General features: G+C 72.1%; 51 protein-coding genes (1 of these 51 running past the window's edge). 26 read left to right on the top strand and 25 right to left on the bottom strand.

Features of this window, described 5'->3' with window-relative positions; all coding sequences use genetic code 11:
• The 7 genes from ACFY01_RS03775 to ACFY01_RS03745 all read left to right on the top strand — a co-directional run.
• A protein-coding gene (locus ACFY01_RS03775; protein WP_390733995.1) for an ABC transporter permease crosses the window boundary here: on the top strand, nucleotides 1-562 show its 3' portion. Its footprint begins 254 nt before the window's first position; the window shows 562 of its 816 coding nt (coding positions 255-816); its start codon lies off the left edge, out of view; the stop codon is at nucleotides 560-562.
• 48 nt (nucleotides 563-610) lie between these two features.
• Nucleotides 611-1609, top strand: coding sequence for a LacI family DNA-binding transcriptional regulator (locus tag ACFY01_RS03770; protein WP_390733994.1), 999 nt, complete (start codon nucleotides 611-613; stop codon nucleotides 1607-1609).
• Nucleotides 1610-1719: 110 nt separating this feature from the next.
• Nucleotides 1720-3069, top strand: coding sequence for an ABC transporter substrate-binding protein (locus tag ACFY01_RS03765; protein WP_390733993.1), 1350 nt, complete (start codon nucleotides 1720-1722; stop codon nucleotides 3067-3069).
• A gap of 5 nt (nucleotides 3070-3074) precedes the next feature.
• Nucleotides 3075-4031, top strand: a complete 957-nt coding sequence (locus ACFY01_RS03760; protein WP_390733992.1) for a carbohydrate ABC transporter permease — start codon at nucleotides 3075-3077, stop codon at nucleotides 4029-4031.
• Nucleotides 4028-4903, top strand: a complete 876-nt coding sequence (locus ACFY01_RS03755; RefSeq protein ID WP_390733991.1) for a carbohydrate ABC transporter permease — start codon at nucleotides 4028-4030, stop codon at nucleotides 4901-4903. The genes ACFY01_RS03760 and ACFY01_RS03755 overlap by 4 nt, the downstream gene beginning before the upstream one ends.
• A gap of 36 nt (nucleotides 4904-4939) precedes the next feature.
• Nucleotides 4940-6529, top strand: a complete 1590-nt coding sequence (locus ACFY01_RS03750; protein WP_390733990.1) for a glycoside hydrolase family 13 protein — start codon at nucleotides 4940-4942, stop codon at nucleotides 6527-6529.
• 62 nt (nucleotides 6530-6591) lie between these two features.
• The gene (locus ACFY01_RS03745; protein ID WP_390733989.1) at nucleotides 6592-8733 is read left to right on the top strand and encodes a discoidin domain-containing protein; all 2142 of its coding nucleotides are present in this window, start codon (nucleotides 6592-6594) and stop codon (nucleotides 8731-8733) included.
• A gap of 59 nt (nucleotides 8734-8792) precedes the next feature.
• Here ACFY01_RS03745 and ACFY01_RS03740 read toward each other — a convergent pair whose 3' ends face one another.
• The 3 genes from ACFY01_RS03740 to ACFY01_RS03730 are packed head-to-tail and all read right to left on the bottom strand — an operon-like array spanning nucleotide 8793 to nucleotide 10986.
• A complete protein-coding gene (locus tag ACFY01_RS03740; RefSeq protein WP_390733988.1) occupies nucleotides 8793-9728 on the bottom strand; it encodes a PDR/VanB family oxidoreductase in 936 nt (311 codons plus the stop codon).
• Entirely contained in the window at nucleotides 9725-9922 is a 198-nt protein-coding gene (locus ACFY01_RS03735) for a hypothetical protein (RefSeq protein WP_390733987.1), read from the bottom strand. The genes ACFY01_RS03740 and ACFY01_RS03735 overlap by 4 nt, the downstream gene beginning before the upstream one ends.
• Nucleotides 9919-10986: a Rieske 2Fe-2S domain-containing protein gene (locus ACFY01_RS03730; protein WP_390733986.1), complete on the bottom strand. Its 1068-nt coding sequence runs from the start codon at nucleotides 10984-10986 to the stop codon at nucleotides 9919-9921. The genes ACFY01_RS03735 and ACFY01_RS03730 overlap by 4 nt, the downstream gene beginning before the upstream one ends.
• Nucleotides 10987-11327: 341 nt before the next feature.
• Between ACFY01_RS03730 and ACFY01_RS03725 the strand changes: the two genes are divergently transcribed.
• Complete coding sequence (locus ACFY01_RS03725) at nucleotides 11328-13379, top strand: phosphocholine-specific phospholipase C (protein WP_390733985.1); 2052 nt, start codon at nucleotides 11328-11330, stop codon at nucleotides 13377-13379.
• Nucleotides 13380-13445: 66 nt separating this feature from the next.
• Nucleotides 13446-14300 carry a phospholipid scramblase-related protein gene (locus tag ACFY01_RS03720; protein WP_390733984.1) on the top strand — a complete coding sequence of 285 codons (855 nt, stop codon included), beginning with the start codon at nucleotides 13446-13448 and terminating at the stop codon, nucleotides 14298-14300.
• Nucleotides 14301-14414: 114 nt separating this feature from the next.
• On the opposite strand, the gene ACFY01_RS03715 is transcribed toward ACFY01_RS03720, so the two are convergent.
• Nucleotides 14415-15386 (bottom strand): hypothetical protein, encoded by a 972-nt coding sequence (locus ACFY01_RS03715; RefSeq protein WP_390733983.1) that lies wholly within the window; start codon nucleotides 15384-15386, stop codon nucleotides 14415-14417.
• Entirely contained in the window at nucleotides 15383-16210 is an 828-nt protein-coding gene (locus tag ACFY01_RS03710; RefSeq protein ID WP_390733982.1) for a phosphatase PAP2 family protein, read from the bottom strand. Before ACFY01_RS03710 ends, ACFY01_RS03715 begins: the two co-directional genes overlap by 4 nt.
• Before the next feature lie 248 nt (nucleotides 16211-16458).
• Here ACFY01_RS03710 and ACFY01_RS03705 point away from each other — a divergent pair, with 248 nt between their 5' ends.
• Nucleotides 16459-17073 (top strand): TetR/AcrR family transcriptional regulator C-terminal ligand-binding domain-containing protein, encoded by a 615-nt coding sequence (locus ACFY01_RS03705; protein WP_390733981.1) that lies wholly within the window; start codon nucleotides 16459-16461, stop codon nucleotides 17071-17073.
• A 155-nt stretch (nucleotides 17074-17228) separates the two neighbouring features.
• Here the strand turns inward: ACFY01_RS03705 and ACFY01_RS03700 are convergent, their stop codons facing one another.
• Entirely contained in the window at nucleotides 17229-18254 is a 1026-nt protein-coding gene (locus tag ACFY01_RS03700) for a DUF2510 domain-containing protein (RefSeq protein WP_390733980.1), read from the bottom strand.
• A 361-nt stretch (nucleotides 18255-18615) separates the two neighbouring features.
• Between ACFY01_RS03700 and ACFY01_RS03695 the strand changes: the two genes are divergently transcribed.
• Entirely contained in the window at nucleotides 18616-21300 is a 2685-nt protein-coding gene (locus ACFY01_RS03695) for an ATP-binding protein (protein WP_390733979.1), read from the top strand.
• Between the two features lie 53 nt (nucleotides 21301-21353).
• Here the strand turns inward: ACFY01_RS03695 and pcaD are convergent, their stop codons facing one another.
• From pcaD to ACFY01_RS03660, 7 genes are read right to left on the bottom strand one after another with little or no spacing between them, the layout of a single operon-like run.
• On the bottom strand, nucleotides 21354-22481 hold the full coding sequence (gene pcaD, locus ACFY01_RS03690) for a 3-oxoadipate enol-lactonase (protein ID WP_390733978.1): 1128 nt from the start codon (nucleotides 22479-22481) through the stop codon (nucleotides 21354-21356).
• Nucleotides 22478-23839, bottom strand: coding sequence for a 3-carboxy-cis,cis-muconate cycloisomerase (gene pcaB, locus ACFY01_RS03685; RefSeq protein WP_390733977.1), 1362 nt, complete (start codon nucleotides 23837-23839; stop codon nucleotides 22478-22480). Before pcaB ends, pcaD begins: the two co-directional genes overlap by 4 nt.
• Entirely contained in the window at nucleotides 23836-24441 is a 606-nt protein-coding gene (gene pcaG / locus ACFY01_RS03680) for a protocatechuate 3,4-dioxygenase subunit alpha (protein WP_390733976.1), read from the bottom strand. Before pcaG ends, pcaB begins: the two co-directional genes overlap by 4 nt.
• Before the next feature lie 5 nt (nucleotides 24442-24446).
• Entirely contained in the window at nucleotides 24447-25220 is a 774-nt protein-coding gene (gene pcaH / locus ACFY01_RS03675; RefSeq protein WP_390733975.1) for a protocatechuate 3,4-dioxygenase subunit beta, read from the bottom strand.
• Nucleotides 25221-25231: 11 nt separating this feature from the next.
• Nucleotides 25232-26434, bottom strand: coding sequence for a thiolase family protein (locus tag ACFY01_RS03670; protein ID WP_390733974.1), 1203 nt, complete (start codon nucleotides 26432-26434; stop codon nucleotides 25232-25234).
• Nucleotides 26431-27078, bottom strand: coding sequence for a CoA transferase subunit B (locus ACFY01_RS03665; RefSeq protein WP_390733973.1), 648 nt, complete (start codon nucleotides 27076-27078; stop codon nucleotides 26431-26433). The genes ACFY01_RS03670 and ACFY01_RS03665 overlap by 4 nt, the downstream gene beginning before the upstream one ends.
• The gene (locus ACFY01_RS03660; protein ID WP_390733972.1) at nucleotides 27078-27833 is read right to left on the bottom strand and encodes a CoA transferase subunit A; all 756 of its coding nucleotides are present in this window, start codon (nucleotides 27831-27833) and stop codon (nucleotides 27078-27080) included. The genes ACFY01_RS03665 and ACFY01_RS03660 overlap by 1 nt, the downstream gene beginning before the upstream one ends.
• Before the next feature lie 198 nt (nucleotides 27834-28031).
• On the opposite strand from ACFY01_RS03660, the gene ACFY01_RS03655 reads away from it, so the two are divergent.
• Both ACFY01_RS03655 and ACFY01_RS03650 read left to right on the top strand, forming a co-directional pair.
• A complete protein-coding gene (locus tag ACFY01_RS03655) occupies nucleotides 28032-28532 on the top strand; it encodes a MarR family winged helix-turn-helix transcriptional regulator (RefSeq protein WP_390733971.1) in 501 nt (166 codons plus the stop codon).
• A gap of 133 nt (nucleotides 28533-28665) precedes the next feature.
• Nucleotides 28666-29856, top strand: a complete 1191-nt coding sequence (locus ACFY01_RS03650; protein ID WP_390733970.1) for a zinc-dependent alcohol dehydrogenase — start codon at nucleotides 28666-28668, stop codon at nucleotides 29854-29856.
• Nucleotides 29857-29898: 42 nt separating this feature from the next.
• Here the strand turns inward: ACFY01_RS03650 and ACFY01_RS03645 are convergent, their stop codons facing one another.
• Complete coding sequence (locus ACFY01_RS03645; RefSeq protein WP_390733969.1) at nucleotides 29899-30963, bottom strand: ATP-dependent DNA ligase; 1065 nt, start codon at nucleotides 30961-30963, stop codon at nucleotides 29899-29901.
• 93 nt (nucleotides 30964-31056) lie between these two features.
• On the opposite strand from ACFY01_RS03645, the gene ligD reads away from it, so the two are divergent.
• Nucleotides 31057-32076: a non-homologous end-joining DNA ligase gene (gene ligD / locus ACFY01_RS03640; protein ID WP_390733968.1), complete on the top strand. Its 1020-nt coding sequence runs from the start codon at nucleotides 31057-31059 to the stop codon at nucleotides 32074-32076.
• Here ligD and ACFY01_RS03635 read toward each other — a convergent pair.
• On the bottom strand, nucleotides 32073-34232 hold the full coding sequence (locus ACFY01_RS03635; RefSeq protein ID WP_390733967.1) for a HEAT repeat domain-containing protein: 2160 nt from the start codon (nucleotides 34230-34232) through the stop codon (nucleotides 32073-32075). The two genes, ligD and ACFY01_RS03635, sit on opposite strands and share 4 nt — an antisense overlap.
• Nucleotides 34233-34331: 99 nt before the next feature.
• Nucleotides 34332-35216: a hypothetical protein gene (locus tag ACFY01_RS03630; protein WP_390733966.1), complete on the bottom strand. Its 885-nt coding sequence runs from the start codon at nucleotides 35214-35216 to the stop codon at nucleotides 34332-34334.
• Nucleotides 35217-35357: 141 nt separating this feature from the next.
• On the opposite strand from ACFY01_RS03630, the gene ACFY01_RS03625 reads away from it, so the two are divergent.
• Nucleotides 35358-36398: a LacI family DNA-binding transcriptional regulator gene (locus ACFY01_RS03625; RefSeq protein ID WP_390733965.1), complete on the top strand. Its 1041-nt coding sequence runs from the start codon at nucleotides 35358-35360 to the stop codon at nucleotides 36396-36398.
• Between the two features lie 16 nt (nucleotides 36399-36414).
• Here the strand turns inward: ACFY01_RS03625 and ACFY01_RS03620 are convergent, their stop codons facing one another.
• Entirely contained in the window at nucleotides 36415-37206 is a 792-nt protein-coding gene (locus ACFY01_RS03620; protein ID WP_390733964.1) for a VOC family protein, read from the bottom strand.
• Between the two features lie 270 nt (nucleotides 37207-37476).
• Here ACFY01_RS03620 and ACFY01_RS03615 point away from each other — a divergent pair, with 270 nt between their 5' ends.
• The gene (locus tag ACFY01_RS03615; protein ID WP_390734042.1) at nucleotides 37477-37722 is read left to right on the top strand and encodes a WhiB family transcriptional regulator; all 246 of its coding nucleotides are present in this window, start codon (nucleotides 37477-37479) and stop codon (nucleotides 37720-37722) included.
• A gap of 89 nt (nucleotides 37723-37811) precedes the next feature.
• On the opposite strand, the gene ACFY01_RS03610 is transcribed toward ACFY01_RS03615, so the two are convergent.
• From ACFY01_RS03610 to ACFY01_RS03600, 3 genes are all read right to left on the bottom strand, one after another.
• A complete protein-coding gene (locus tag ACFY01_RS03610; protein ID WP_390733963.1) occupies nucleotides 37812-38786 on the bottom strand; it encodes an acyl-ACP desaturase in 975 nt (324 codons plus the stop codon).
• Between the two features lie 240 nt (nucleotides 38787-39026).
• On the bottom strand, nucleotides 39027-39803 hold the full coding sequence (gene ddaH, locus ACFY01_RS03605; protein WP_390733962.1) for a dimethylargininase: 777 nt from the start codon (nucleotides 39801-39803) through the stop codon (nucleotides 39027-39029).
• A gap of 135 nt (nucleotides 39804-39938) precedes the next feature.
• Nucleotides 39939-41564: an ABC-F family ATP-binding cassette domain-containing protein gene (locus ACFY01_RS03600; RefSeq protein WP_390733961.1), complete on the bottom strand. Its 1626-nt coding sequence runs from the start codon at nucleotides 41562-41564 to the stop codon at nucleotides 39939-39941.
• A gap of 322 nt (nucleotides 41565-41886) precedes the next feature.
• Here ACFY01_RS03600 and ACFY01_RS03595 point away from each other — a divergent pair, with 322 nt between their 5' ends.
• Nucleotides 41887-42723: an isocitrate lyase/phosphoenolpyruvate mutase family protein gene (locus ACFY01_RS03595; protein WP_390733960.1), complete on the top strand. Its 837-nt coding sequence runs from the start codon at nucleotides 41887-41889 to the stop codon at nucleotides 42721-42723.
• Here ACFY01_RS03595 and ACFY01_RS03590 read toward each other — a convergent pair.
• Nucleotides 42720-43136, bottom strand: coding sequence for an SsgA family sporulation/cell division regulator (locus tag ACFY01_RS03590; RefSeq protein WP_390733959.1), 417 nt, complete (start codon nucleotides 43134-43136; stop codon nucleotides 42720-42722). The two genes, ACFY01_RS03595 and ACFY01_RS03590, sit on opposite strands and share 4 nt — an antisense overlap.
• 186 nt (nucleotides 43137-43322) lie before the next feature.
• Between ACFY01_RS03590 and ACFY01_RS03585 the strand changes: the two genes are divergently transcribed.
• Both ACFY01_RS03585 and ACFY01_RS03580 read left to right on the top strand, forming a co-directional pair.
• Entirely contained in the window at nucleotides 43323-44435 is a 1113-nt protein-coding gene (locus ACFY01_RS03585) for a WD40/YVTN/BNR-like repeat-containing protein (RefSeq protein ID WP_390733958.1), read from the top strand.
• 71 nt (nucleotides 44436-44506) lie between these two features.
• The gene (locus ACFY01_RS03580) at nucleotides 44507-44845 is read left to right on the top strand and encodes a plasmid stabilization protein (protein WP_390733957.1); all 339 of its coding nucleotides are present in this window, start codon (nucleotides 44507-44509) and stop codon (nucleotides 44843-44845) included.
• Nucleotides 44846-44855: 10 nt separating this feature from the next.
• On the opposite strand, the gene ACFY01_RS03575 is transcribed toward ACFY01_RS03580, so the two are convergent.
• Nucleotides 44856-45152, bottom strand: coding sequence for a YciI family protein (locus ACFY01_RS03575; protein WP_390733956.1), 297 nt, complete (start codon nucleotides 45150-45152; stop codon nucleotides 44856-44858).
• A 62-nt stretch (nucleotides 45153-45214) separates the two neighbouring features.
• Between ACFY01_RS03575 and ACFY01_RS03570 the strand changes: the two genes are divergently transcribed.
• The gene (locus tag ACFY01_RS03570) at nucleotides 45215-45913 is read left to right on the top strand and encodes an endonuclease V (RefSeq protein WP_390733955.1); all 699 of its coding nucleotides are present in this window, start codon (nucleotides 45215-45217) and stop codon (nucleotides 45911-45913) included.
• Between the two features lie 10 nt (nucleotides 45914-45923).
• On the opposite strand, the gene ACFY01_RS03565 is transcribed toward ACFY01_RS03570, so the two are convergent.
• A complete protein-coding gene (locus tag ACFY01_RS03565; protein WP_390733954.1) occupies nucleotides 45924-46112 on the bottom strand; it encodes a hypothetical protein in 189 nt (62 codons plus the stop codon).
• A 216-nt stretch (nucleotides 46113-46328) separates the two neighbouring features.
• Between ACFY01_RS03565 and mmpA the strand changes: the two genes are divergently transcribed.
• Nucleotides 46329-46475 (top strand): morphogenic membrane protein MmpA, encoded by a 147-nt coding sequence (mmpA, locus tag ACFY01_RS03560; RefSeq protein WP_390733953.1) that lies wholly within the window; start codon nucleotides 46329-46331, stop codon nucleotides 46473-46475.
• A gap of 12 nt (nucleotides 46476-46487) precedes the next feature.
• Here mmpA and ACFY01_RS03555 read toward each other — a convergent pair whose 3' ends face one another.
• The gene (locus ACFY01_RS03555) at nucleotides 46488-47666 is read right to left on the bottom strand and encodes a saccharopine dehydrogenase family protein (protein ID WP_390733952.1); all 1179 of its coding nucleotides are present in this window, start codon (nucleotides 47664-47666) and stop codon (nucleotides 46488-46490) included.
• A 222-nt stretch (nucleotides 47667-47888) separates the two neighbouring features.
• Here ACFY01_RS03555 and ACFY01_RS03550 point away from each other — a divergent pair, with 222 nt between their 5' ends.
• From ACFY01_RS03550 to ACFY01_RS03540, 3 genes are read left to right on the top strand one after another with little or no spacing between them, the layout of a single operon-like run.
• Nucleotides 47889-49043, top strand: a complete 1155-nt coding sequence (locus tag ACFY01_RS03550) for a CaiB/BaiF CoA transferase family protein (RefSeq protein WP_390733951.1) — start codon at nucleotides 47889-47891, stop codon at nucleotides 49041-49043.
• 41 nt (nucleotides 49044-49084) lie between these two features.
• Nucleotides 49085-50299, top strand: coding sequence for an acetyl-CoA C-acetyltransferase (locus tag ACFY01_RS03545; RefSeq protein ID WP_390733950.1), 1215 nt, complete (start codon nucleotides 49085-49087; stop codon nucleotides 50297-50299).
• A gap of 41 nt (nucleotides 50300-50340) precedes the next feature.
• A complete protein-coding gene (locus tag ACFY01_RS03540) occupies nucleotides 50341-52524 on the top strand; it encodes a 3-hydroxyacyl-CoA dehydrogenase NAD-binding domain-containing protein (RefSeq protein WP_390733949.1) in 2184 nt (727 codons plus the stop codon).
• On the opposite strand, the gene ACFY01_RS03535 is transcribed toward ACFY01_RS03540, so the two are convergent.
• Nucleotides 52519-53256 carry a MerR family transcriptional regulator gene (locus ACFY01_RS03535; protein WP_390733948.1) on the bottom strand — a complete coding sequence of 246 codons (738 nt, stop codon included), beginning with the start codon at nucleotides 53254-53256 and terminating at the stop codon, nucleotides 52519-52521. The two genes, ACFY01_RS03540 and ACFY01_RS03535, sit on opposite strands and share 6 nt — an antisense overlap.
• A gap of 211 nt (nucleotides 53257-53467) precedes the next feature.
• Between ACFY01_RS03535 and ACFY01_RS03530 the strand changes: the two genes are divergently transcribed.
• Nucleotides 53468-54934 (top strand): amino acid permease, encoded by a 1467-nt coding sequence (locus ACFY01_RS03530; RefSeq protein WP_390733947.1) that lies wholly within the window; start codon nucleotides 53468-53470, stop codon nucleotides 54932-54934.
• 59 nt (nucleotides 54935-54993) lie between these two features.
• The gene (locus tag ACFY01_RS03525; protein WP_390733946.1) at nucleotides 54994-55482 is read left to right on the top strand and encodes a macro domain-containing protein; all 489 of its coding nucleotides are present in this window, start codon (nucleotides 54994-54996) and stop codon (nucleotides 55480-55482) included.
• The last annotated feature ends 108 nt before the right edge of the window (nucleotides 55483-55590 follow it).

Here is a 55590-nt window from a genome sequence, read left to right as displayed (position 1 = left end):
GATCGCTTTCGCGGTGGCCCGGTACCGCTTCTTCGGCCGGGACGCCGTCTCCTTCGTGGTCGTCCTGCCGATCGCGCTGCCCGGCATCGTCACCGGCATCGCCCTCAACTCCTCCTTCGGCACGGTCCTCGCGCCGCTCGGGATCGGCCTCGGCCTGTTCACCGTGATCGTCGGCCACGCCACCTTCTGCATCGTGGTGGTCTTCAACAACGTCGTCGCCCGGCTGCGCCGCACCTCCGGCTCGTACGAGGAGGCGGCCATGGACCTGGGCGCGAACACCTTCCGCGCCTTCGCCGACGTCACCTTCCCGCTGGTGCGTTCGGCGCTGTTCGCGGGCGGGCTGCTCGCCTTCGCGCTGTCCTTCGACGAGATCGTGGTGACCACCTTCACCGCCGGGCCCGGCATCGAGACGCTGCCCATCTGGATCTTCGAGAACATGACCCGGCCGCGGCAGGCGCCGGTCGTGAACGTGGTGGCGGCGGTCCTCGTGCTGCTCTCCGTCGTGCCGATCTACGTCGCCCAGCGGCTGTCGGCGGACACGGCAACCGGGAGCAGGGTCTGAACCCGATTTACGCAAGCTGTTTGCGTTTCTTGCGCTAGCCTTGCGTTCATGACACGACGACTTGCGGAAGTGGCGAAAAAGGTCGGGGTCAGCGAGGCCACGGTCAGCCGGGTGCTGAACGGCAAACCCGGAGTCTCCGATGCCACCCGGCAGGCGGTGCTGTCCGCCCTGGACGTCCTCGGCTACGAACGGCCCACGCAGCTGCGCGGCGAACGCGCCCGGCTCGTGGGCCTGGTGCTGCCCGAGCTCCAGAACCCCATCTTCCCGGCGTTCGCCGAGGTCATCGGTGGCGCGCTGGCCCAGCTCGGTCTCACTCCGGTGCTGTGCACGCAGACCAAGGGCGGGGTCTCCGAGGCCGACTACGTGACCCTGCTGCTGCAACAGCAGGTGTCCGGCGTGGTCTTCGCCGGCGGCCTGTACGCGCAGGCCGACGCGCCGCACGACCACTACCGGCTGCTCGCCGACCGCAACATCCCCGTCGTCCTGGTCAACGCGGCCATCGAACACCTCGGCTTCCCCGGCGTCTCCTGCGACGACGCGGTCGCCGTGGAACAGGCCTGGCGGCACCTCGCCTCCCTCGGGCACGAACGGATCGGCCTGGTCCTGGGACCCGGGGACCACATGCCGTCGGCACGGAAGCTGGCCGCGGCGCGGGCGATCGCCGGCGAGCTGCCCGAGGAGTTCGTCGCGCGAGCCATCTTCTCCGTCGAGGGCGGCCACGCGGCAGCCTCGCGGCTGATCGACCGGGGGGTCACGGGCATCATCTGCGCCAGCGACCCGCTGGCCCTGGGGGCGGTCAGGGCCGCCCGCCGCAAGGGACTCGGCGTCCCGGCGCAGATCTCGGTCGTCGGCTACGACGACTCCGCGCTGATGAACTGCACCGAACCCCCACTCACCACCGTCCGCCAGCCCATCGAGGCCATGGGCAGGGCGGCGGTCGAGCTGCTCAACGCCCGGATCGCGGGCTCCGCAGTACCGGCCGAGGAGCTTCTGTTCGAACCGGAACTCGTGGTGCGCGGATCGACCGCGCAAGCGCCTCGTAGCTGAGATCCACTCCACTGTCGAATAATTACAGATTACGCGCGACATCTTGCGGAAGGGTGTCGGCGGTGCTTGAGTGTGCGGCGCCCACTGCTCCTGCCCAGAGGGGTCCACCGATGAGAAGCACCGGGTTCCGCCGTACCCTCGTCGCGATCGGCGTCTGTTCCTCCCTCGCCCTCACCGTCTCCGCCTGCGGATCGGGCGACGAGTCGGCGAGCGGCAAGACCCGCATCACCGTCAACTGCGAGCCGCCCAAGAGCGCCGAGACCGACCGGAGGTTCTTCGAGGAGGACCTCGCCTCCTTCGAGAAGCAGAACCCGGACATCGACGTCGTCGCCCACGACGCCTTCCCCTGCCAGGACCCGAAGACGTTCGACGCCAAGCTCGCCGGCGGGCAGATGGAGGACGTCTTCTACACGTACTTCACCGACGCCCGGCACGTGGTCGACATCCGGCAGGCCGCCGATCTCACCCCGTACGTCAAGGAGTTGAAGAGCTACGGCACCATCCAGAAGCAGCTGCGCGACATCTACACCGCGGACGGGAAGGTGTACGGCATACCGCGTACCGGCTATTCGATGGGACTGATCTACAACCGCGCACTCTTCCGCAAGGCGGGCCTCGACCCCGACAAGCCGCCGGCCACCTGGGACGAGGTCCGCGCCGACGCCAAGCGGATCGCCGCGCTCGGCGGCGGCACCATCGGCTACGCCGACTACAGCGCCCAGAACCAGGGCGGCTGGCACTTCACCGCCGAGCTGTACTCCCAGGGCGGCGACGTCGTCAGTGCCGACGGCAAGAAGGTCACGATCGACACCCCCGAAGGCCGGGCCGTCCTCGGCAACCTCCACGACATGCGCTGGACGGACGACTCCATGGGCAGCAAGCAGCTGCTCGTCATCAACGACGTCCAGCAGATGATGGGTTCGGGCAAGCTCGGCATGTACCTCGCCGCCCCCGACAACATCCCGATCCTGGTGAAGGAGAAGGGCGGCAACTACAAGGACCTCGCCATCGCCCCCATGCCCGGCGGCAAGGGCACACTCATCGGCGGGGACGGCTACATGTTCAACAAGCACGACACGCCCGCCCAGATCCGCGCCGGCCTGAGGTGGCTCGACCACATGTTCCTCACCCCCGGCGACGGCTTCCTCGGCGACTACGCGCGCGCCAGGAAGAACGACGCACCCGTCGGCCTGCCCGAACCACGTCTGTTCACCGGCGCCGCCGACGCCAAGGACCAGCAGGTCAAGAAGGCCAACGCGAACGTGCCGGTGGAGAACTACCAGGCCTTCCTCGACGGCAACCAGCGACTGGAGATGAAGATCGAGCCGCCGGACGCCCAGCAGCTCTACTCCGTCCTCGACGGCGTCGTCTCCGCCGTGCTCACCAAGAAGGACGCGGACCCCGACCAACTCCTCAAGGACGCCTCCGGCAAGATCGACGGCATCCTCGCCCGGGGCTGACACCGATGACCAAGACGGCTCAGCGGCGCCCCGCCGAGGCGGTCGCCGTCCACCCGGTACAGGCGCCGCCCCCGGCAGGGGACCGGAGGCGGCGCCGCCTGGCCGACCAGGCCCGCGCCTACGGCTTCCTCCTCGGCGGACTGCTCTGCTTCGCCCTGTTCTCCTGGTACCCGGCGATCCGCGCGGTCGTCATCTCCTTCCAGAAGTACACCCCGGGCTCTTCACCCGAGTGGGTCGGCACCGCCAACTTCACCCGCGTCCTGCACGACCCGGAGTTCACCGCGGCCTGGCGCAACACGCTCACCTTCACCGTGCTGGCCCTGCTCATCGGCTTCGCGATCCCCTTCGTGCTCGCCCTGGTGCTGGGCGAACTGCGGCACGCGAAGGCCTTCTTCCGGGTCGTGGTCTACCTGCCGGTGATGATCCCGCCGGTGGTCAGCGCTCTGCTGTGGAAGTGGTTCTACGACCCCGGGGCCGGCCTCGCCAACGAGGCGCTGCGCTCGCTGCACCTGCCAACCTCGAACTGGTCCAACGGCGCCGACACCGCCCTCGTCTCCCTCGTCATCGTCGCGACCTGGGCGAACATGGGCGGCACGGTCCTGATCTACCTCGCCGCGCTCCAGTCCATCCCCGGCGAGCTGTACGAGGCGGCGGAGCTGGACGGCGCCGGCCTCCTCCAGCGCATACGCCATGTGACGATCCCGCAGACCAGGTTCGTGATCCTGATGCTGATGCTCCTTCAGATCATCGCCACCATGCAGGTCTTCACCGAGCCCTTCGTCATCACGGGCGGCGGGCCGGAGAACGCCACGGTCACCGTGCTCTACCTCATCTACAAGTACGCCTTCCTCTACAACGACTTCGGCGGCGCCTGCGCGCTCAGCGTGATGCTGCTCGTGCTGCTCGGCCTGTTCTCCGCCGTGTACCTGCGGCTGACCCGCTCCGGAGAGGGGGAGGCATGAGCACCAGGACCCTGGTCTCCCCGGCGGCGCTCGCCCGGCCGTATGCAAAGATCGTCTACTGGATGGTGTTCACCGTCGTCCTCATACTGTTCGCGCTCGCCTTCCTCTTCCCCGTCTACTGGATGGTGACGGGCGCGATGAAGTCCCCCGACGAGGTGGCGCGGACCCCGCCCACGCTCGTACCGCATCACTGGCACCTCGGCGGCTACACCGACGCCTGGGACCTGATGCAGCTCCCGCGCCACCTGCGGAACACGGTGGTCCAGGCGGCCGGGGCCTGGCTGCTGCAACTGGTGTTCTGCACGGCCGCCGCCTACGCCCTGTCCAAGCTGCGGCCCGCCTTCGGCAAGGTGATCCTCGGCGGCATCCTGGCCACCCTCATGGTCCCGGCCCAGGCGCTGGTGGTGCCCAAGTACCTGACCGTCGCCGACCTGCCGCTGATCCACACCAGCCTGCTCAACGACCCCCTCGCCATCTGGCTGCCGGCGGTCGCCAACGCCTTCAACCTGTACCTGCTCAAACGGTTCTTCGACCAGTTGCCGCGCGATGTGCTGGAGGCCGCCGGGATCGACGGCGCCGGGCCGCTGCGGATCCTGTGGTCGATCGTGCTGCCCATGTCGCGGCCCGTGCTCGGCGTGGTGTCGATCTTCGCGCTGGTCGCGGTGTGGCAGGACTTCCTGTGGCCGCTGATGGTCTTCTCCGACTCCGACCAGCAGCCGATCAGCGTGGCCCTCGTCCAGCTGTCGCAGAACATCCAGCTGACCGTGCTCGTCGCCGCCATGGTGATCGCCAGCATCCCGATGGTCGCGCTGTTCCTCGTCTTCCAGCGGCACATCATCGCCGGGATCAGCGCGGGCAGCACGAAGGGCTGACGCCGCCCTCCCGACCGAGACAGAAAGGCAAGCACCGTGGGACAGCCCAGCCATGCCCGGACGCCCGACCAGTGGTGGCGCTCCGCCGTCATCCACCAGGTGTACGTCCGCAGCTTCGCGGACGGCGACGGCGACGGCACCGGGGACCTCGCCGGCGTCCGCGCCCGGCTCCCGTACCTCGCCGAACTCGGCGTCGACGCCCTGTGGTTCACGCCCTGGTATCTGTCACCCCTGAAGGACGGCGGCTACGACGTCGCCGACTACCGCGCGATCGACCCGGCCTTCGGCACACTCGCCGAAGCGGAGAAGCTGATCGCGGAGGCCCGCGAACTCGGCATCCGCACCATCGTCGACGTCGTCCCCAACCACGTCTCCGACCAGCACGTCTGGTTCCGCCAGGCCCTCGCCGGCGGCCCCGAACGAGCCCTGTTCCACTTCCGCCCCGGACGCGGCGCGCGCGGTGAACTCCCGCCCAACGGCTGGCGGTCGCAGTTCGGCGGTCCCGCCTGGACCCGCGTCGCCGACGGCGACTGGTACCTCCACCTGTTCGCCCCCGAGCAGCCCGACCTCAACTGGGCCCACCCGGCCGTCCGCCGGGAGCACGAGGACATCCTGCGGTTCTGGTTCGAACGGGGCGTGGCAGGCGTCCGCATCGACTCCGCCGCCCTGCTGGTCAAGGATCCCCGGCTGCCGGACTTCACCGAGGGCCGCGACCCGCACCCGTACGTCGACCGCGACGAACTGCACGACATCTACCGGGCCTGGCGGGCGATCGCCGACGAGTACGGCGGTGTCTTCGTCGGCGAGGTCTGGCTCCCGGACGCCGAACGCTTCGCCCGCTACCTGCGCCCCGACGAACTGCACACCGCCTTCAACTTCTCCTTCATGACATGCCCCTGGGAAGCGACCCGCCTGAGGACGTCCATCGACGAGACGCTCGCCGAACACGCACCGGTCGGCGCCCCCGCCACCTGGGTGCTGTGCAACCACGACGTGACGCGCACGGTCACCCGTTACGGCCGCGACGACACCGCCTTCGACTTCGCGACCAAGGCCTTCGGCACCCCGACCGACCTGGCCCTCGGCACCCGCCGCGCCCGTGCCGCCGCCCTGCTGTCCCTGGCCCTGCCCGGATCGGTGTACCTGTACCAGGGGGAGGAACTGGGGCTGCCCGAGGCCGAGATCCCCGTCGAACGCATACAGGATCCGATGCACTTCCGCTCCGGCGGCGCGGATCCCGGCCGCGACGGCTGCCGGGTGCCGCTGCCGTGGGCGGCGGAGGAGCCGTACGCGGGCTTCGGTTCCCGTGCGGAGCCGTGGCTGCCGCAGCCGGCCGGCTGGTCGTCGTACGCGGTCGACCGCCAGGCCCGTGATCCCGGCTCGATGCTCACCCTCTACCGCGAGGCGATCCGGATCCGCCCGGTGTTCGGCGACGGCCCGCTCACCTGGCTGCCCACGCCCGACGGGGTGCTCGCCTTCACCCGGGCCGAGGGCGTCCTGTGCGTGGTGAATCTGGCCGACACGCCCGCCGACCTGCCCGCCCACACCGAACTCCTGCTCGGCAGCGCGCCGTTGGACGCAGACGGCCGGCTGCCGAAGGACACCGCGGTCTGGCTGCGCGCCTGAGACCGCACCCCGCCATCCCCCCACACCGAAGGGATCAGCACATGCGCAGAAATGTCAGGAGCATGCCAGCAGCGACGGTCGTGGCCCTCACCGCCGGTCTGCTGACCACGGCCGCGCCCGCCGCCCACGCGGCGGCCGGCGCCACCCTCCCCTTCACCTCGGTCGAGGCCGAGTCGGCGGCCACCACCGGCACCAAGATCGGCCCCGACCACACCCAGGGCACCCTCGCCTCCGAAGCCTCCGGCCGTCAGGCCGTGCGACTCGACTCCGGGCAGCGGGTCGAGTTCACCGTGCCGCGTGCATCCAATGCGCTGAACATCGCATACAGCGTGCCGGACGGGCAGTCCGGCACGCTCGACGTGTACGTCAACGGCACCAAGCTGGCGAAGACCCTGCCGGTCACCTCCAAGTACTCCTACATCGACACCGGCTGGATCCCCGGCTCCAAGACCCACCACTTCTTCGACAACGCCCGTCTGCTGCTCGGCCGGGACGTCCAGGCGGGCGACAAGGTCGCCTTACAGTCGACCGGCACCCAGGTCACCGTCGACGTCGCCGACTTCGAGCAGGCCGCCGCGGCCGCCGGCCAGCCCGCCGGATCGGTGTCGGTCACCTCCAAGGGCGCCGACCCCACCGGCCAGGGCGACTCCACCCAGGCGTTCCGGGACGCCATCGCGGCCGCACAGGGAGGGGTGGTCTGGATCCCGCCGGGCGACTACCGGCTGTCGTCCTCGCTCAGCGGCGTACAGAACGTGACCCTCCAGGGCGCCGGCCACTGGTACTCCGTCGTGCACGCCTCCCGCTTCATCGACCAGTCCAGTTCCTCCGGAGGCGTCCACATCAAGGACTTCGCGGTCGTCGGCGAGGTCACCGAGCGCGTCGACTCCAACCCGGACAACTTCGTCAACGGCTCGCTCGGCCCGAACTCCTCGGTCTCCGGCATGTGGATCCAGCACATGAAGGTCGGCCTGTGGCTCATGGGCAACAACGACAACCTGGTCGTCGAGAACAACCGCATCCTCGACACCACCGCCGACGGACTCAACCTCAACGGCACCGCGAAGGGAGTCCGCGTCCGCAACAACTTCCTGCGCAACCAGGGCGACGACTCGCTCGCCATGTGGTCGCTGTACGCGCCGAACACCGACAGCAGCTTCGAGGACAACACCATCTCGCAGCCCAACCTCGCCAACGGCATCGCGATCTACGGCGGCACCGACATCGCCGTGAGGAACAACCTGGTCTCCGACACCAACGCCCTCGGCAGCGGCATCGCGATCTCCAACCAGAAGTTCCTCGACCCCTTCAACCCCCTCGCCGGCACCATCACGGTGGACGGCAACACGCTTGTGCGCACCGGCGCCATGAACCCCAACTGGAACCACCCGATGGGCGCCCTGCGCGTCGACTCCTACGACAGCGCCATCGACGCCACGGTGAACATCACCGACACGACGATCACCGACAGCCCCTACAGCGCCTTCGAGTTCGTCTCCGGCGGCGGGCACGGCTACCCGGTCCGGGGCGTCACCGTGGACGGGGCGACCGTACGCAACACCGGGACGGTCGTCGTCCAGGCCGAAGCCCAGGGCGCGGCCACCTTCCGCAACGTCACAGCCACCTCGGTCGGCGCGGCGGGCATCTACAACTGCCCCTACCCGTCCGGCTCGGGCGCCTTCGCACTGACCGACGGCGGCGGCAACTCCGGCTGGAGCAGCACATGGTCGGACTGCTCCAGCTGGCCCCAGCCCGGCCAGGGCAACCCGGACCCCGACCCGAACCGCAACCTCGCCAAGGGCCGGCCGGCCACCGCCACCGGTTCACAGGACGTCTACACGCCGGGCAAGGCGGTCGACGGCGACGCGAGCAGCTACTGGGAGTCCGCCAACAACGCCTTCCCGCAGTCCTGGACGGTGGACCTCGGGTCCGCACAGACGGTCCGCCGCCTGGTGCTGAAACTGCCGCCGTCGGCCGCCTGGGGCGCGCGCACCCAGACCATCACCGTGCTCGGCAGCACCGACGGTTCGAACTGGTCCACGGTGGCCGGCTCCCAGGGCTACCGCTTCGACCCGGCGACCGGGAACACGGCGACCGTCTCCCTGCCGAGCGGGACCAGCCTGCGCCATCTGCGGCTGACCGTGAGCGCCAACACCGGTTGGCCGGCCGGTCAGTTCAGTGAGGTGGAGGCGTATTCGGCGCCGTGACGACCGGTGCGCCGCGCTTCGCCGCGTGGAAGCGCGGCGCGACCCGGCCGTGCCGCCTGTCAGAGGTCGAGAACGAGCCTTGCGCCCCGGCACCGTGACACGCAGATCATCATGGTCTCCCCGGACGCCCGTTCGTCGTCGCCGAGCACCGAGTCCCGGTGGTCGGGGGTGCCCTCCAGCACATCGGTCTCGCAGGTGCCACAGGTGCCCTCGGTGCAGGAGTAGAGCACCTCGACGCCCGCGGCGCGTACGGTGTCGAGCACCGACACCCCCGCCGGCACCGTAAGCGTACGGCCGCTGCGGGCCAGTTCCACCTCGAACTCAGCACCGTCGCCCGCCGGTTGCTCCTTGGGCTGGAACCGCTCCACGCGCAGCACCCCGGCCGGGCACCGTTCCTCGACCGCGTCGAGCAGCGGTCCGGGGCCGCAGCAGTAGACCAGGGTGCCGTCGGGCAGGCCGTCGAGCACCGGGCCGAGGTCCAGCAGTCCCGTCTCGTCCTGCGGGGCGATCGTCACCCGGTCCCCGTACCGCGCCAACTCCCCGGTGAACGCCATGGAACCGCGTGCCCGCCCGCCGTACAGCAGCGTCCACTCGGCGCCCGCCGCCTCGGCCGCGGCCAGCATCGGCAGGATCGGGGTGATGCCGATGCCACCGGCGACGAACCGGTACCGGGCCGCCGGCTGGAGGGGGAAGTGGTTGCGCGGGCCGCGCACCCGTACCTTGCCGCCCGGCCGCACCTGCTCGTGCACGTACGCCGATCCGCCCCGCCCGTCCGGCTCGCGCAGCACCGCGATGCGCCAGACGGCACGGTCGGCCGGATCGCCGCACAGCGAGTACTGCCGCTCGAGGTCCGGGCCGAGGAGTACGTCGACGTGGGCGCCCGGCTCCCAGGCGGGCAGCTCCTCGCCCAGCGGATGGCGCAGCGTGAGGGCGAGAACGCCGTCGGCGGCCGACTCCACCGCGTCCACGACGAGTTCGTCTTCGTACACACTCATGAGCCGGCTCCTCGCCGCTGGTGTCCTGGCTGGTGTCCTTCGGGGTGGCCGAGCATCCACTCCCACATGGCGACCGGGTCCTGCGCGGTGTGCTCGGCACCGCAGTGACAGGTGCCGTGCAGGACGTCGGTGCCCGGCAGCCAGTCGATGCGGTACACCTCGCCGGTGGCGGCCCCGCGGACGGGCGACGTCACTGGACCTTCTCCACGGGCTTCTCGCCCTCCTCGACCAGCCGGGCGAGGATACGGCGGGCGGCCAGGCCGCCGGTGTCGATGTTGATGCTCAGCTCCTGGTAGCCGGTGCGCTCGGTGCCGAGCGTCCGCTGGAGCAGGTTGAGCGCGTCCACGTCCTGCATGACGACGGTGTGGTTGTTGCCCCGCAGGAACTCGGTGACCTCCTCGTCGTCGACCGCCCAGTCACGGGAGACCATCCAGAAGTCGTACACGTGGCCGTCGGCGGACGGGGTGATCGCGTACGTGATCTCGGTGTGGAAGCCGTTCGGGTCGCTGCCGTCCGCCTCGGGCAGCACACCGACCGGTGCGATGCGGCTGTGCAGCAGGTAGAGGCAGGGCGCGTGGTACTCGATGTCCTGCCAGCGGGTGATCCGGCCGTCGATTCCGGTGGAACGTGCGTAGAACGGCGGGCAGGCGGCGTCGTCCATGCGCCGGCTGACCCGCACGATCCCCGCGCCCTCGTCGACCTCCGTGGTGATCGGCGTCTCGGCAACCTCCGGGGTGCCGATGTAGCCGCCGTGCAGGTACGTCTCGTGGGAGAGGTCGAGGAGATTGTCGACGAGGAGACCGTAGTCGGCGTCGATCGGCTCCATGCCGCGGACGGTGACCCAGCCGGGGGAGTCCAGGTGCCGGGCGCGCGGGATGGTCAGCGGGTCCGCGAGCGCCGGGTCGCCGATCCACACCCACACCAGCGAGTCCTGCTCGACCACCGGATAGGAGGCGACCCGTGCCGTGCGCGGTACGCGCTTCTGCCCCGGCACGTACACGCACGTGCCGGTCGTGTCGTAGGTGAACCCGTGGTACCCGCACACGATCCGGTCGCCGTCCAGCCGGCTCTCGGACAGCGGGAAGCGGCGGTGGACGCACCGGTCGTGCAGGGCGACCGGTGTGCCCTCCCCCTCGGTGCGGTAGAGGACGAGCGGCTCACCGAGAATGGTCCGGCCCAGCAGTTCCTCGCGGCCGACCTCATGGCTGTAGGCGGCGACGTACCACTGGTTCCTGGCGAAGGCGGTCATGTGCGGCATGGCTGCGGCTCCCGTCCCTGAGAGCGGGGCGCCCTCGCCCCGCGTGCCGTGGTCGCCATCAGGTTCGTGACGGCCGCGGCCGGCCGGCAAGGCGGCTTCTGTCAGGCGGAAGGACTGTACGAGCCGTTGCGGCCGGCTGTGCTTCTCGGTCACCCGCCGATGTGCGGTCCGGATCCGGGCGTGGGGACCTCTTGGTGAGGTCTTGGCCTCGCGTACCCTCGTCCGTCACATCGTCGCCACCGGGCCCTTCCCTGACGTTCGGTGCTCTTGGAACACTCGCACCGCGCATCATCCGTCACGTTCCGGCCGTCCCGTGCGCCAGGATGAGAGGTCCCTCAGCCATGCCCGAAGTCAACCGGCGTCGATTCCTCCAACTCGCGGGCGCCACCTCGGCGTTCACCGCACTGTCCAACAGCATCGAGCGCGCCGCCGCGCTGCCCGCCAACCATCGGACGGGGTCGATCGAGGATGTCGAGCACATCGTCGTCCTGATGCAGGAGAACCGTTCCTTCGACCACTACTTCGGCTCGCTCAGAGGCGTCCGCGGCTTCGGCGACCCGCGTCCGGTGACCCGCCCGGACGGCAAGACGGTGTGGTACCAGTCGGACGGCACGAAGGACCTGCTGCCGTTCCACCCCGACGCCGACGACCTGGGACTGGCGTTCATCCAGGACCTCCCGCACGGCTGGAACGACGGCCACGCCGCCTTCGACCAGGGCAAGTACGACAAGTGGGTGCCGTCCAAGGGCTCCACGACCATGGCGTACCTGACGCGTGAGGACATCCCCTTCCACTACGCGCTCGCCGACGCGTTCACCATCTGCGACGCGTACCACTGTTCGTTCATCGGTTCCACCGACCCGAACCGCTACTACCTGTGGACGGGTTACACCGGCAACGACGGCAAGGGCGGCGGCCCGGTCCTCGGCAACGACGAGGCCGGCTACAGCTGGACCACCTACCCCGAGCGCCTGGAGAAGGCCGGGGTCTCGTGGAAGATCTACCAGGACGTCGGCGACGGCCTCGACGCGAGCGGCTCCTGGGGCTGGATTCCGGATGCCTACCGCGGCAACTACGGCGACAACTCCCTGCTCTACTTCAAGCAGTACCAGGACGCGAAGCCCGGCGACCCGCTGTACGACAAGGCCCGCACCGGCACCGACGCCCGCAAGGGCGAGGGCTTCTTCGACCAGCTGAAGGCCGACGTCAAGGGCGGCAAGCTGCCGCAGATCTCCTGGGTCGTCGCCCCCGAGGCCTTCACCGAGCACCCCAACTGGCCCGCCAACTACGGCGCCTGGTACGTCGCCCAGGTCCTGGACGCCCTCACCGCCGACCCGAAGGTCTGGGCGAAGACGGCCCTGTTCATCACCTACGACGAGAACGACGGCTTCTTCGACCACGTGATCCCGCCCTTCCCGCCGTCCTCCGCCGCGCAGGGCATCTCGACGGCCGACGCCGGGCCCGACCTGTTCAAGGGCGACAGCGGCCATGTGGCCGGGCCCTACGGCCTGGGACAGCGCGTGCCGATGCTCGTCGTCTCCCCGTGGAGCAAGGGCGGTTACGTCTGCTCGGAGACGATGGACCACACCTCGGTCATCCGGTTCATGGAGCGCCGCTTCGGGGTGCACGAGCCGAACATCTCGCCCTGGCGGCGCGCCGTCTGCGGCGACCTGACCTCGGCGTTCGACTTCTCCCGCACGGACACCCGGCCGGTCGCCCTGCCGGACACCGACGGCTACCAGCCCAAGGACCACGACCGCCACCCCGACTACGTGCCGGCCCCGCCCGCCAATCCGGCGCTGCCCAAGCAGGAGCGCGGGCACCGGCCCACCCGGCCGCTCAAGTACGCGCCCCTCGTGGACGCTTCCGCGGACGCGGCGACCGGCAAGGTCACGCTCACCTTCGCCTCCGGTGCCCACGCGGGCGCCGCCTTCCTCGTCACCTCCGGCAACCGCACCGACGGCCCCTGGAGTTACACCACCGAGTCCGGCAAGTCGGTCTCCGACACCTGGAACTCGGCGTACTCCGGCGGCTCCCACGACCTGAGCGTGCACGGCCCGAACGGCTTCCTGCGCGTCTTCAAGGGCTCCGGGAAGACCGCGGGAGCGGAGGTCACCGCCCGGCACGCGGCCGACGGCATCGAGCTCACCTTCACCAACCAGGGCTCCGGCACAGCCCGGTTGAAGCTGGCCAACGGCTACGGCGGACGGCCGCGGACCGTCACCGTACGGCCGGGGGCGCACGTCCGGCTCACCGTGGACCTCAAGGCGAGCAGCCGCTGGTACGACCTCACCGTCACGTCCGACACCGAACCGGCGTTTTTGCGCCGGTTCGCCGGACATGTCGAGAACGGCTGCTCCGGTGTCAGCGACCCGGCGATCGCCACGGAGTAAACGGACGATGAATACCGCAACGTGGGGACTGGTCAGGTACCGGTCAGCTCAGGGTAGTGTGCCCCGGTGACCACGCAATCGAACACTCCTGCAGGCTGGTACCCCGATCCGCACGGTGCGCCCCAGACGCTCCGTTACTGGGACGGTGCGCAGTGGACCGACCACACCGGCCCGGATCAGCAGGGCGCCCAGCCGGGCGTCCAGCAGGCCCCGCCGCAGGCTGCGCCGCACGCGGCCGTTCCGCAGCAGGCCACCGGTGACGCCCGCGTGCAGCGTCAGGTGCAGCAGCAGGCCGGAGTCGCCGCCGGCGGCCCCGGCGGCGGCACCCTGTTCACCGAGCCGGTCCTGGTGGTGAACCAGAAGGCCAAGCTGATCGAGGTGACCAACGAGTACAAGGTCATGGATCAGAACGGCAGGGAGATCGGTTCGGTCGTCCAGGTCGGGCAGAGCTTCATCAAGAAGATCATCCGTTTCGTCTCCAGTCTCGACCAGTTCATGACGCACAAGCTGGAGATCCGGGACGCCTATGGCCAGCCGCAGTTGCTGCTGACCCGGCCGGGCAAGATCTTCAAGTCGAAGGTGATCGTGCAGCGCCCGGACGGCTCGCCGGTGGGTGAGATCGTCCAGCAGAACATGATCGGCAAGATCAACTTCGCGATGAACGCCGACGGCCAGAAGGTCGGCGCCATCAAGGCCGAGAACTGGCGGGCGTGGAACTTCGCCATCGTCGACCACGCGGACAACGAGGTCGCCCGGATCACCAAGACCTGGGAAGGCCTCGCCAAGACGCTGTTCACGACCGCGGACAACTACGTTCTGCAGATCCACTACCAGCTGCCCGAGCCGCTGCTGAGCCTGGTGGTGGCGACGGCGCTGACCGTCGACACCGCGCTGAAGCAGGACTCGCGGGGGCTGGGCTGATTTTCGCCTACTGTATGCAGACATTGCATACGATGCAGACAACGGCAGGCGACAGCGGCCGGTGTGCGCGGGGTTCCGCACGCACACCGGCCGCCGCCTCCGTGTCCGCAGCGCCTACAGCGGGCTGAGCCGTCCCGGCTCCGACTGCCGTGGCACCAGCGCCGGTTCGAGCGACGCCGTGCCCGGCTCCAGCGCCAGCACCGCCGCCACGGGGTGTTCCGCGTCGTCGTCGACGACGGAGGGCCGGTCCGCGGGTGCCGCCCGCGTCAGCAGCACCACGCCCCAGGCGGCCAGCCCCGCCCCGGCCAGCGCCAGCAGTACCCCGGCCGCGCCGCCCTGGAGTCCCTGGCCGAGCAGCGAGAGCCCGATCACCGCTGCCGCGACCGGGTTGGTGAGGGTCACCACCGCCAGCGGGGCGCCCAGACCGCCCCGGTAGGCCGTCTGTGACAGCAGCAGCCCGCCCGTGGCGAACGCGGCGACGAGCAGCGCCACCCCGACGACCGCGCCGACCCCGCCGATCCCGCCGCCGAGCCCCGCTCCGGAGCCACCGGTCGCCGCCACGGTAACCGTCTGGGTGAGCGCCGACGCCACGCCCGAGGCGAAACCGGACGCCGTCGCGTGCCGCAGCCCCGGCCGGGCTCCGGGCCGCGCCAGCACACCGATCAGCGCCACCGTCGTACCGGCGACCGCCAGCGCCTGAGTCAGGCTCAGCACCCGCTCGGGCGCCGGGCCCGAGGCCGTGACCAGCACGGCGGCCAGCCCCATCAGCGTGAACGCGGTGCCCCGCCACTCGGCCGGGCTGACCCGCCGCCCGGCGGCCCGCGCCCCCATCGGCACGGCCGCGACCAGAGTGAGCGCGCCCAGTGGCTGGACCACCGTCAGCGGACCGTACTTGAGGGCCACCACGTGCAGCAGTGCGGCACCCGCGTTCAGCCCGACCGCCGACCACCACGCGCCGGTGCCCAGCAGCCGCAGCAGACCCGCGCCGGACGCGCGTGCGGCGAGGCGCTCCTGGGCGACGGCGGCCGAGGCGTAGGCGACGGCCGAGACCAGGGACAGGGCCACGGCGATCAGGTCGGCGCTCATCGGCCCGCTCCGGCCAGGACGGGCGCCTCGGGGGACACCGGCATCCGCCGGCCGCTTCCCCGGCCACTGCGCCGTGTACGTGTGGTGCTCGCCCCGTCCGCCGTGCGGTGCGGGGGGTGGATCAGGGCTAGCGCCACGCCGAGCATGGCCGTCGCGACGATCGCGTCGAGCCAGTAGTGGTTCGCCGTGCCCACGATCACCAGGAGGGTCACCAGCGGGTGCAGCAGCCACAGCCAGCGCAGACGCGACCGGGTCGCCACGATCAGGCCGACGGCCACCATCAGGGCCCAGCCGAAGTGCAGCGACGGCATCGCGGCGTACTGGTTGGAGAGGTGATCGGTCTGCGGTGGACCGTATACAGAAGGTCCATACACGCGCGCCGTGTCGACCAGCCCGGTGGCGCCCAGCATGCGCGGCGGGGCCAGCGGGAACGTGAAGGGCAGCACCAGGGCGGCGGCCGTGACCGCGGCGAGGACCCGGCGGGCCCAGACGTAGTGCGCGGGCCGACGCAGATACAGCCAGACCAGGAAGGCGGCGGTGGCCGGGAAGTGGACGGTCGCGTAGTAGGTGTTCGACAGGCGGACCAGGGTGTCGCCGTGCAGCAGCGCGGACTGCACCGCGCCCTCGCCCGGCAGGTGCACGGCCCGTTCCAGGTCCCACACGCGGCGGGCGTTGTGCAGCGCCTGACCGGTGTGGCCGGTGGCCAGCTGCCGGCCCAGCTTGTAGACGAGGAAGAGCCCCGCTACGAGCAGGAACTCACGGACGAGCGGCGGCCGCGCTATCGCGTCGGCCCCCGCTTCTGCAGGCGCGGTTCGGGCATTCATTCCCCCGGCCCCTTCGCTGACGGTGTGCTGACTCATCGATACGTCACCGTACCGATACGCCAGTGTACCGATACGCTCGGGTACCGGTACACTGGCGTATCGATTGACGTAGGACACACTGGATACAGGCTTCGGAAGCCGCGGGAACCCCGGAAACCCGGGAACCGCCGGCCGTGATCCGTACAGGGGCCGTACAGGAAGTGACCGCGTCACATGGGTGGCCGCGCTACGAGTGAGGAGAAGAGCACATGACGTCGCAGGCCGCGGACGGACCGGAGACGGTCGCCGCCTCGCGCCGCTCCAAGATCACGGCCGAGCGTGAGCGGGAGTTCTTCGACGCCGTGCTCGAGCAGATCCGCGAGTGCGGCTACGACTCGGTCACCATGGAAGGGGTCGCCGCCAGCACGCGGTGCAGCAAGTCCACGCTCTACCGGCAGTGGAAGACCAAGCCCCAGTTCGTGGCGGCGGCGCTGCGCGCCAGCCGGGAGGTACGCTTCGCCGGCATCGACAGCGGATCGCTCGCGGAGGACCTGCGCCGGGCCGCGCGGGCCGCGGGGGACTGGTCCGGCAAGGACACCCGGCTGCTCCAGGCCCTCGGGCACGCGGTCACACAGGACCCCGAACTCCAGCAGGCGCTGCGCGAGACGCTCGTCGACCCCGAGATCGCCGCGCTCCAGGAAATTCTCCGGCGCGGCGTCGAACGGGGCGAGGTGCGGGCCGATCACCCGGCGCTGGAGTACGTGCCCGCGATGATGTTCGGCGTGCTGCGCGTGCGGCCCGTGCTCAGCGGCCAGTACGCCGACTCCGACTATCTGCTGCGGTTCGTGGAGGCCGCCGTACTGCCCGCACTCGGGCTGACCTGAGACCCAGGCCGCCGTCCATGGGATGACTGGACGGTGACCTGCCTGCGCCGCACCGTGGGGACGGGGGCGGCGCACACCACCGGCCGGGTGGGGTTCCTCTGGAGCGGAGGGGCGCCCCACCCGGCCGACTCATGTGCCGGGGCGGACCCCCCGGTTCAGACGTTCTGCCCGTTGCCACCGCCCGACGACGCCTTGATCCCCTTGGTGATGTCGTCGATGACCGACACCTTCTGCCCGACATCGATGCCGAAGCGCACCACGACCATCTGCTGCGGGTTGGCGGGCGAGGGGAAGGCGAGCGACTCGACGTAACCGTCGGCGCCCTTGCTGGTGACCGCCTGCCAGCGGACCAGGTAGCCCTTCTGTCCGGCCACGGTGACCGCCTTGGAGGCCAGCACCTTGTGGGAGGTGATGCCGCCGTAGGTGGTGCCGCCGTAGGCGGCCTCGGCGTTCCCCGCGATGTCCGCCTTGGCGACCTCCTCGGCGGTGTCCCCCTTGGCGCGGAGGGCCGGCGCGGGCGTCGAGGAGGCACCGCCGGCGGTGCAGGTCTTGGACGGCTCGCCCGGGCACTTGTACGAGTCGTCGGAGGTCACCTGCACACCCCCGAGGATCGTCCCCCCGGTCCAGCCGTCCGGTACCCGCATGCTGATGCCGTTGACCGGGTCGCTGATCGTGCCGCCGCCCTTGACCGTGGGCGCTCCGGACTCACCGGGCGAGGGCGACTGACCGCCGGGGCCGCCTCCGGAGCCGCCGTCACCCGAGTCCCCGCCCGAACCGCCGAACGGCCCGCCCTGCCCCTCGGAGCCGCCGCCCTGGCCACCGGGGCCGCCCTGCCCGCCGGAGCCCTGCTGCGACCCGGCGCGGTCGCCGCCGTCCCCGCCGTTCCCGGCGAGCGCGTACACGCCGACCCCGATGCTCGCGAGGACCGCGGCGGCCACCGCGACCGCTATGCCCGTGCGCAGCCCGCGCCGGGGAACGGCGGGCGGATGCGCGGGATATACCGGATAAGCCGCATACGCCCCTGCGGCCGGTGTCTGCGCCGGGGGACCCCATCCGGCGGCCGACCCGGCGGGACGGGTCTGTTCCGTCCATGCCTTGCCGTCCCACCAGCGCTCGGTGGCGGGACCGTCACTTGTCTGCCCGGGGTCGGGGTACCACCCGGGAGGAGTCACCTGCGTCATGCTCCCACCGTATGAGGCGTCGGTGAAAGACGGATGAGAGCCCCCTGCATTCGCGGGCCCCGGCCGGATTCTGGGCCGGACATCGGGCCGGGCCCCGGGCCGGACTCCGGGCCGGTCCGGTGGTGCCGCGAACGGCGGTCGCAGGGCGGCCGGCGCGTGCGCTGTCCGAAGCGGCCTCATTTTGCGGCCTGTTGACCGTCCGTCGGCTCCGCAGGCACTGGTCGGAGCCGGTGGGCGTCGCCCCGCCGCACCGCCGTTCACTCGTCACGGCAACAGCTGCGCCGACCGGCCTCCAACCGGCCGGCAGGACGGCTACGCTCGAGGTCGGTACGTCGTTCGGGCGACTTGGGGAGGTAACGGGATGACGGAGGCACGGCCCCCTGCGGCCGCCTCGGCTTCCCTGTGGGAGCGCGACGCGGAGATCGCCACCGTCACGCGGGCGCTCGACGTCCTGTGCGCGGACCGCTCGTCCTCCGGGAACCTGCTGGTCCTCCGGGGCGAGGCGGGCCTCGGCAAGACGGCGCTGCTGGCCGAGATCCGCCGGATCGCCGAACGCCGCGGCTGCACCGTGTGGTCCACCCGCGGCGGCGAGACGCTGAGGTCCGTCCCCTTCAACGTGGTACGGCAGCTGCTCCAGCCCGCGCTGGTCTCCCTGCTGCCCGAGGAGGCCCGCGAATACCTCGGCGACTGGTACGACATCGCCGGCCCCGCCCTCGGCATAGCGGAACCCGGTGAGGGCCACGCCGACCCGCAGGGCGTGTGCGACGGACTCGTCGCCGCCGTCCGCAGGCTGGCCAAACGGTACTGGCCCCTCGTGTTACTGATCGACGACGCGCACTGGGCCGACCAGGAGACCCTGCGCTGGCTCGCCGCGTTCGCCGAACGCCTCGACGACCTGTCCGTGCTGGTCGTCGTCGCCCGCCGGCCCGGCGAGGTCAGCGGCGACGGCGCCCGCCACCTCGACGTGGTGGCCGCGGCCGCGGGCGCCCCCGTCACCAACCTCAGCGCCCTCACCCCCGACGCCACCGCCGGTCTCACCCGCGCCACCCTCGGCCGGCACGCCGACGCCCCGTTCTGCCGCGAGGTGTGGGCCGTCACCGGCGGAAACCCCTACGAGACCGTCGAACTCCTCGCCAAGGTGCAGGACAGCGAGTTCGACCCGGTCGAGACCCACGCCGGTGAACTGCGTGCCCTCAACCGCTCCGCCCGCGGCGGCGGACTCGTCGCCCGCCTGGAGGGCCTCGGCATCGACGCGACCAAGTTCGCCTGGGCGGCGGCCATCCTCGGCGCCGGCATCACCGTCGACCTGGTCGCCCAGCTCGCCACCATGCGCGAGGACGACGCCCGGCGCTGCGCCGAACAGCTGGTGGGCGCCCGCATCCTCACCGAACCCGACCCCGCCGCCGCCCGCGTCGAGAACGGCGACCTGGAGTTCGTCCACCCGCTCATCGCCACCGCCGTCTACAACTCCATACCGCCCGCGATGCGCACCGCCATGCACGGCATCGCCGCCCAGGTCGTCACCGAATCCGGACGCGGTGCCGCCGCGGCCTCCCGGCACCTCCTGGAAGTGCATCCGGACGAGGACGAGGAACTCGTCCAGCAGCTGCGCGAGGCCGCCGGTGAACACCTCGCCGTCGGCGCACCCGACGCGGCCCGCCGCTGCCTGGAACGCGCTCTCGTGGAGCCGCCCCTGCCCGAGGTCCACGCGCACGTCCTGTACGAACTGGGCTGCGCCACCCTGCTGACCGCGCCCGCGACCACCATCGACCACCTCCAGACCGCCCTGGCCATGCCCGGCCTCGTGGGCGACAAGCGCATCGACGCCATCGTCCGCCTCTCCCAGGCCCTGCTCCACAACGACCAGCTGGAGGAAGCCGTCCGCACCGTCGAGGCGGAGGCCGCCCGGCAGGAGCCCGGGCCCGCCAAACTGCGGTTGCAGGCCGTGCACTTCATGTGGGAGGGCATCCACGCCGGGGAGACGACCACACCCGGCCGCTCCGACCGCCTCGCCGAGCTCGCCCGCACCTGCACCGGCCGGGACAACTCCGAGCGAGCCCTGCTGATCCTGCGCGGCTTCGACGCCCTGACCCACGGCGAGAACGCCGAGGAGGTCGCCGAACTGTGCGACCGGGCCCTCGTCAACGGCCGCCTCGCCCCCGGACTCGGCTGGACCGACACCGAGTGGGGCATCGAACTGCTGCTGATGCTGGCCAACGCGTACGCCTACACCGACCGTCTCGACCGCGCCGAAGCCCTCTACACGGAGGGCCTGCGCGCCTACGAGACCGCCGGCTGGAGCGGCGGCCACCTCGCCCTGGCGCACGCCTACGTCGGCCTCGGGCACCGCAGGCGGGGCCGGCTCCGGGAGGCGGAGGCATCCCTGCGGGAATCGCTGCGCCTGGCCGAACGCGTCGGCCGCGGCCTGCCCCTGTACTGGTCGGCCACGTGCAACCTGGTCGACACGCTGCTCGCCCGCGGGCACGCCGAGGAGGCCTGGGAGATCGCCGAACAGTACGGGTTCGCGCCGCCGTACCCGTCCACCATCGTGCTGCCCGACCCGCGCTCCGTACGCGGCCGGCTGCTGCTCGCCGTCGGCCGCACGAAGGAAGGCATCAACGAACTGGAGGCCGCGGAGAAGGCGGCGGCCGCGCGCGGCCACCACAACCCGGTGATGGTCCCGTGGGCCGTCGACCTCGCCCGGGCCCTGACCACCGAAGACCCGGCCCGCGCCGCCCGGCTCGCCACCGACGCCCGCCGGCAGGCCGAGCGGTTCGGCACGGACACCGCCATCGGCGAGGCCCTGCGCTGCGCCGCCGCCCTGGAGACCGGCCAGCGCGCGGTCCGCCTCGCCGCCCAGGCCGTCGCCTATCTGGAGGCCTCACCCTGCCAGTACGAACATGCGGCCGCCCGCGTCGAGTACGGCATCGCCGCCCGCTCGGTCGCCGAGCTCAACCGGGGCCTGGCGCTGGCGCGGTCGTGCGGGGCTGACGGGCTGGTGGTGCGGGCGCGGGAGGTGTTGGAGACGGGGCGCGGGTTGCGGTAGATCGCATACGGGTTTTGTATGCACTTTTTGTATGCACGTTTCGCATACGATCGTCAGCCAGTGCCGTCCCCCTCCTCCGCCAGCACCCGCTGAGCCGTGGCGAACGCCGAGTTGGCCGTGGGCACCCCGCAGTACACGGCCGTCTGCAACAGCACCGCGCCGATCTCGTCCGGCGTGAGCCCGTTGCGCCGTGCCGCCCGCACGTGCATCGCGAGTTCCTCGTAGTGGCCGTGCGCGACCAGCGCCGTCAGCGTGATCATGCTGCGTTCGCGGCGGGAGAGCGTCGGGTCGGTCCAGATCTCGCCCCAGGCGTAGCGTGAGATGAAGTCCTGGAAGGGCGCGGTGAACGGGCTCTGCCGAGCCTGCGCCCGGTCCACGTGGGCGTCGCCGAGCACCTCGCGGCGTACCGCCATGCCGCGCCCCGCGGTCCCGTCGACATGGGTGCGCAGGGCGGTCAGTACGGCGTCGGGGCACTGGGCGGGTGCCAGGTGGGAGGCGCCGGGGAGTTCGACCAGGGTGGCGTCGGGCACGGCGTCCGCGATCTCCCGCAGGTGGGCGGGTGGGGTCGCCGGGTCCTGCCGTCCCGCGACGAGCAGGGTCGGTACGGCGATGTCGGCGAGCCGGTCGCGCAGGTCGAAGGCGGCCAGCGCGTCGCAGCAGGCGGCGTACGCCTCCGGGTCGGCGTTGTGGTGGTCGCTCACCAGCCGTGGCACCGTGAATCCGGGTGTGAACCAGCGGGCGTCGGCGTTGTCGGCCAGCCACTCCAGGCCCTCCCGGCGGACCCGTTCGGCCCGCTCCCGCCACGGCTGTTCGCCGCCGAAGTGGGCCGATGAGCAGATGACGGCGAGGGACGACAGGCGTTCGGGGTGGTGCACGGCGAGATGCAGGCCCACCGCGCCGCCGAGGGACACCCCGGCGTATGCGAACCGGTCGATGCCGAGGGAGTCGGCGAGCGCGAGCACGAGTCCGGCGAGGTCGCCGACGGTGGCGCCCGGCCCGATCAGGCCGGCCGCCGAACCGCCGTGTCCGGGCAGGTCCCAGCGGACCACCCGGTGGGTGGCCGACAGCTCCGGGGCGACGGCGTCCCACAGGGCGTACGAGGTGCCGAGCGAGGGCCCGAGGAGCAGCGGGGGAGCGGAAACGGCGCCCTCGGCACGGTGGTTGAGCACTCCACTTGTCAACGTCGCTCCAGGGCACGGTCGGTGAGGGCTCCGGCTGAGCCGGTGTAGCGGGCGGGGTCGGTGAGCTCGTCGAAGTTGATGCCGGCGTCGGCGGCGGCGGTGTCCTTCAACTCCGATTCCTCCGCGAGCAGTTCCCGAAGATCGCGGTTCTCGGTGTGTGCGCGGCGGGCGAGTTCGCTGAGCAGTTCCTTCGCGCGGGCGCGGCCGAGGAGGTGGGCCAGTTCGGCGGAGAGCCGTTCGGAGACGATCAGTCCGTGGGTGAGGTGGAGGTGCTCGCGCATGGTGTCCGGGTGGACCCGTAGCCCTGCGGTCAGTTCGGCGAGGTTCTCGGTGGCGCCGCCCACCATCCGCAGCAGGTCCCGCAGCGGCTCCCATTCGGCGTGCCATGCCCCGGCCGGCCGCTCGTCCTCGGCCGCCAGCGATCCGTACAGGGTGGCCGCGAGCTGTGGTGCCCTGCGGGCGGCGGCGGCGAGGAGTGTCGCCCGCACCGGGTTCGCCTTGTGGGGCATGGCGGAGGAGCCGCCGCCGGTGCCCTCGGTGAGCTCGCCGATCTCGGTGCGGGACAGGGTGAGCACGTCCGCCGCGATCTTGCCCAGTGCCCCGGCGGTGAAGGCCAGGCACCCGGCGAGGTCGGCGATGGGTGTGCGCAGGGTGTGCCAGGGCAGCAGGGGTTCACGCAGGCCGAGTTCCCTCGCGTAGGCGGCGGGCAGGGCGAGGGCGTCCTCGGCGCCGTAGGCCGTGAAGGCCGCCAGTGTCCCGGCGGCGCCGCCGAGTTGGACCGGCAGGGAGTCCCGTACGGCCGTCACCCGGTCACGGGCGTCCAGGACGAGCGACCGCCATCCGGCCGCCTTCAGCCCGAACGTCGTGGGCACGGCGTGCTGGGTCAGTGTCCGGCCCGGCATCGGGGTGTCGCGGTGCTCCGCGGCCAGCGCGGCCAGCGCCTCTTCCGCGCGGGCCAGGTCGGCGAGGACGAGGTCCAGGGTGCGCGCGGCCACCAGCATCGTCGCGGTGTCCATGATGTCCTGGCTGGTCGCGCCCCGGTGGACGTACGGCCCGTACTCGTCGCCGACCACCTCGGTCAGGTCCTCGACCAGGGGAATGACCGGGTTGCCGCCCTTGCGGGTGCGGGCCGCCAGCGACCGGATGCCGAAGTTGGCCGGGTCGGCCGCCTCGCTCACCGCGACCGCGGCCCGCTCCGGGGCGAGCCCGAGGGCGGCCTGGGCCCGGGTCAGGGCGGCCTCCGCGTCGAGCATCGCCAGCAGATACGCGTGGTCGCTGGTGGCGTTGGCCGCGGCGGCACCGGCCCACTCGGGAGCGAGCAGGCCGGTGTCGGCGTAGGGAGCTGTGGGAGCTGTCACCGGAACTCCAGGAAGACCGTTTCGCCTTCGCCTTGAAGGCGGATGTCGAAACGGTACGTGCCGTGCCCCTCGTCGGCGGCGATCAGCGTGCCGCGTCGCTCCGTGTCCAGTCGGGCGAGCAGCGGGTCGGCGGCGAGGGCCGTTTCGTCGCCGGGGAGGTAGATCCGGGTGAACAGGTGCATGAGCAGGCCGCGGGCGAACACGCACACGCTCAGGTACGGGGCGCTGTGTCCGCGCGTGCCCGGCCGCAGCGTGCGCGCGTACCAGTGGCCGCCTGCGTCCGTCTGGACGCGGCCCCAGCCGGTGAACTCCACGCCGTTGCGGCCCAGGAAGCCGCCGCTCGCCGGGTCGCGCCGCATGGAGCCGTCGGTGGCCGGTACGCGGCCGTCCGGGTCCGGTCCCCACAGTTCCACGAACGCGTCCGGCAGCGGATCGCCCGCGCCGTCGTACACGTAGCCCTGGACGGTGACGGTGTCCGGGTGGCCGAGCGGGGCGATGTCGCCGCCGCCGGGGAAGGGCAGCGCGTATCCGTAGAAGGGGCCGACCGTGTGCGAGGGGGTGGGCAGGACGGTCTCCGGCCGGCTGGTGTCGGTCTTGGTCATGGCGGTCAGCGTCCTTCTTCGATCCAGGTGGCGTTCGGGCCGTCGAGCACGATGTCCCAGTGGTAGCCGAGGGAGAACTCCGGCACGGACAGGCTGTGGTCGTAGGTGGCGACCAGCCGCTGCCGGGCGGCGTCGTCGGTGACGGACTGGAGGATCGGGTCGTAGGGGAAGAGCGGGTCGTTCGGGAAGTACATCTGCGTCACCAGCCGCTGGGTGAACGCCGTGCCGAAGACCGAGAAGTGGATGTGGGCCGGGCGCCAGGCGCCCACGTGGTTGCGCCAGGGGTAGGGGCCGGGCTGGACGGTGGTGAAGCGGTAGAAGCCGTCGGTGTCGGTGAGGGTGCGGCCGACGCCGGTGAAGTTGGGGTCGAGCGGGGCGTCGTGCTGTTCGCGCTGGTGGGCGTAGCGGCCGGCCGCGTTGGCCTGCCAGATCTCGACCAGCTGGCCGCGCACCGGGCGGCCGTCGCGGTCGAGGACGCGGCCGGACACGGTGATGCGTTCGCCGATCGGCTCGCCGGTGTGCTGCCGGGTGAGGTCGTTGTCGATCTCCGTGATGTCGCGTTCGCCGAAGGCGGGGGAGTGCAGCTCCACCAGTTCCGGATCCTTGGTCACGTCGATGGTGACCGGCGGCTGCCGGGGATGGCGCAGCACGGAGGAGCGGTAGGGGGCGTAGTCGCGGCGCGGGTGGTGTTCGACGGGGGCGCCGTCGGCGACCCGCTTCTCGTAGGCGGCGTGCTCGGCCGCGATCTCCTGGTCGATGTCGTGCTGGGTGAGGGGCATGGTGGGTGTTCCTAGCGTTCGAGGACGAGGGCGAGGCCCTGGCCCACGCCGATGCAGAGGGTGGCGACGCCGGTGCCGGAGCCGCGCCGGGCGAGCTGGTGGGCGACGGTGCCGGCGAGCCGGGCGCCGGAGGCGCCGAGCGGGTGGCCGAGCGCGATGGCGCCGCCCTGCGGGTTGAGGATCGCCGGGTCGAACTCGGGCCATTCGGCGAGGCAGCCGAGGACCTGCGCGGCGAACGCCTCGTTGAGTTCCAGCACCGACAGGTCGTCGAAGTCCTTGCCGGCCTTGGCGAGGGCCCGGTTCACGGCCTCGACGGGGGCGAGCCCGAAGTACTGCGGGTCGGTCGCGCTGATGCCGGTGGCGGTGACCCGGGCCAGTGGTTCGCGGCCGGTGGCCCTCAGGCCCTCCACGTCGGTGAGGAGCAGTGCGGCGGCGCCGTCGTTGAGCGGTGAGGCGTTGCCTGCGGTGACCGTGCCGGCCTCTGTGCGGAAGGACGGCTTCAGCTTGGCCATCGCGGCGAGGGAGGCGTCCGGGCGTACGCATTCGTCGGCGTCGAAGGCGACCGGTTCGCCCTTGCGCCGCGGGACCGGTACCGGGGCCAGTTCGGCGTGGAAGAGGCCCTCGGCCCGGGCGCGGGCGGCCTTGTGGTGGCTGTGCAGCGCGAACTCGTCCTGCTGCTCGCGGCTGATCTTGTGTTTGTCGGCGATGAGTTCGGCCGACTCGCCCAGCGGGATCGTCCACTGGGGGTCCATCCCCGGGTTGACCATGCGCCAGCCGAGTGTGGTCGAGTACAGCTCGGTGTGCCCGGCAGGGAAGGGGCGGTCGGACTTCGGCAGCACGTACGGCGCCCGGGTCATCGACTCGACACCGCCCGCCAGGGCGATGGAGGCGTCGCCGACGGCGATGGCGCGGGCCGCCTGTACGACCGCCTCCAGGCCGGAGGCGCACAGCCGGTTCACGGTGACGCCGGGCACGGAGGTGGGCAGCCCGGCCAGCAGGGCGGCCATGCGTGCGACGTTGCGGTTCTCCTCGCCCGCCCCGTTGGCGTTGCCGAAGTAGACGTCCTCGATCCGGGACGGGTCCAGTCCGGGTGTGCGGGCGAGGAGTTCGCGGACGGCGTGGGCGGCGAGGTCGTCCGGGCGGACGGTCGCCAGGCCGCCGTTGTAGCGGCCGATGGGGGTGCGGACGGCGTCGACGACGTACACGTCCCTCATGACGGGACCTCCTCCGGTGCGCGTACTCCGGCGGCGGTCTGCGCGGTGATCTCCTCCACGCTCACGCCGGGTGCGCACTCCACGAGCAGCAGGCCGTCCTCGGTCACGTCGAGGACGCCGAGGTCGGTGACGATCCGGTCGACGCACGCCCGGCCGGTCAGCGGCAGCGTGCACTCCTTGAGGATCTTCGGGGAGCCGTCCTTGGCGGTGTGTGTCATGACGACCACGACCGTACGGGCGCCGTGCACGAGGTCCATGGCCCCGCCGATGCCGGTGACCAGCTTGCCCGGGACGGCCCAGTTGGCGAGGTCGCCCGTGGCGGAGACCTGCATGGCACCGAGGACGGCGACGTCGATGTGGCCGCCGCGGATCATGGAGAAGGACAGCGCCGAGTCGAAGAAGCTGGCGCCGGGCAGGACGGTGACGGTCTCCTTGCCGGCGTTGATCAGGTCGGGGTCGACGGCGTCCTCGGTGGGGTAGGGGCCGGTGCCCAGGATGCCGTTCTCCGACTCCAGGATCACCTCCACGCCTTCGGGCAGGTGGTTGGGGATCAGGGTGGGCAGTCCGATGCCGAGGTTGACGTACTGGCCGTCCCTGAGTTCGCGGGCCGCGCGGGCGGCCATCTGCTCACGTGTCCAGGCCATCAGGAACTCACCGTCCGCCGCTCGATCCGCTTGTCCGCCGCCTGCTGTGGGGTCAGGGCGACCACCCGCTGCACGAAGATGCCCGGCAGGTGCACCGCGTCCGGGTCGATCTCCCCGGGTTCCACGAGTTCCTCCACCTCGGCGATCGTCACCCGCCCGGCCATCGCGGCGAGAGGGTTGAAGTTGCGGGAGGACTTGTTGAACACCAGGTTCCCGTGCCGGTCGCCCTTCGCCGCCCGGATGAGCGCGAAGTCCGTGCGGATCCCGCGTTCCAGGACGTACTCCACGCCGTCGAACTCCCGTACCTCCTTCGGCGGGGAGGCGAGCGCGACCCCGCCGGAGCCGTCGTAGCGCCACGGCAGCCCGCCGTCGGCGACCTGGGTGCCCACTCCGGCCGGGGTGTAGAAGGCGGGGATCCCCGCGCCGCCGGCCCGCAGCCGCTCGGCCAGCGTGCCCTGCGGGATCAGCTCCACCTCCAGCTCCCCGGCCAGGTACTGGCGGGCGAACTCCTTGTTCGCGCCGATGTAGGAGCCGGTCACCCGGGCGATCCGCCCGGCCGCGAGCAGCACCGCCAGGCCCGACTCCATCGCCCCGCAGTTGTTCGAGACCACGCCCAGACCCGTGGTGCCCCGCTCGTACAGTGCCTGGATCAGCACGTTCGGCACACCGCTCAGCCCGAAGCCGCCGACCGCGACAGACGCGCCGTCCGGCACATCGGCCACCGCCTCCAGGGCCGTGGCGACCACCTTGTCCATCCGTGAAGCCCCATCTCTGCGAATCTACGGAACCGCGAATTAGTCAGCGCACTGAGTATTCCCATGAGGTGTCGCCCACGCTGCCACTGGCGTATCGCAGCGTCAAGAGCTGCGGGGGGAGGAGAGGCAGACCCAGGCAGGGGAGCTGGGGGGCGGGTATCGTTCAGTGCACCAACGAATACGACCACGGGAGCGCACATGGCCGCGGTGGATCTCACCACCCACCCCGGGCACCTGGCCCGGCGGCTCCAGCAGGCCCACTACCTGCTGTGGAACACGATGGTCTCGGAGGAGATCACCTCGCCGCAGTTCGCGGTCCTGAACGCGCTCGTGGCCGAACCGGGCCTCGACCAGCGCACCGTCGGGGAGCGCGTGGGCCTCGACCGGTCGACGATCGCCGAGGTCATCAGCCGGCTCTCCCGCCGGGAACTGCTGGACAAGGTGCGCGATCCGCAGGACGGCCGCCGCTTCCTGCTGCGTCTGACCGACGAAGGTCTGCGTACCCACCGCAAGCTGACCGTGCGCACGGCCCGGATGAACCAGGTCTTCCTCGCGCCGCTCTCCGCCGACGAGCAGCGACTGTTCTTCGACCTGATCCGCCGGGTCTCGGACGCCGCCGAGGGGCTGCGCAACCCGGCGGAGCCCCTCGGCACTGAGGCCGTCACGGAAGCCGCCACGGAAGCCGTCGCGCAGCCCTGAGCGCGACCGCCGAACCCCTCCTCGGCCGGCCGGTCACGGTTCGGGCCGGCCCGCATGGGTACCCGGGCGCCGCCCCAGAAGCGAACGCGCAACGGCGACAGGCGCGCACACGCGTCGGAGGGAGCGCGACACGATGAAGGCAGTGACCTGGCAGGGCAAGCGGGACGTACGGGTGGAGGACGTGCCCGATCCCCGGATCGAGGAGCCGACCGACGCCGTCATCCGCCTGACGTCGTCCGGACTGTGCGGCTCCGACCTGCACCTGTACGAGGTGCTCACCCCGTTCATGACCCCGGGCGACATCCTCGGGCACGAGCCGATGGGGATCGTGGAGGAGGTCGGTCCACAGGTGTCCGACCTGCGGCCGGGCGACCGGGTGGTGGTGCCGTTCCAGATCTCCTGCGGGCACTGCTTCATGTGCTCGGACGGACTCCAGACCCAGTGCGAGACCACCCAGGTGACCAGCGAGGGCATGGGCGCCGCACTGTTCGGCTACACCCGGCTGTACGGCGCGGTGCCCGGCGCGCAGGCCGAGTACCTGCGGGTGCCGCACGCCGACTACGGCCCGATCAAGGTGCCCCAGGGGCCGCCCGACGACCGGTTCGTCTACCTGTCCGACGTACTGCCGACCGCCTGGCAGGCGGTCGAGTACGCCGGCATCCCGCGCGGCGGCAGCGTCGCCGTGCTCGGCCTCGGACCCATCGGTGACATGGCGTGCCGCGTCGCCCGGGCCCGCGGCGCCGGCCGGGTGTTCGGCGTGGACCTGGTCCCGGAGCGGCTGGCCCGGGCCCGCCGACGGGGCGTGCAGACGTTCGACCTGCGTGGCTTCGACAGCGAGAAGGAGCTGGTCGAGGCGATCCGTGACGAGACCGAGGGGCGCGGCCCCGACGCGGTGATCGACGCGGTCGGCACCGAGGCGCACGGCAGCGCGGCCGCCCGCCTCGTCCAGCAGGCCGCCGCCGTGATGCCCCGGAAGCTGGGCGGCCCCCTCGCGGAACGCTTCAGCGTCGACCGGCTCGCCGCCCTCCACACCGCCATCGAGATGGTGCGCCGCGGCGGCACGCTCTCCCTCATCGGCGTGTACGGCGGCATGGCGGATCCGATGCCGATGCTCACCCTGTTCGACAAGCAGATCCAGATGCGGATGGGCCAGGCCAACGTGCGCCGCTGGAGCGGCGACATCCTGCCCTACCTCACCGACGAGGACCCGCTCGGCGTCGACGACTTCGCCACGCACCGGGTGCCGCTGTCCGAGGCGCCGCACGCGTACGAGATGTTCCAGCGCAAGCAGGAGGGCGCCATCAAGATCCTGTTCCAGCCCTGACGCGCTTCCCCTGACGCACTTCGCTCACGGCCCGAGGATCGCTCACGGCCCGAGGATCTCGCCGAGGTCGTAGCGCACCGGCTCCTCCAGCTGTGCGTAGGTGCAGCTCCGCGGAGTCCGGTCGGGCCGCCAGCGGCGGAAGCGGGCCGTGTGCCGGAAGCGGGCGCCGTTCTCCATGTGGTCGTAGGCCACCTCGACGACCCGCTCCGGTCTCAGCGGTACCCACGACAGGTCCTTCTTTCCCGACCAGCGGCTGGGTGCCCCGGGCAGCCGGGCCGTCTCGTGGGCCGCCTCATCGGACCAGGCCGCCCACGGATGCCCGGCCACGTCGTCCATGCGCAGCGGCTCGAGCTCCTCGACCAGCTCGGCGCGCCTCCTCATGGAGAAGGCGGCGGACACGCCGACGTGCTGGAGCCGGCCCCGGTCGTCGTACAGGCCGAGCAGCAGCGAGCCGACCACGGGTCCGCTCTTGTGGAAGCGGTAGCCGGCCACCACGACGTCCGCGGTGCGCTCGTGCTTGACCTTGAACATCACCCGCTCGTCGGGCCGGTAGCGCAGGGTGAGCGGCTTGGCGATCACCCCGTCGAGACCGGCCCCCTCGTACTGCTCGAACCATTGCCGCGCCACCTCGATGTCCGTCGTCGCCGGCGCCAGGTGCACCGGCGCGGCCGCCCCGGACAGTGCCCGGACGAGCAGGGCCCGCCGGTCGGTCAGGGGCACGTCCACCAGCGACTCGTCGTCCAGCGCCAGCAGGTCGAACGCCACGAAGGAGGCCGGGGTCCGCTCGGCGAGCATCCGGACCCGGGAGTCCGCCGGGTGGATCCGCTCGGTCAGGGCGTCGAAGTCGAGCCGCCCCTGACGGGCGATGACGATCTCGCCGTCCAGCACGCAGCGCTCGGGCACCCGCTCCATGACGGCCGCCACCAGTTCCGGGAAGTACCTGGTGAGCGGCTTGCCCGTACGGCTGCCGAGCTCGACCTCGTCCCCGTCGCGGAACACGATCGCCCGGAACCCGTCCCACTTCGCCTCGTACTGCATGTCCGGCGGGATGTTCGCCACCGGCTTGGCGAGCATCGGCTTGACGGGCGGCATCACCGGCAGATCCATGCTCCGATTCTGCTCGCACCCGCCGTATGCCGCCCGGTGTGCGGGGGCCGGGCGCGGGGTGCGGGGTGAGTGTGGTGCGCCTACCGTGGCCGCATGGGCGCTGCGGTGGAGCTGGAGGTGGGCGGGCGGACCGTGCGGCTGTCCAGTCCGGACAAGGTGTTCTTCCCGGAGCGCGGTTTCACCAAGCTCGACCTCGCCCGGTACTACGCGGCGGTCGGCCCCGGCATCCTGCGGGCCCTGCGCGACCGTCCCACCACCCTGGAGCGTCACCCGGACGGGCTGAACGGCGAGTGGTTCTACCAGAAACGCGCGCCGAAGGGCATGCCCGACTGGATCCCGACCGCCCACATCACCTTCCCCAGCGGGCGCAGCGCCGACGAGATGTGCCCCACCGAGCCGGCCGCCGTGGTGTGGGCCGCCCAGTACGGGACGCTCACCTTCCACCCCTGGCCGGTGCGCCGCGCCGACGTCGACCGCCCCGACGAACTCCGCATCGACCTCGACCCGCAGCCCGGCACCGACTACGAGGACGCCGTCCGTGCCGCCCACGAACTGCGTGCCGTCCTCGACGAGTACGGCGGCCTGCGCGGCTGGCCCAAGACCTCCGGCGGGCGCGGCCTGCACGTCTTCGTGCCCATCGAGCCGCGCTGGTCGTTCACCCAGGTGCGGCGCGCGGCGATCGCCGTCGGCCGGGAGATGGAACGCCGGATGCCGGAGCACGTCACGATCAAGTGGTGGAAGGAGGAACGCGGTCGCCGCATTTTCTTGGACTACAACCAGACGGCCAGGGACCGCACCATCGCCTCCGCGTACTCCGTGCGGCCCCGCCCGCACGCCCCGGTCTCGGCGCCCCTGCGCTGGGAGGAGGTGGGTGCCGCGCACCCCCGGGACTTCGACCTGGCGACCATGCCCGGCCGGTTCGCCGAACTCGGCGACGTCCACGCGGACATGGACGACCACGCCTTCTCCCTGGACGCCCTGCTCGAACTCGCCCGCCGCGACGAGCACGACCACGGGCTGGGCGACCTGCCCTACCCGCCCGAGTACCCGAAGATGCCCGGCGAGCCCAAACGGGTGCAGCCGAGCCGGGCCCGGCGCGAGGAGACCCCCTAGCCGTCCTGGCCGTCGCCCTGCTCGCCGAACGCGTCGAGGACGCGGCGGCAGGTGTCGAGCAGGGTGACGTCGGGCAGCACGTGGTAGCGCATGTTCCCCGGACCGCCGGTGTTGTTGTGGCGGCGCGGTGCGGCCGGCTCCGCGCGTATCAGTGGCAGCGCGGGAGCGGCGGCCGGGCCCAGCTCGGCGAGGCACGCGGCGATCTCCGGGCGGGTGCGGGGGGCCGCGGTCCACTGGTCCAGCAGGACCGGCAGCGCCTCGTCCGGCTCGCCGGTCACCCGCCACAGGGCGACCGCCGCCCGAGCGGGCTCCGTACCGGCCGCGATCAGCTCACGCAGCCGGGGTGCCAGCGACGCGCCGGACGGGCCGAGCGCGCCGGCCAGCCGCAGCCCGGCGTCCCGCCGCAGCCACTGCCCGCACGCCAGCGCGTCGCCGGTGACCGTCAGCGCCGCCTCGGCGGCCCCGGCGTCCCCGGTCACCGCCCACAGCGCCTCGGCGACGTGTATCCGGTCCTCGTCCGGCAGTGTGTCGTCCGACCACAACTCCCGTATCGCCGGGGCGGCTTCGATGCCGTGGCGGCCGTACGCGGCGAGCGCCTCCAGTACCTCGCGGCGCGTGTGGCGGTCGTCCGTGCCGGTCAGGATCTCCGCGAGCAGCGGCACCGACGCGCGGTGGGCGAGCGCGCCCAGGCCGCGGACGAGACGGCCCCAGCCGTCGCCGCGCACCCGGTGGTCGAGGGCGGCGAGCCGGTCGTGCAGCACCGGGCCCAGCGGGGCCGCCGCTTCGGGGCCGAGCGCCTCGATCCACCCCGCCAGGTTCTCGGGCACCTCGATGCTCTCCAGGACCGAGGTGAGCGCGGGCACCACCCGTTCGTCCCCTTGGAGGGTCAGCACCTCGAACGCCTTGCCGACCGCCGTGTCCCGCCAGGCCGTGCCGGTCTCGGGCTCCCGGTCCGCCCAGCTCTCGATGTACGCCACCAGGCCCTCGGCCACGCGGTGCGAGACCGGTGCGAGGTACCGGAGTTCGGTGAGGACCGACTTGTGCAGCCGCAGGTCGTCCTCGGCGAGCAGCAGGGCCAGCGCCAGCACCGGCTCGTCGTCCGGGGCCCGCCACCCCGTCAGCAACTGCCCGGCCATGCCGACGGCCTGGGCGCGCTGCACCGGGTCGGGGCTGCGCAACTGCGCGACGAGCAGCGGGAAGCGCACATCGACGCGGTCGCACAGCCGCTGGTGCAGCTCGGTGAGGAGCTCGTCGGTCTCGTCGACGCCGAGGCCGCGGCGGTGCTCGGCGTGCAGCTCGCGCACGTGCGAGATCAGCGTGTCGGTACGCGGCCGCTCCGGCTGCGCCGGCGGCGGCCCCAGCTCCTTGGTGGCGCGGGCCAGACGCATCGCCTCCAGCGCGATCTCCGGGGTGTCGGCCGGCAGCAGGGCGGGGGCGCAGCGCGCCAGCTGGATCAGCGCCGTCAGCCGCAGCCCGGGATCGGGCGTGCCGGACACGACGTCACGCAGGGCGTGCCCCGGCCCGGTACCGAGGGTGCCGGGGTGCTCGACGGCCAGCGTGCCCAGGGCACGGACCATGGACCGGGCGGCCGCGGGGTCGCTCTCGCCGGGCAGCCTCTCGCGCAGGGCGCCCGACACCCGTACAGGATCGGGGTGCAGCTGGGCCAGCGCGCCGGGCACCGCGGCACGCACCCCCGGGTCCGGGTCGTCCAGCAGGTCCAGGAAGACACCGGCGCGGTCCCGCACCATGGCGTGGGCCTCGCGGTGGTGGCGGAGCCATTCCTCGTACTCGTCGTCGTACTCGCCGTCGTACTCTTCGTCGTCCTCGGCCGCGTCCGTGCCGAGGGCGTCCGCCGGACCGGCGTCCTCCTCCTCGTCGGGCCGTCCCGCGATGCTGCGCAGCAGCCCGACGACGGCGCCCCGGTCGGCCGCCGCACGGGTCGTGGCCAGTTCGAACAGGAACGGTATGCACGCCAGCGTGCTGTCGTAGACGTCACCCTGGTGGTGCACCGCGCCGTACATCCCGTCCAGCGCGATCTCGCGTCGCGCCGGGTCGTCCGACGCCAGTCCCCACAGCAGGTCGGGCACGTCCGTCGCGGAGTCCGTGTACGCATGCCCCAGCGACGCCCAGTCGACCTCGTCGATCCCCGTGAACACCCTGTCCTCCCCGTTGCCCGTGGCGCGCGGTCCGCCACTGGTCACAGCATGCCGCACGCCACTGACAACGGCCCCGACGGCGGATCAGGAGGCAGCCGTTCAGGCGGTGTCCGGGGCCGCGAGGTCCAGGACCGTCCACTCCTGGGACGGCTCCTCCTGGACGTAGAGACGCGCGCCCCGGCCGACCACCCGGCGACGGCCGAGCGCACCGCCGTCGGGGCGGGCGAGGCGGCCCTCCGCGGCCACCTCGACCGTCGTGTCCGTGAGGCGGCAGTCGGCGATCCGGTCCCGTTCGTCGCCGTACCCGCCGAAGAACACCACCCGGTCGCCGCGCACCGCGAGGCCGCGCGCGCCCGCCACCGGGTTGCGCCGCACCCGGACCACCCGGTCGCCGCGGATCTCCAGGAGCGGGAAGTCGGTGTACGGACAGGCCCAGACGGCGCGCTCCGCCACGTTCAGGGCGTAGCAGTCGATGATCTCTCCCGCCCCGGGCACCGGCTCGTAGCGCCACACCGGCTCACCGGTGCTGCTCCAGCGGCGCAGGCCCGGGTGGCTCAACTCGTCGTCCCCGCACACGCCTTCGTCGAAGTGGGCGACCCACAGGTCGCCCGTCTCGTCGGCCAGCAGGTGCTCCACGGCGTCGCCCACCGCGAACGACCACGAGGGCCGTCCCAGCGCGTCGAAGACCTGCACGTGTTCCCCGCGGGCCCGCCGGCGGGCGTCGGCGACGACGAAGCCGCCGTCCGGCAGCGCGTCGAACAGGGGGAAGCGCGGCCGCAGGGCGCTCAGGTGCGTCTCGTGCCGGCGGCCGTCCTCGAGGGTGACGACCACGGCGTCGTACGGGTCCGCGCGCGGGCGGCCGTGCCGTTCCCCGGCGATCAGCCAGTGGGCGCGGCCGAAGGCGTCGACGGTGCTGTGCAGGACGTCACGGTGCCGGTAGGCGTGCGGGAGCCGGGCGTACGGGGCGAGGCGGTCAGGCGTCATGGGCCCTTCTCGTCGTCATGACAACGATGATCAGCCGGGGGGTACCGGGTCCGCAACCGCGTTTCACGGTGACGAGAGCGCTCTCACCGGGGCTCGTGGCCCGGCTATCCTGATCCGCACACCCCGGTGAGGAGCCCCGAAGTGACCGAGACAGCGCCGCGTCCCACGCTGGAGGCCGTGGCCGCGCGGGCCGGGGTGTCACGGGCCACCGTGTCACGGGTCGTCAACGGCGGCGACGGGGTACGCGAGCCCCTCGTGCGGCGGGTGCGGCGGGCGGTCGAGGAGCTCGGCTACGTCCCCAACCAGGCGGCGCGCAGTCTGGTGACGAAACGGCACGACGCCGTCGCCGTCGTCATCGCCGAGCCGGAGACCCGGGTCTTCGCCGACCCCTTCTTCGGGCTGCAACTGCGCGGCATCAGCAAGGAACTGACGGCGCACGACAACCAACTGGTGCTGCTGCTCACGGAGGGCAGGGACGACCACGCGCGCGTGGCCCGCTATCTCGCCGGCGGACATGTCGACGGCGCGCTCGTCTTCTCGCTGCACCTCGACGACCCGCTGCCCGGGCTGATCCAGGGCGCCGGTGTGCCCACGGTGTTCGGGGGGCGGCCCGGCTGGAGCGACGGTACGCGCAGCGCGGTGTACGTCGACAGCGACAACCGGGACGGCGCCCGGACGGCCGTCCGGCACCTCGTGGGGCTCGGGCGCCGGCGGATCGCGCACATCACCGGCGCCCTCGACCAGACCTCGGCGGTGGACCGGCTCGACGGCTACCGGGACGTCATGGGTGACGCCGGCCCCGGGCTGATCGTGGAGAGCGACTTCACCGCGGCCGGCGGTGAGCGGGCGATGCGGGAACTCCTCGACCGCCGCCCGGACGTGGACGCCGTCTTCGCCGCCAACGACCTCGCGGCCTCCGGTGCCCTGCGGGTGCTGCGGGAGCGGGGGCTGCGGGTGCCCGAGGACGTCGCCGTGATCGGCTTCGACGACATGCTGCCGGTCGCCGAACACACCGACCCGCCGCTGACGACGGTCCGTCAGGACATCGAGGAGATGGGCCGCCTGATGGCCCGGCTGCTGCTGCGCGGCCCGGGCCCCGGCCGGCACGGCGAGCCGGCCGCGGACGACGGGCCGGCCGGTGTGGTCCTGCCGACGACACTGGTACGACGCGCCTCCGCGTAGCCGGACGAGCGGTGCCTCAGCCCTGCGGCGGCGCGCTCTGGATGACCGCGAAGCGGGCGCCGTACGGGTCGGCGAGCTTGGCCAGCCGGCCGACGCCCTCCAGGTCCGTGGCGGGCGACCGGACCGTGCCGCCGAGCTCCTTCGCCCTGGCGACGACGGCATCGGCGTCCTCGACCTCGAAGTACGGCAGCCAGTGCGGCCCGCCCTCCGCCTGGGCCTGGGCGGCGGCCAGCGGGACGATGCCGCCGAACATGGCGTCCTCGCCGGCGCCGGCGGGATTGACGCAGGTGTAGGTGCCGCCGGGGAAGGGCGCGGCCGAGGTCTCCAGGCCCAGCACCTGGTGGTAGAACGCGGCGGCCGCCGCCTCGTCCGGTGTGTACAGCTCGACCCAGCACAGCGAACCCGGATCGCCGGCCAGGTCCACGCCCTTGGTCTGCCCGGGCTGCCACACGCCGAACGGCACGCCCGCCTTGTCGGCGAGGACCGCCAGATGCCCCTGCCCCATCACGTCCGTCGGCTGGAACAGGACCGTGCCGTGGGCCTGCTCGACGGCCTTGGCGGTGGCCTGCGCGTCGGAGCTCTGGAAGTACACCGTCCAGGACGGCGGGCCCTGCTCGGGTGTGGTCTGCATGCCGCCGGCGACCGTCCTGCCGTCCAGCTGGAAGAAGCCGTAACCTCCGGCCTCGGGCCCCGCCGACTGGAACCGCCAGCCGAAGAGACCGCCGTAGAAGGAGACGGCGCCGTCGATGTCGGGGCTGCCGACGTCGATCCAGTTGGGGGCACCGTCGACGAAACGGGTGGTGAGCATGTTCGCCCTCCTCGGAAGGGTCCCGGTCTCTGCACTGCCGAGTCTGGCACCGCCCACCGACAATCGCTGCCGGAACACCCGCGCCCGCCGGAGTGACGCCTGCGCTCACGCTGCGTGGTGCCCCCGGTTCTCCCGGTCTTCGGAGTGTTCCGCGCGCCGCCGTGCGTCCGTGGCCGCGCGAGGAGCATGATCGGGGTGGCGGGGGCCCTGGCGCGGCTCGTTGACCAGGCGTTGATCGAACGTTTTTCGCCGTCCGCAACGATCCTGCCCATGCACATCGAAACGATCACCCCGGCCGACACCGCCTGGCAGGCGCAGGCGCTGTGCGCGCAGACCGGGGCGGACTTCTTCTTTCCGGAGCCGGGCAGTTCGGTCCGCGAGGCGAAGCGCATCTGCGGCATGTGCGAGATGCGCACCGCGTGCCTGGAGTACGCGCTCAGCAACGACGAGCGGTTCGGCGTGTGGGGCGGCCTGTCGGAGAAGGAGCGGCTGGCACTCAGGCGTACGTCCTCCTGACCCGCGGGTCAGGAGGACGGTTCGACGGCATGGCGCCACGGGCCTCGGACGGGGGGCCACCGGAGTCCGGCGCGCCCGCCGGTCGTGGGTCAGGCGCCGGCCCGGGCCGCCATGCGGGCCTTGCGGGCGGCGAGCTTCTCGTCGAACTTCAGGGCCTCGGCGTCCAGTCCGCCCATGAACAGCCCGAGCTCCTCCTGCGCCTTCAGGCCCTCGGGGCCGAGCCCGTCGATCTCCAGGATCTTCAGGAAGCGCAGCACGGGCTGGAGGACGTCGTCGTGGTGGATGCGCAGGTTGTAGACCTCGCCGATGGCCATCTGCGCCGCGGCCCGCTCGAAGCCGGGGATGCCGTGGCCGGGCATCCGGAAGTTGACCACGACGTCGCGCACGGCCTGCATGGTGAGGTCGGGGGCGAGTTCGAAGGCGGCCTTGAGCAGGTTGCGGTAGAAGACCATGTGGAGGTTCTCGTCGGTCGCGATGCGGGCCAGCATGCGGTCGCAGACCGGGTCGCCGGACTGGTGGCCGGTGTTGCGGTGCGAGATACGGGTGGCGAGCTCCTGGAAGGCGACGTACGCGATCGAGTGCAGCATCGAGTGCCGGTTGTCCGACTCGAAGCCCTCGCTCATGTGCGACATGCGGAACTGCTCCAGCTTGTCCGGGTCGACCGCGCGCGAGGCGAGCAGGTAGTCGCGCATCACGATGCCGTGCCGGCCCTCCTCCGCGGTCCAGCGGTGCACCCAGGTGCCCCAGGCGCCGTCCCGGCCGAACAGCGAGGCGATCTCGTGGTGGTAGCTGGGCAGGTTGTCCTCGGTGAGCAGGTTCACCACCAGGGCGATCCGGCCGATCTCGGTGACCTTGGACTGCTCCTTGTCCCACGCCTCGCCGTCGTCGAAGAGGCCGGGGAAGTTGCGGGCGTCGCTCCAGGGCACGTACTCGTGCGGCATCCAGTCCTTGGCCACCTTCAGATGCCGGTTCAGTTCCGTCTCGACCACTTCCTCCAGCGCGTACAGCAGCCGCGCGTCGGTCCACACGGACGGGCTGCCGAGGTGAGGAGAAGTGATCGTCATGGAAACTCCAGGGGGACGCCGAACAGAAGGGGGAGGAAACCGACTCGGTCGGGGAACGGACCGGTGAGCGGTACCGGAACCTACGAGATCGTAGGCTACGAATCCGTAGGTTACGAAGCCGTAGGTTAAGCGCGTCGTAAAGATCGCTGATCAGGCCGCCTGGCCCGGTGGAACCGGGGCATGCCGAAGAGCCATGGGACACGCAGGTCCCAGGGCCGCGAGGGGGACGGGATCACCCGTTCAGGCGTACAGCTCCCGCAGCCGCACCGAGAGGCATGTCACACAGCCTTCGAGCTTCTCGAACTCGCCGATGTCCACGGTGACCACCTGGTGGCCGAGGTCGGTGAGCAGTTCGGCCGTCTTCGGCGCGCTGGCCGCCATCAGCAGCTTGTGGCCGCCGAGCAGCACGACATGGGCGCCGGCCTCCTCGGGTACCGACAGGAAGCCCGGGAACAGCGAGGGCCGGTCCACGTTCGGGATGTGACCGAGCACCGTACCGTCGGGCAGCGCGGTGACCGCCGACTTCAGGTGCAGCACCTTGTTCACCGGGACGGCGACCACCCGCGCGCCGAGCGGCTCGAAAGCGGCCCGCACCTGCTGGACCCCGGCCGCGTTGGTGCGCCCGCCCCGGCCGACGTAGACGGTGTCACCGACCTTCAGCACGTCGCCGCCGTCCAGCGTGCCCGGCTCCCATATCCAGTTCACCGAGCAGCCGAGCCGGGCCACGGCCTCCTCCACCCCGGCGGTCTCCTCGCGCCGTGACTCGGCGCCGGGCCGGGTGATCAACGCCACGTTCTTGTACATCACCACGGTGTCCTCGACGAACACCGAGTCCGGGCAGTCGTCGGCCGGGTCCACCTCGACCGTCTCCCAGCCGTGGGTGCGCAGCGCCTCGACGTAGGCCTCCCACTGCTCGAGGGCCAGGTCCACGTCGACCTTCTCCCGCTCGATGTGCGTCACCAGGCCTTCGGCGAGGCGCGGGCTGGGGCGGCGGACGAGGGCCTTCTTGCTGGGCACTGGGGGTCTCCGTATCGGCGGGCGGTCCGGCGCCGTTGTCTGCGGCGCCGGTTCGTCATCATGCAGGGCGGGTCCGCGCGGACAAAACCCTCGTTGTCAGGCTGTGCCCCTCCTGAGACGCTCCACGCGCGCGGGCTACGCGGGATCCGTGAGCGCCTCGGGGGTGGTTTCCCTCAATTCCCCTCCTTCCAGGAGCAGCCAGCGGGTGATGCCGAGCGACTCCAGGAACGGCAGGTCGTGACTGGCCACGACCAGCGCGCCCTCGTACGACTCCAGGGCCGTCGTCAGCTGGCGCACGCTCGCCATGTCGAGGTTGTTCGTCGGCTCGTCGAGCAGGAGCAGCTGCGGCGCGGGCTCGGCGAGCATCAGCGCCGCCAGGGCCGCCCGGAAGCGTTCGCCGCCGGAGAGCGTGTCCGCCTTCTGGTCGGCGCGGGTCCCCCGGAACAGGAAGCGGGCCAGGCGGGCCCGGATCCGGTTGTTGGTGGCGCCCGGCGCGAACCGGGCCACGTTCTCCGCGACGGTCAGCCCGCCGTCCAGGACGTCCAGCCGCTGCGGCAGGAACCGCAGGGGGACGTGCGCCCGCGCCTCGCCCGTCACCGGCTCCAGCTCGCCCGCGATGGTGCGCAGCAGTGTCGTCTTGCCCGCGCCGTTGCGTCCCACGAGGGCGACCCGCTCGGGGCCGCGCAGTTCGAAGACGCCCGCGACGCGGGCCCCGTAGGCCGGCGCCACATCCCGCAGGGTGAGGACGTCGCGGCCGGGCGGCACGGCCGTGTACGGCAGGTCGACCCGGATCTCGTCGTCGTCCCGTACGGCCTCCACCGCCTCGTCCAGCCGCTCCCTGGCCTCGGCGAGCTTCTCCTCGTGCATGATGCGGTGCTTGCCGGCGGACTCCTGCGCCGCGCGCTTGCGCGCCCCCATGACGATCTTGGGTTCGCGTTTGCTGTCCCACATCTTCTGCCCGTACCGCTTGCGCCGGGCCAGCTTCATCTGGGCGTCGGACAGTTCCCGCTTCTGCTTGCGCCAGTCGGCCTCGGCGACGCGGACCATGCGTTCGGCGGCCTCCTGTTCGACGGCGAGGGCGTCCTCGTACGCCGAGAAGTTCCCGCCGTACCAGGTGATCTCCCCGGCGCGCAGATCGGCGATCTGGTCGACCAGGTCGAGGAGTTCCCGGTCGTGGCTGACCACGAGCAGCACGCCCGGCCAGGACGCGACGGCCGCGTACAGCCGCCTGCGGGCGTACAGGTCGAGGTTGTTGGTGGGCTCGTCCAGCAGCAGTACGTCCGGGCGGGCGAGCAGCAGTGCGGCCAGCCGCAGCAGCACCGACTCGCCGCCGGAGACCTCGCCGACGCCGCGGTCCAGGCCGAGGTGGCCGAGACCGAGCTCGCCGAGGGTCGCCAGGGCGCGCTCCTCGACGTCCCAGTCGTCGCCGAGGGTGTCGAAGTGCTCGCCGGCCGCGTCGCCCGCCTCGATGGCGTGCAGCGCGGCCCGCTTCGCGGCGATACCGAGCGCCTCGTCGACCCGGAGCGCGGTGTCCAGGGTGACGTTCTGCGGCAGGTAGCCGACCTCGCCCGTCGTACGGACGGCGCCGTCCGTGGGGGTGAGTTCACCGGCGACGAGCTTCAACAGCGTGGTCTTGCCCGATCCGTTGACGCCGACGAGTCCCGTGCGGCCGGGCCCGAAGGCGACGTCGAGGCCGTCGAAGACGGGGGTGCCGTCGGGCCAGGCGAAGGACAGGGAGGTGCAGGTGAGGGAAGGAGACATACGGGCCTCGCGGTTGCTTGATGCGGTCAGGGCAACGCGTGTCGAGACACCGCGGGGCGGCAACCGTGTGGCCGGGGGAGGGGTTCAGCCCTGTGCCGGAGGACGGCTCGGACGCCGAGGTCGCACGCGCGCACACCCACGTGGCGTGGGGCGCGGTGTCTCAGGACCTCAGACGAGCAACGTCCTTCTCCGATCGACGGCAACAGAAGCGATGTACACCGTAGGAGGGTGGGTGGGCGGCGTCAACGGAATTTACGGGGGGTCACATCCATGTCGGATTCCTGCCAGCCTCCGCCCCGCCGCGGCTGGTTGGGTGGGCCCCATGACGCATCAGATCTCCCTGCGCGCCCCTGCCCTGGCCTTCCGCTCCCTGCACGTCCCGGGACGGCCGCTCGTCCTGCCGAACGCCTGGGACGCCATGAGCGCCCGGCTCGCCGAGGACGCGGGCGCCGCCGCCGTCGCCACCACCAGCGCCGGGGTCTCCTGGGCCCTGGGCGCCGCCGACGGCGACCGGCTGGACCGGGACCGGGCGCTTCACGCCGTCGCGCGCGTGGCCCGGGCCGTGCGGGTCCCGGTCAGCGCCGACATCGAGACCGGGTACGCCGGCGACCCCGAGGGTGTCGCCGACACCGTCCGGGCGGTGCTCGCGGCGGGTGCGGTCGGCATCAACATCGAGGACGCGCTGTACGCGACGGGGCGGGCCCCGTTGCGGGAGGTCGCCGAACAGGCCGAGCGGATCGCGGCCGCCCGGGAGGCCGCGGACGCGCAGGGAGTGCCGTTGTTCGTCAACGCCCGCATCGACACCTTCCTGCGCGGCGGCGGGGACATCGACGCCACTCTGGAGCGGGCCGCCGCCTTCCGCGCCGCGGGTGCCGACGGGATCTTCGTCCCCGGGGCCGTCGAACCGGGGACGGTCAAGGTGCTCGTCGAGGGCGTCGACGGGCCGCTCAACGTGCTGGTGGGCCCGGGCGCGCCGCCGGTCGCCGAGCTGGCCGCGCTCGGCGTCGCCCGGGTGAGCGCGGGGTCGAGTGTGGCCCAGGCGGCGTACGCCGTGGCCCGTCGCGCCGCGCGGGAGCTGCTGGGCGCGGGGACCTGCGGGGCGCTGGCCGAGGGGCTCGACTACGGCGAGCTCAACGCGCTGCTCGCGCGGGAGCGCTAGCAGGCGTCGCGCATCAGCTCCGCCAGGTCGTGGTCGAGGTCGAGCTGGAGGTGCTCCAGGCCGGAGGCCACCAGGTCGTTGGTCGCCTGGAGGAAGCGGCGGATCTCGCCGGTGCGCACGTGCACGACGGCGGTGCCCTCGGGGGCGTGGAACTCCAGCACGGTGCGGTCGTACCCGTAGGGCCGCACCCGCACGTCGCCGTGGCCCTCCGGGGACTTCAGACCGGCCGTCAGCAGCTCGCGGGCGAAGGTCCAGCAGACCTCGACGCCCTCCAGGGTGGCCGGGGCGGGGAAGGTCATGCGGACGGCGAACGGGTCGCGCCGGTCGTAGCGCAGCGTGGCGGGAATGCTCGGCATGCGCGGTGCGGCGGCGACGAGGCGTGCCTCTACGGGCTGCTCGATGACGGTGGACAACGCCTTGCTCCCTCGTGACGGCTGGACGGACTTCCGGGGTGTGAGACCGGGCACTGGAAGAGACGACGGAACGGGCCACTCCGTGCACACGTATCGCTAGTGACCTCTGTCACCGCGTTCATGCACGCGCGCACCGAACCGAGGCCGTCTGGACGGGGCCCGGACAGTGGGCTAGCTTCGCCCGCCATGAGGCGCTCGGGGAACGCGACACCGACGGGACGCAAGGTTCGACGGCCGGCGGGAGCGGTGGCGGCGGGGGTGTGCGGGGTGGCGCTGGCCGTGCTGACCGTCGTACCGGCCCAGGCGCACACGCCGGAGCACCGGGCGCCGCACTGGGCGCTCAAGGACAGCGGGGCGCCGCAGACACGGTTCCGCGGGCTCGCGGCCGTGAACCGGGACACCGCCTGGCTGGCCGGGACCGGCGGCACGGTGCTGCGTACCACCGACGGCGGGGCGAGCTGGCGGAACGTGTCCCCGCCGGGCGCCGCGGACCTCCAGTTCCGGGACGTGGCGGCGTTCGACGCGCGGCGCGCGGTGGTGCTGGCCATCGGCGAGGGCGAGGCGTCCCGGGTCTACCGCACCGACGACGGCGGGGCGACCTGGACGGAGTCCTTCCGCAACACCGACCAGAAGGCCTTCTACGACTGCATGGCCTTCTTCGACCGCCGCCACGGCCTGGCGGTGAGCGACCCGGTGGACGGCAGGTTCCGCATACTGTCCACCGCCGACGGCGGACGCACCTGGCGGGTGCTTCCCGCCGACGGCATGCCGGCCGCGCTGGACGGCGAGGCGGGCTTCGCGGCGAGCGGCCAGTGCCTGGTCACCTCCGGTCCGAAGGACGTCTGGCTGGCCACCGGCGGCGGCGCACGCGCGCGCGTGCTGCACTCCGCCGACCGCGGCCTCACCTGGACGGCCGCCGACACCCCGGTCCCCGCGGGCGATCCCGCACGCGGCGTGTTCGCGCTCGCCTTCCGTGACCGCACCCACGGCCTCGCGGTCGGCGGCGACTACCGCGCCGACCAGCCCTCCCCGAGGGCCGCCGCGGTCACCCGGGACGGCGGACGCACCTGGCAGGCGGCGGCCACACCTTCGCCCGCGTACCGCTCCGGGGCCGCCTGGCTCCCGCACAGCCGCACCGCCGCCCTCGCCGTCGGCCCGACCGGCACCGACGTCACCGCGGACGGCGGACGCACCTGGAAGACCCTCGACACCGGTTCGTACGACACCGTCGACTGCACCCCGGACCTGAGTTGCTGGGCGGCGGGGGAGCAGGGCCGGGTGGCACGGCTGGAACGGTGAGCTAAGTCCCCGCGAGCCGGGTACTCGTCACCTGCCGCAAAGGCGCCCCACCGGGAAGGAAAGGAGCGATCATGCCAGCCGGTTCCAGCCCCAAGCGTGAGCGTCAGTACGAGCACATCAAGAAGAGCGCGCAGGACCGGGGCGAGAGCGAGGGACGTGCCAAGGAGATCGCCTCGCGGACGGTGAACAAGGAACGCGCTCGCTCCGGCGAGTCCAGGACCGCCAGCCGCAGTTCGACGCAGGACAAGTCGTCCGGCGAGCGCGGCGGCCAGCGGTCGGGCAACCGGGCCGGCTCCCAGGGCCCGACCCGCGACCAGCTGTACAACGAGGCCAGGCAGCGCGGCATCGAGGGCCGTTCGCACATGAACAAGGACGAGCTGCGGCGCGCGCTGGACGCCAAGAAGGGATGAGCCGCGACGCTCAGCCGAGCGTCTGCCGGTGGCGTGCCAGCTCCGGAGCCGTCTTCGTGGCGATGAACTCGGTGACGCGGTACGCGCACACACCGGCGACGACGAACGGATCGCCCGCGACGATCTCCTCGATGCGGGCGCGGTCCCCCGCGACGGCCAGGATCACCCCGCCGTCGCGGGGGTTCTTGCGTCCCGAGGCCAGGAAGGAGCCCTTCTCGTACTGCTCCTCCAGCCACGCCACATGGTCGGGCAGCAGGGCGTCCACGGCGTCGAGGGGCGCGGTGTAGGTCAGCTCCAGTACGAACATGATCACGAGCGTACCCCTGGTGCGGTGCCCCTGGTGGGCGTGGTCGTAGGCTCGTCCGCACCATGACGACCGTACGGATCCCCGCGGGCTGGCCCGCCACCGAGGAGCAGGCCCGCGCCGTCCAGGACGAGTTGCGCGCGCGGGTGGTCCTGGACGAGCCGGGGCCGCTGCCCGGCTCCGGCCGTGTGACGGGCGTCGACGTGGCCTACGACGACGAACGGGACGTCGTCGCGGCGGCGGCGGTCGTCCTCGACGGGGCCACCCTGGACGTGGTCGCCGAGGCGACGGCCGTCGGCCGTGTCTCCTTCCCGTACGTGCCGGGCCTGCTCGCCTTCCGGGAACTCCCCACCGTCCTGGCCGCCCTCGGCGCACTGCCCTGCCCGCCCGGACTGGTCGTCTGCGACGGCTACGGCCTCGCCCACCCGCGCCGCTTCGGCCTCGCCAGCCATCTGGGCGTGCTCACCGGCCTGCCCACGATCGGCGTCGCGAAGAACCCCTTCACCTTCACCCACGACGACCCGGCGCCCGCGCGCGGCAGCGGCTCCCCGCTCCTGTCGGGCACCGAGGAGGTCGGCCGCGCCCTGCGCACCCGGGACGCCGTCAAGCCGGTGTTCGTCTCGGTCGGCCACCGGATGAGCCTCGACAACGCGTGCGCGCACACACTGGCGCTGACCCGGGCCTACCGGATCCCCGAGACCACGCGCCGCGCGGACGCGCTGTGCCGGCGCGCGCTGCGGGAGGCGACCGAGGGGAGCGACTGAGGGGGGCGGTTCAGGAGGCGCCGACGCTCCAGGAGCCGACCTCCCGGTACTCCGAGTCGTAGACGGCCGAGCCGTCCCCCGGCACCAGCGCGTAATGGCCGAGGTTCCCGCCCCAGTAGCGCAGGATCCGCCCGAGCTCCTCGGCCTTGTCCTCGGCCGCCGCGCCGTCGTCCAGCGTGACCTCGAGTACGAACTTCACGTGCGTCTCCCTCCGTCGGCCTTGGGCTTCAATCGTTTCATTGACGTGCCCTTTGGCACTTGACGGCTCAAGGCCGCAGGTGAGGACGCCGCACCGTGCCCGCAAGTCTCAAAGCGGGGGGAAGGCGGGCGGCCGGAGGCGTACTCAGGGGCCACTGCGCCGTCTGAGTACGTGTACGGATGTGGCCGCCCCGGGGCCGGCGGCAGGCTGTGCCCCATGACGACACACCGTTCCCCGCAGCCCCTGTCCGACCCCGGCCGGCCCGTCGAACGCGCCGTGACGGCCGCTCTCGTCCTCGCCGTGCTGGCGGGGGTCGCATGGATAGGCGGCATGCTGTACACCATGCTCGCGTGGTCCGCCTGACCGGCGAGTGGCTCAGAAGGAAGCCGCCACCCGGAAGGTGATCCCCGCCCCCCGGAGCCGCCGCGTCAGCGCGTCGCCCATCGCCACCGCCGTCGTGACCTGGCCGGCCGTGGGCGGCAGGTCGTCGAAGGCCAGGCACAGGGCCGCCTCGGCGAACATCTTGGCGGTCTCGTCGTAGCCCGGGTCGCCGCCCGCCACCTCCGTGAACACGCGCCGGCCACCGCCCTCGCCGACGAACCGGACCGAGAACCAGCTCTTCGCGCGCTTCTCGGCGCTCGGCCCGTCCCCGGGCCTGAGCCGGCCGGACAGCCAGCGCCGGGCCGGCGGGAGCTGGGCGGCCGCGGCCACCGCGCCCACCGCCGCCACCCCGCCCAGGGCGACAGGCAGGCGCTTGACCGCCGCGTAGTGCCGGTAGCGGAAGTCGGGGCCGTACCGGTCCAGGGCCTTCGCCGACCGGCGCACGATCTGCGGGTCGATGGTCGGCAGCGGCAGCGCCCAGGCGCCGACGTCCTTGGCGAAGCGCGGCACACCCGTCGGCGCGGACGCCCGGCGCTCGATCAGCCGCGGCTCGTGCCGGCCGCGCTCCCGGGCGGCGGCCAGCATCTGCCGCCCGCGCGCGAACTGGTTCAGCGCCGATGCGAAGGTGCCGCCGGAGAAGGCCGCGTCGAGGCTGACGTAGCCGTCCACGGTCAGCGGCACGCCCTGAGGCAGCTGCCGGACGGTGAAGTGGGCGCCCAGGTCGTGCGGCACGGAGTCGAAGCCGCAGGCGTGCACCAGCCGGGCGCCCGTCTCCCGCGCGCGGGAGTCATGGCGGACGTACATCAGGTCCACGAACTCCGGCTCGCCGGTCAGGTCCAGATAGTCGGCCCCCGTGTCCGCGCAGGCGGCGACCAGCGGCTCGCCGTGCCGGATGTACGGACCCACCGTCGAGGCCACCACGCGCGCGTTCTCGGCCAGTCGGCGCAACGCGTCCGGATCGGTCACATCGGCCTGGAGGACCCCCACGTCCACGCCCCCCGGCAGCCGCTCCCGCAGCTCGGCCAGCCCGCGCTCGCTGCGGCCGGCGATCGCCCAGCGCAGGTCCTCGGGGGCGTGCGCGGCGAGGTACTCCGCGGTGAGTGAGCCGACGAAGCCGGTGGCCCCGAAGAGCACGATGTCGTAGGGACGATCCGTCCTGTTCAGCCTGCTCATGACACCCTTCGGTCGTGCACTCCGCGCCGTTGTCGGTGGCTGAGGCTAGCGTGAGGAACACGGTGCCCGGCGGCCAGGCCCATGACGCCGGCCGCGCCGGGCGCCGGGTCCGCAGGGTAACTTGGCTAAGCGCTTGCTTGTCCAGCCCTTGTGTCCGATGGAACGTGTTCTTAGCATCAGCAGTGTTACAGCGGTTGTGTCACATCGACTGGGGGTGCGCGGATGACCACGGCAGGGACGCCGGGACACGGCCCGCTCACGGGCGTGCGCGTGGTCGAGCTGGCCGGCATCGGGCCCGGCCCGTTCGCGGGCATGCTCCTCGCCGACCTGGGCGCCGACGTCGTCCGGGTGGACCGGCCGGGCGGCGCCCCGCTCGGCATCGACCCGGCGTACGACGTGACCAACCGCAACAAGCGCTCCGTACTGGTCGACCTGAAGTCCGACGGCGGCCCCGCCCGCGTCCTCGACCTGGCCGGACGGGCCGACATCCTCATCGAGGGCTACCGTCCCGGCGTCGCCGAGCGCCTCGGCGTCGGCCCCGACGCCTGCCTCGCCCGCAACCCCGCGCTGGTCTACGGCCGGATGACCGGCTGGGGCCAGCAGGGCCCCCTGGCCGACCGCGCCGGCCACGACATCGCCTACCTCGCCCCGACCGGCGTCCTCGGCATGATCGGCGACCCGGACGGACCCCCCGCGGTCCCCGCCAACCTCCTCGGCGACTACGCGGGCGGCTCGCTCTACCTCGTCGTCGGCGTCCTCGCCGCACTGCACCACGCGCGCGCGACCGGCACCGGCCAGGTCGTCGACGCGGCCATCGTCGACGGCGCCGCCCATCTCGCTGCGATGATCCACGGCATGCTGGCCGCCGGCGGCTGGCAGGACCGGCGCCGCGCCAACCTGCTGGACGGCGGCTGCCCGTACTACGGCACCTACGAGACCGCCGACGGCGGGTACATGGCGGTTGGTGCCCTGGAGCAGCAGTTCTACGAGGAGTTCCTGCGCCTGCTCGGCCTGGAGGAACTGGCCCCCGCCCGCAAGGACCGGTCCCGCTGGGGCGAGCTGCGCGAGCAGGTCGCCGCCCGTTTCAAGTCCCGTACCCGGGACGAGTGGACCGCCCGCTTCGAGGGCACCGACGCGTGCGTGGCGCCCGTGCTGTCCCTGGGGGAGGCCCCGCACCACCCGCACCTCGCCGCTCGCGGCACCTTCACCGAGCACGGCGGCATCACCCAGCCCGCGCCCGCGCCCCGCTTCTTGGCCACCCCGACGACCGTCCGCACCGGCCCCGCCCGGCCCGGCGCCGACACGGCGGCCGTGGCCCGGGACTGGGACATACCCGCGCTCGCCCACCACGACGATCCCGCCCGGGACGGCGACTGACCCCGCCGCCGGCCGGCCCACCTCCCGCGAAAGGCACCCCAGTGAGCACCGAAGCGTACGTGTACGACGCGATCCGCACCCCGCGCGGCCGCGGCAAGGCGAACGGCGCCCTGCACGGCACCAAGCCCATCGACCTGGTCGTCGGCCTCATCCACGAGCTCCGCGACCGCTTCCCGAGGCTGGACCCGGCGGCGATCGACGACATCGTCCTCGGTGTCGTCGGCCCCGTGGGCGACCAGGGCTCCGACATCGCGCGGATCGCGGCCATCGCCGCCGGACTGCCGGACACGGTCGCAGGGGTCCAGGAGAACCGCTTCTGTGCCTCCGGCCTGGAGGCGGTGAACATGGCCGCCGCCAAGGTCCGTTCCGGTTTCGAGGACCTCGTCCTCGCCGGCGGTGTCGAATCGATGTCCCGGGTGCCGATGGCCTCCGACGGCGGCGCCTGGTTCAACGACCCGATGACCAACCTCGCCGTCAACTTCGTGCCGCAGGGCATCGGCGCCGACCTCATCGCCACCATCGAGGGCTTCACCCGCCGGGACGTCGACGAGTACGCGGCCCTGTCCCAGGAGCGCGCCGCCACCGCCTGGAAGGAGGGCCGCTTCGACCGCTCGGTGGTCCCGGTCAAGGACCGCAGCGGCCTCGTCGTCCTCGACCACGACGAGCACCCGCGCCCGGGCACCACCGCCGACTCCCTGGCGGGGCTCAAGCCCTCGTTCGCCGACATCGGCGAGCTGGGCGGCTTCGACGCGGTCGCGCTCCAGAAGTACCACTGGGTGGAGAAGATCGACCACGTCCACCACGCGGGCAACTCCTCCGGCATCGTGGACGGCGCCTCGCTGGTCGCGATCGGCTCCAAGGAGGTCGGCGAGCGGTACGGCCTCACCCCGCGCGCGCGGATCGTCTCCGCCGCCGTCTCGGGCTCCGAGCCCACCATCATGCTCACCGGCCCCGCCCCCGCCACCCGCAAGGCCCTCGCGAAGGCCGGCCTCAGCATCGACGACATCGACCTGGTCGAGATCAACGAGGCGTTCGCGGCGGTCGTGCTGCGCTTCGTGAAGGACATGGGCCTGTCCCTGGACAAGGTCAACGTCAACGGCGGCGCCATCGCGCTCGGCCACCCGCTCGGCGCGACCGGCGCGATGATCCTCGGCACCCTCGTGGACGAACTGGAACGCCAGGACAAGCGGTACGGCCTCGCCACGCTGTGCGTGGGCGGTGGCATGGGCATCGCCACCATCGTCGAGCGCATCTGAACTCCCCGCGGAATCACGACACTTCAACGGAGACGACTGTCATGACCGAGAGCACCACCATCCGCTGGGAGCAGGACGACACCGGTGTCGTCACCCTCGTACTCGACGACCCGAACCAGTCCGCGAACACCATGAACCAGGCGTTCCGCGACTCCCTCGCCGCGATCACCGACCGCCTGGAGGCGGAGCGGGAGAACATCCGCGGCATCGTCTTCACCTCCGCCAAGAAGACCTTCTTCGCGGGCGGCGATCTGCGCGACCTGATCCGGGTCACCCCCGAGACCGCACAGGAACTGCTGGACGGCGGCCTCGCCATCAAGCGGAACCTGCGCCGCATCGAGACCCTCGGCAAGCCGGTCGTCGCCGCGATCAACGGCGCGGCCCTGGGCGGCGGTTACGAGATCGCCCTCGCCTGCCACCACCGCGTCGCCCTCGACGCGCCCGGCTCGAAGATCGGCTGCCCCGAGGTCACCCTCGGCCTGCTCCCCGGGGGCGGCGGCGTGGTCCGCACCGTCCGGCTGCTCGGCATCGCCGACGCCCTCCTGAAGGTCCTCCTCCAGGGCACCCAGTACACCCCCCGGCGCGCCCTGGACAACGGCCTCGTCGACGAGGTGGCCGCCACCCCCGAGGAGCTCCTCGCCAAGGCCCGCGCCTTCATCGACGCCAACCCCGAGTCCCAGCAGCCCTGGGACAGGCCGGGCTACCGGATCCCCGGCGGTACGCCCGCCAACCCCAAGTTCGCGGCGAACCTCCCCGCCTTCCCCGCCACGCTGCGCAAGCAGACGGGCGGCGCCCCCTACCCGGCCCCCCGGAACATCCTCGCGGCCGCCGTGGAGGGCGCCCAGGTTGACTTCGAGACCGCCCAGGTGATCGAGTCCCGCTACTTCGTCGAACTGGCCGCGGGCCAGACGTCGAAGAACATGATCCAGGCGTTCTTCTTCGACCTCCAGGCCGTCAACTCCGGCGCCAACCGCCCGCAGGGCGTCGAGCCCCGCAAGGTCCGCAGGGTGGCCGTCCTCGGCGCCGGGATGATGGGCGCGGGCATCGCCTACTCCTGCGCCCGCGCCGGCATCGACGTCGTCCTGAAGGACGTGTCCCTGGAGGCGGCCGTCAAGGGCAAGGGCTACTCCGAGAAGCTGTGCGCCAAGGCCGTCGCGAAGGGCCGTACGACCCAGGAGAAGGCGGACGCGCTGCTGGCCCGCATCACGCCGACCGCCGACGCGCAGGACCTGGCCGGCTGCGACGCGGTGATCGAGGCCGTCTTCGAGGACCCGGCGCTCAAGCACAAGGTGTTCCAGGAGATCGAGCACGTCGTCGCCCCGGACGCGCTGCTGTGCTCCAACACCTCCACCCTGCCCATCACCACGCTCGCCGAGGGCGTCGAACGCCAGGGCGACTTCATCGGCCTGCACTTCTTCTCGCCCGTCGACAAGATGCCGCTGGTGGAGATCATCAAGGGGGAGCGGACCGGCGACGAGGCCGTCGCGCGCGCCTTCGACCTGGTCCGGCAGATCAGCAAGACGCCGATCGTCGTCAACGACTCGCGCGGCTTCTTCACCTCGCGGGTGATCGGCCACTTCATCAACGAGGGCGTGGCGATGGTCGGCGAGGGCATCGAGCCGGCCTCCGTGGAGCAGGCCGCCGCGCAGGCGGGCTACCCGGCGAAGGTGCTGTCCCTGATGGACGAGCTGACGCTCACCCTCCCGCGGAAGATCCGGACCGAGTCGAAGCGGGCCGTGGAGGAGGCGGGCGGCACCTGGACCGCGCACCCCGCCGAGGCGGTCATCGACCGCATGGTGGACGAGTTCGGTCGCACCGGACGCAGCGGCGGCGCGGGCTTCTACGAGTACGGGGAGGACGGCAGGCGGGCCGGACTGTGGCCGGGCCTGCGCGAGCACTTCACGCGCGAGGGCGCTCAGATCCCGTTCGAGGACATGCAGGAGCGCATGCTCTTCTCCGAGGCGCTGGACACCGTCCGGCTGCTGGAGGAAGGCGTCCTGACCTCCGTCGCCGACGCCAACATCGGTTCGATCCTCGGTATCGGCTTCCCCGGCTGGACCGGTGGCGTGCTCCAGTACATCAACGGCTACGAAGGAGGCCTGCCCGGATTCGTCGCCCGGGCGCGGGAGCTCGCCGAGCGCTACGGCGAGCGCTTCGACCCGCCCGCGCTGCTGGTGGAGAAGGCGGAGAAGGGGGAGCGGTTCACCGACTCGGCCCGCTCATGACTCCTTCGTGAGCCACTCGCCCAGCTCTTCGCGCAGCGACCGCTGGAACGTCGTCAGCAGCGCCTGCACCACCAAGGGGTGCATGTGCGCCGACAGGGACTTCACGTCCTGGGTGTCACGTTCCGCCACCTCGCCGCGGAAGAGCTGGGAGAGCTCGCGGGCCGCGGCGCGCGAGTGCTCGACGAGCACCTGGCGCGCCGCGAGGATCGCGTCCTGGGACAGCGGTACGTCGAGCAGCCGGACGCCGAGCCGCAGCAGCCCGCAGTCGATCCGAAACGTTTCCCCGTCGGCGGCCGTGACGACGCCCATCGCCGTCAGCCGGGCCACGTCCTCCTCGGTCAGCGGCCGTCCCGCGCGCCGCTGGAGCTCCCCCCGGGACACCGTCTCCTCGGTGTCCGGCGCCCAGGACGCGACCACCGCCCGGTGGATGGCCAGGTCGTGCGGGGTGAGATCCGGCGGCAGCTGCCTCAGGTACCGATCGATCGCGGCCAGCGTCATGCCCTGCTGCTGGAGCTCCTCGACGAGGGCCAGCCGGGCCACGTGCCCGGGCCCGTAGTGACCCACCCGGCGCGGACCGATCACCGGCGGCGGCAGCAGGCCCCTGGCGGCGTAGAAACGGACCGTGCGGACCGTGACGCCCGCGCGGGCGGCCAGCTCGTCGACGGTCAGGGTCGGCTCCCCGGCACCGTCGTCGGCGCCGGTCTCGGTATCGGTCTCGGCATCGGTCGTCATGTGCAGCAGTATCGCTGTCCCACCAGCACTGTGAAACATGTGACGGCCATGTGAGAAGTGCCGCTGTGTGATGTGGACCATCGCATGGCCGGGGATGCCGCGGGGAAGCTGCCTGCTTGGTCTGTGCCGCGACACAAGGGTGGTGCGGGCCGGAACACGTTCGGACACCCGGGGTCACGACATCCCGGGGCACCAGAAAGTGGAACCACCCGTGAGCAAGGACGCCGTGCACTCGGCACAGGTCGCCGACCACCCCCGGGCGACCAGCACACCCGCGGACGCGGGCGACGCCGGCTACAGCAAGGACCTCAAGCACCGCCACGTCAACATGATCGCCATAGGCGGCGCCATCGGCACCGGACTCTTCCTGGGCGCCGGCGGCCGCCTGCACAACGCGGGACCGGCGCTCGCCCTGGCCTACCTGGTCTGCGGCGTCTTCGCGTTCTTCGTCGTGCGGGCCCTGGGCGAGCTGGTCCTCTACCGGCCCTCCTCCGGATCCTTCGTGTCGTACGCGCGCGAGTTCCTCGGCGAGAAGGGCGCCTACGTCGCCGGCTGGATGTACTTCCTGAACTGGTCGACCACCGGCATCGCCGACATCACCGCGATCGCGCTGTACACGCACTACTGGAGCCTGTTCACAGCGATCCCGCAGTGGGTGCTCGCCCTGATCGCCCTCGCGGTGGTCCTCGCCGTGAACCTGATCTCCGTGAAGATCTTCGGCGAGATGGAGTTCTGGTTCGCGATCATCAAGGTCGCCACCCTCGTCGCCTTCATGCTGATCGGCATCTTCCTGCTGGCCACCCAGCACCACGTGGACGGTCACACCCCCGGCCTGAGCGTGATCACGGACAACGGCGGTGTCCTCCCGCACGGCCTGATGCCGGTCGTCCTCGTCATGCAGGGCGTGATCTTCGCCTACGCCGCCCTGGAGCTGGTCGGCGTCGCCGCGGGCGAGACCGCCGAGCCGGAGAAGGTCGTCCCGCGCGCGGTGAACTCGATCATGTGGCGGGTGGGCCTGTTCTACGTCGGCTCGGTCGTCCTGCTGGCCCTGCTGCTGCCCGGCTCGGTGTACTCCGCCGACCAGAGCCCTTTCGTGACGGTCCTGTCGAAGATCGGCGTCTCCGGCGCGGGCGACGTGATGAACCTGGTCGTGCTCACCGCCGCCATGTCTTCGCTGAACTCCGGCCTGTACTCCACCGGCCGCATCCTGCGGTCCATGGCGATGGCCGGCTCGGCGCCGAAGTTCACCGCCCGCATGAACCGCAGCCAGGTGCCCTACGGCGGCATCCTGCTCACCTGCGCGGTGTGCGTGGCCGGTGTCGTCCTGAACTACCTCGTGCCGAGCCAGGCCTTCGAGATCGTGCTGAACGTCGCCTCCCTCGGCATCATCAGCACCTGGGTGATCATCATGGTCTGCCACCTGGTCTTCGTCCGGCGCGCCCGGGCCGGCGAGGTCATCCGGCCGCACTTCCGCCTGCCGTTCAGCCCGGTCACCGAGATCACCACGATCGCATTCCTGCTGGCCTGCCTCGGCATGATGTGGAACGACCCCGAGGTCGGCCGCAGGACCCTGTTCCTCATCCCGCTGATCGCCGTACTGCTGATCGGCGGCTGGTTCGGGGTGCGCCGCCGGGTCGCACGGACGGCCGAACAGGAGCTGAGCGCCCTCGGCAACTGAGGCAGCGGGCGAAGCAGCAGGTCACGGCCACTGTCAGTGGCGGCCTCTACGGTGGCGTCATGTCGGGGATCTCATATGTCCGGGGTGACGCCACCGTGCCGTCGGTCAAGGGCGTCAAGGTGATCGCCCATGTCTGCAACGACATCGGCGGCTGGGGGAAGGGCTTCGTGCTGGCCCTCTCGCGCCGCTGGCCGGAGCCGGAGGCCGCGTACCGCGCCTGGCACCGCGACCGCGCGGCGAACGACTTCGGCCTCGGCGCGGTCCAGATGGTCCGCGTCGAGCGGTACGTGTGGGTGGCCAACATGGTCGGCCAGCGCGGTGTGCGCACGGGAAGCAAGGGCGTCCCGGTCCGCTACGAGGCGATCGGCACGGCCCTGGGCCGGCTCGCCGACGAAGCGGCCGGACTCGGCGCGTCCGTGCACATGCCCCGCATAGGCTGCGGGCTCGCCGGCGGGAAGTGGTCCCGGATCGAGCCGCTGATCACCGAACGGCTGGTCGAGCGCGGGATCGCGGTGACGGTGTACGACCACGGGGAGGGGCCGGGCTGAGCCCACCGGGCGCACCCGGCCCCGGCCGGGCCCTCGGCGCCCCGGCCCCCGGCGACCCGGCCCAGGACGAGCCCGTCGCGCCGCGCGCAGGCCACGAGCGTCGCCCCG

Source organism: Streptomyces sp. NPDC001480, assembly GCF_042894725.1.
In the GTDB taxonomy this organism is placed as follows: Bacteria; Actinomycetota; Actinomycetes; order Streptomycetales; family Streptomycetaceae; genus Streptomyces.
This window is presented reverse-complemented; position numbering and strand designations above follow the sequence as displayed.

What these genes read in the sequence shown, in the direction of transcription:
- ACFY01_RS03725 (WP_390733985.1), top strand. Translation starts at nt 11,328, where the DNA reads ATGCCCGAAGTCAACCGGCGTCGATTCCTCCAACTCGCGGGCGCCACC.
- ACFY01_RS03550 (WP_390733951.1), top strand. Translation starts at nt 47,889, where the DNA reads ATGACCACGGCAGGGACGCCGGGACACGGCCCGCTCACGGGCGTGCGC.
- ACFY01_RS03715 (WP_390733983.1), bottom strand. Translation starts at nt 15,386, where the DNA reads ATGAGCGCCGACCTGATCGCCGTGGCCCTGTCCCTGGTCTCGGCCGTC.
- ACFY01_RS03610 (WP_390733963.1), bottom strand. Translation starts at nt 38,786, where the DNA reads ATGACGATCACTTCTCCTCACCTCGGCAGCCCGTCCGTGTGGACCGAC.
- ACFY01_RS03740 (WP_390733988.1), bottom strand. Translation starts at nt 9,728, where the DNA reads ATGAGTGTGTACGAAGACGAACTCGTCGTGGACGCGGTGGAGTCGGCC.
- ACFY01_RS03630 (WP_390733966.1), bottom strand. Translation starts at nt 35,216, where the DNA reads ATGACGCCTGACCGCCTCGCCCCGTACGCCCGGCTCCCGCACGCCTAC.
- ACFY01_RS03540 (WP_390733949.1), top strand. Translation starts at nt 50,341, where the DNA reads ATGACCGAGAGCACCACCATCCGCTGGGAGCAGGACGACACCGGTGTC.
- ACFY01_RS03670 (WP_390733974.1), bottom strand. Translation starts at nt 26,434, where the DNA reads ATGAGGGACGTGTACGTCGTCGACGCCGTCCGCACCCCCATCGGCCGC.
- pcaH (WP_390733975.1), bottom strand. Translation starts at nt 25,220, where the DNA reads ATGCCCCTCACCCAGCACGACATCGACCAGGAGATCGCGGCCGAGCAC.
- ACFY01_RS03535 (WP_390733948.1), bottom strand. Translation starts at nt 53,256, where the DNA reads ATGACGACCGATGCCGAGACCGATACCGAGACCGGCGCCGACGACGGT.
- ligD (WP_390733968.1), top strand. Translation starts at nt 31,057, where the DNA reads ATGGGCGCTGCGGTGGAGCTGGAGGTGGGCGGGCGGACCGTGCGGCTG.
- ACFY01_RS03650 (WP_390733970.1), top strand. Translation starts at nt 28,666, where the DNA reads ATGAAGGCAGTGACCTGGCAGGGCAAGCGGGACGTACGGGTGGAGGAC.
- ACFY01_RS03615 (WP_390734042.1), top strand. Translation starts at nt 37,477, where the DNA reads ATGCACATCGAAACGATCACCCCGGCCGACACCGCCTGGCAGGCGCAG.
- ACFY01_RS03710 (WP_390733982.1), bottom strand. Translation starts at nt 16,210, where the DNA reads ATGAATGCCCGAACCGCGCCTGCAGAAGCGGGGGCCGACGCGATAGCG.
- ACFY01_RS03705 (WP_390733981.1), top strand. Translation starts at nt 16,459, where the DNA reads ATGACGTCGCAGGCCGCGGACGGACCGGAGACGGTCGCCGCCTCGCGC.
- ACFY01_RS03585 (WP_390733958.1), top strand. Translation starts at nt 43,323, where the DNA reads ATGAGGCGCTCGGGGAACGCGACACCGACGGGACGCAAGGTTCGACGG.
- ACFY01_RS03620 (WP_390733964.1), bottom strand. Translation starts at nt 37,206, where the DNA reads ATGCTCACCACCCGTTTCGTCGACGGTGCCCCCAACTGGATCGACGTC.
- ACFY01_RS03645 (WP_390733969.1), bottom strand. Translation starts at nt 30,963, where the DNA reads ATGGATCTGCCGGTGATGCCGCCCGTCAAGCCGATGCTCGCCAAGCCG.
- ACFY01_RS03755 (WP_390733991.1), top strand. Translation starts at nt 4,028, where the DNA reads ATGAGCACCAGGACCCTGGTCTCCCCGGCGGCGCTCGCCCGGCCGTAT.
- ACFY01_RS03695 (WP_390733979.1), top strand. Translation starts at nt 18,616, where the DNA reads ATGACGGAGGCACGGCCCCCTGCGGCCGCCTCGGCTTCCCTGTGGGAG.
- ACFY01_RS03760 (WP_390733992.1), top strand. Translation starts at nt 3,075, where the DNA reads ATGACCAAGACGGCTCAGCGGCGCCCCGCCGAGGCGGTCGCCGTCCAC.
- ACFY01_RS03525 (WP_390733946.1), top strand. Translation starts at nt 54,994, where the DNA reads ATGTCGGGGATCTCATATGTCCGGGGTGACGCCACCGTGCCGTCGGTC.
- ACFY01_RS03770 (WP_390733994.1), top strand. Translation starts at nt 611, where the DNA reads ATGACACGACGACTTGCGGAAGTGGCGAAAAAGGTCGGGGTCAGCGAG.
- ACFY01_RS03745 (WP_390733989.1), top strand. Translation starts at nt 6,592, where the DNA reads ATGCCAGCAGCGACGGTCGTGGCCCTCACCGCCGGTCTGCTGACCACG.
- ACFY01_RS03665 (WP_390733973.1), bottom strand. Translation starts at nt 27,078, where the DNA reads ATGGCCTGGACACGTGAGCAGATGGCCGCCCGCGCGGCCCGCGAACTC.
- ACFY01_RS03570 (WP_390733955.1), top strand. Translation starts at nt 45,215, where the DNA reads ATGACGACCGTACGGATCCCCGCGGGCTGGCCCGCCACCGAGGAGCAG.
- ACFY01_RS03600 (WP_390733961.1), bottom strand. Translation starts at nt 41,564, where the DNA reads ATGTCTCCTTCCCTCACCTGCACCTCCCTGTCCTTCGCCTGGCCCGAC.
- ACFY01_RS03765 (WP_390733993.1), top strand. Translation starts at nt 1,720, where the DNA reads ATGAGAAGCACCGGGTTCCGCCGTACCCTCGTCGCGATCGGCGTCTGT.
- ACFY01_RS03655 (WP_390733971.1), top strand. Translation starts at nt 28,032, where the DNA reads ATGGCCGCGGTGGATCTCACCACCCACCCCGGGCACCTGGCCCGGCGG.
- mmpA (WP_390733953.1), top strand. Translation starts at nt 46,329, where the DNA reads ATGACGACACACCGTTCCCCGCAGCCCCTGTCCGACCCCGGCCGGCCC.
- ACFY01_RS03700 (WP_390733980.1), bottom strand. Translation starts at nt 18,254, where the DNA reads ATGACGCAGGTGACTCCTCCCGGGTGGTACCCCGACCCCGGGCAGACA.
- ACFY01_RS03660 (WP_390733972.1), bottom strand. Translation starts at nt 27,833, where the DNA reads ATGGACAAGGTGGTCGCCACGGCCCTGGAGGCGGTGGCCGATGTGCCG.
- ACFY01_RS03555 (WP_390733952.1), bottom strand. Translation starts at nt 47,666, where the DNA reads ATGAGCAGGCTGAACAGGACGGATCGTCCCTACGACATCGTGCTCTTC.
- ACFY01_RS03595 (WP_390733960.1), top strand. Translation starts at nt 41,887, where the DNA reads ATGACGCATCAGATCTCCCTGCGCGCCCCTGCCCTGGCCTTCCGCTCC.
- ACFY01_RS03730 (WP_390733986.1), bottom strand. Translation starts at nt 10,986, where the DNA reads ATGCCGCACATGACCGCCTTCGCCAGGAACCAGTGGTACGTCGCCGCC.
- ACFY01_RS03575 (WP_390733956.1), bottom strand. Translation starts at nt 45,152, where the DNA reads ATGTTCGTACTGGAGCTGACCTACACCGCGCCCCTCGACGCCGTGGAC.
- ACFY01_RS03580 (WP_390733957.1), top strand. Translation starts at nt 44,507, where the DNA reads ATGCCAGCCGGTTCCAGCCCCAAGCGTGAGCGTCAGTACGAGCACATC.
- pcaG (WP_390733976.1), bottom strand. Translation starts at nt 24,441, where the DNA reads ATGACCAAGACCGACACCAGCCGGCCGGAGACCGTCCTGCCCACCCCC.